Genomic DNA, 57,671 nt, shown 5'->3' with positions numbered 1-57,671 from the left:
TATACTATCTACTAAGATTACTCTATCAAGTACATCTTCTATATACATACATGATGTATATTCTATATCATCATATACAAACTGTCTATATACTTCATCTGAAATAAGATATAAATCATGTTCTTTTGCAATATCAGCTAACATTTTTAATTCATCATGAGTATATATAGTGCCAGTTGGATTTGCAGGATTTGAAAATAAGATACATCTTGTTTTATCAGTTATTTTCTTAACTATTTCTTCTTTAGGTGGAAGGTGAAATCCATGTTCTATTTTAGTTGAAAATGGAACAATTTTAGCACCAGCAACTTTTGTAAAACTATTGTAGTTTGAATAAAAAGGTTCTGGAACAAGTACTTCATCACCAGGATCACATATAGCCATTAAAGAAAATAAAATAGCTTCGCTGCCACCTTGAGTTATTAATATTTCGTCTTCTGATAAGTCTATATTCCAATTTTTATATGATTCTATAAAGCTATTTATCAAAATGGAAATACCTTGAGAATCAGAATATTTTACAATCTTTTCGTTATAATTAGTTAATCCTTGGAAAAATGAATCTGGTGTAACCACATTTGGTTGACCAATATTCATACTATATACCTTTATACCTCTTTTTTTAGCATCATTAGCAAAAGGAACAAGTTTTCTTATAGGTGAAAAATTCATATTTAATACTCTATTTGATATCTTCATGTATATGCCCCCAAAATTAAATTATATGTTAACAAGTATACTTCAAAATTTATAATTATTCAACTAAGATAATAGATAAAAGGTTATCAAACTATGGTAAATTAATTAAATTTTAGCACAAGCAGGATTTACTAGATATGAAATAGATATTTTAAAATAAAAGGTCATAGTTTATAATTAAATGATATAATAATAAAGGAAAATTCTTATAATAATTAGGAGATAGATGTTAAATGAAAAATAAAACTTTCAATATAATAATAATTGTATTATCAGCTGTTATATTTATGTCCTTTGCTATATCTACAAAAGGACTTGGTCATTTGATTGGTCAATTAAAAAATTTAAACTATTTTTGGATTTTACTTTCTTCATTATTAATGGTTACATACTGGATTGCAGATAGTATTATTTTAAATATATTTGCAAAATCTTTATCTGTAAAACAAACCTTGTGGGAATCTTTTAAAATGACAATGATTGGTCAATTTTTTAATTCCATTACTCCTTTCTATTCAGGAGGACAGCCAGCACAGGTATATTTTATGATGAAAAGAGACATTAATTGTGGAGTTGCCAGTTCAATTTTAGCTATGAAATTAGTAGTATATCAAGGAGTTTTAGCTATATATTCTATAATTATAGTTATTTTAAAATTTACTTTTTTCAAGAATAATATGTCTAATTTTTTCTGTTTAGCTGTTTTAGGACTTATTATAAATGCGGGGGTTATTTTGTTTTTAGTATTAGCATCTATTAATAAAAGAGTTACTAAAGGAATACTTACATTTATACTTACTATTTTAAGTAAAATACGTATAGTAAAGAATGTAAACAAGGTATTGCTAAGGGTAGAAGAAGAATTAGATAATTTTCATAAAAATTCAGTATTAATAATTAGAAATTTCGGGACGCTTATTTGGGTTAGTTTATTTACTGCCATTCAATTAACTGCATATTTTGTTATACCATATTTTATTTATAGAAGTTTTAATATGAATTCAGCAGATTTTTTCAATATGGTAGCTGTGGGTACTTTTCTAAATATGATTGTAACAATTATTCCTCTTCCAGGAGCATCAGGAGGATCAGAAGGGGGCTTTTATATGCTCTTTGGCATGTTTTTTAGAAGATATTATATAGTTTCTGCAATAATAATTTGGAGAATTATTACTTATTATTTCTGTATAGCATTTGGGAGCATATTTACAATAGTTGAAAAGAATTCAGGTACAATAAGCGAGGTTGCTTAAATTATAAAATCATAAATAAGCCATTTAAAAATGGTTTATTTATGATTTATTTTAATTATGGGCCATTTAACGTTTCTAAACACAATCAACTGCCTGTCTAATTTGTTCTAAAGCATTTTTATCTACCGCACCTATTAGTTCAAGCCTTTCTGCTAATTCTTTTACTTCCTTTTTATTAACTTCGTTTATGTTTAGTGTTGTAGTTATGTGTATAATATTACTCATTCTTAAACCTCCTTTATTTGATACTTTACAATTATTTACCAATACAAGTTATTTTATACAAAGAAATATAATTAAATATCTTAGATATAGGTACTAGTATTTGGTTTATAATAGTAGTATAAGTAAAAATTAGGGTTATTTCAAATTAGGAAGAGAAGGTGATATAAATGGATTTACAGAATATAAAAGAATATTGTTTAAGTAAAAAAGGAGTTACGGAATGTTTCCCATTCGATGATGAGACTTTAGTGTTTAAAGTAGGAACAAAGATGTTTGCTTTAACAAATATAAATAAGGAACCGCTTTATATTAATCTAAAGTGTGATCCTATTATGGCGGAAGATTTGAGACGAGATTATGAAGCAATAAAGCCTGGATACCATATGAATAAACGCCATTGGAATAGTGTATATTTAGATGAAACAATTCCAGATGAAAATATATATTTATTAATTGATATATCTTATGATCTTGTATATAAGGGGCTAAAAAAGTGTGAGAAAGAAGAAATAAGTAAAGAGTAATAAGTGGGGATGGATAATAATATAGTTTGATTTGTAACAATTTTAGGAAGCATGTAAAGAAGTATAATGTAGTAGATAAAAATACAAAAGTCAATTATGTTACAATAACTAAGTAAGAAGATTTTTTATTTTAAGGAGAGAACGTTATGAAAAAACATGATGAAAGAGATGTTATGTTTTCTAGGATGAATTATAAAAAAGGAACTGAACAATATGAAGACTATTATAGAAGAAATCCCAATAAGAAAGAAATAGACGATACTTTACGAAGTTTACCTAATATCTGCGGAGAAGGTACTATGTCATATAATGAGCTTAATTCTCCTATAGCAGAGGCAGTTTTCAGATTTTTAGGAGATATTAAAAAATTTTCTGAGGGAAAGCCTAATGAAAAGTTTGTTGAAGTTAATCCAGAGGCAATGTCAGCAAAAATAAAAAAATTAGCAAAATATTATGGAGCTAACTTAGTAGGTGTTACTGAAATGAAAGATTATCACTACTATTCACATAGAGGAAGGGATGCTGAAACTTATGGTGATGAAATTACTAAACACCATAAATATGGCATAGTATTTGCCGTTGAAATGGATAAGAATATGATTAATAGATCACCTCAAGTTGAAGAAATTATTGAAACAAGTCATGGATATTTAAAGGCTGGAATAATTGGGATGATTATAAGCTATTATATTAGAGAACTTGGATATGAAGCTAGAAACAATATGGATGGAAATTATCTTGTAGTTGCTCCTTTAGTAGCAGAAGATGGAGGATTAGGAGAAATAGGTAGAATGGGATTGCTATGTACAAAAAAATATGGTCCAAGAGTTAGATTAGGAGTTGTTACAACTGATATTCCTCTTATACCTGATAAAAAAGAAGAATTTGGATTAAAAGAATTCTGTAGACTTTGTTCTAGATGTGTTAGAACTTGTCCTGCAAAGGCAATACCTACAGGGGATAGAGAAGAATGCTATGGTGATTTACAATGGAAAATTGATGATGAAAAATGTTATTCAAGGTGGAGGAGTCTTGGAACTGACTGTGGAATATGTTTATCATCTTGTCCATTTAGTCAAGAAATTTCTCAGGAATTAGTGGAAAGTATGAAAGAATCTAAAGATACAATGATAAGAATATTAAAAGAATATGATGAAAAATTTAAAATAAGACCGTATATAAGAGAACCTTTGGACATAATAAAATAAAGGACAGGAAAAAATCCCGTCCTTTATCTATTGTCTAAAATATAAGCTATTAAGTTCATTATAAATTGAGGTATTTTTCTTGGTATAAAAATAAAATGGTAAATACAACAAGAAAAATAATACAAACATAAATCCAACCAAAATAAGAACATAATAAGGATAAGGTGGTAAATAATCTAGGGGAGAAGCAGTTAATGGTTTTTGCCTTAAATAAGAATAGTTACCATTAACTAAATAGTTAAACCCTCCAACCGCAAATAAGTACACAAAAGTCCATTTGAAAGTTCTTTTCAAAGAATTTAAATTTGGAGTATATTTATATACAAAAATCATAAAAACTAAAGAAATTAGAATACCACCATGACCAACAAAAAATTGAACAAACATTATGTGAGGAAATACAAAACCAGACGTATCAGGATTTAATAAGGCTATACTAGCACCACCAAGTCCCCAAAAATAAACCACTTCAAAAATTTTGTAACTTCCATTTAGCAACATAAAAATACATAGTATTATACAAAGTCTACAAGTATACAAAGGTAAAGATTCTTTTAGTGTAAAATTTCCACTATCCACATACCAAAAGTATAGTAAAAATTGCTGAAAGAATAAAATTGTTCCTAAAGTATACCCAAAATTTTTCTTTGATCTTTCATTTTGAAGCTTTTCTCTATTAAAATATATAAACAAAATTATTAATGCAATAATTGTTAAGGATAATAGATGGCTAAAACAAAAAAGGTGAAATTGAGTAGTATTAGTAGATGATTTCCAAAAAATATCAATATTTAATTTCATAATATACAAGCCTCCTAATATGTATACTGAAATTATATTAAATTTTGTAAAAAAAATCAAAAAAAGATTTATGAGAAGAAGTTTTGTATTTTTATACACTTGTTTGTTAGAATAGTATAAAGTATAAACGAATTTTCAGAATTTTTTAGGGAAAGGTAAAGATATATACAAGAAGCCCTAAAAAATTAGTAAAGTAATACGAAATAACAATATATAGGGGAGTTTTTTATGGACGTAATATTAATGAATGGTAAAATTATAACAATGGATGTAACCACACCTGAATGTGAAGCTGTAGCATTTAAAGGTGGAAGAATAGTTAAAGTAGGAAATAATGAAGAAATATTATCATTAAAAAGTGATAATACAGAGATTATTGACTTGGAAAGGAATATGGTTGTTCCTGGATTTAATGATAGTCATATGCATTTATTAAATTATGGATATGCTTTGCAGAAAATTGATTTAACTTATTCAAATTCTATTGAGGACCTAATTGAGAAGGGAAAAGCATTTTTAGATAATAAAAAAATACAAAAGGGCAAATGGATTTTAGGAAGAGGTTGGAATCAGGATGATTTTAATGAAAAGAGATTTCCAACAAAATATGATTTAGACAAAATATCTACACAATATCCTATTTGCTATACTAGAACTTGTGGACATGCAGCTATTGTGAACAGTAAAGCTCTAGAAATTGCAGGAATTACTAAAGAAACAGCGCAGGTTGAAGGTGGAAAATTTGATTTAGATATTAATGGAGAACCCCTAGGCATATTTAGAGAAAATGCTTTAGAACTTATATATAGTAAAATTCCAACTCCTACTATTGAAGAAATTAAGGACATGATATTAACTGCAGCAAAGGAGGCTGTAAAAGACGGAATTACTTCTATTCAAACAGATGATTTTGAGGCTATGCCAGATAAAAATTTTCAAAAGGTGATAAGGGCTTATAAAGAGTTAAAAGAATCAGGTGAGCTTCCTATTAGAATTTATCAGCAATGTTTACTGCCAGAAATAGATAAGTTAAAAGAATTTCTTAAACTTGGCTATAAAACAGGAGAAGGTGATGAATATTTCAAATTTGGACCTATTAAATTATTGTGTGATGGGTCATTGGGGGCTAGAACTGCTTATATGACACAGCCTTATGCTGATGATGAGACTACTTGTGGTATTTACTATTATAGTCAAGAGGACTTAGAAGAAATGGTTGTAACTGCACATGATAGAGGTATGCAGATTGCCGTGCATTGTATAGGAGATAAAGCTATGTATATGGCTATTGATAGTTTTGAAAAAGCACTACAAAAAAGTTATGTGAAAGATCATAGGCATGGAATTATTCATTGTCAGATTACTGATGAAATTTTATTAGATAAATTTAAAAAGCTAAATTTAATAGCTTATATTCAACCAATTTTTTTAGATTATGATTTGCATATAGTAGAAGAGAGAGTTGGGAAAAATAGGGCAAAGACTACTTATAATTGGAAAGGTATGGTGGATAGGGGAATACATATAGCATGTGGTTCTGATTGTCCAGTAGAATCTTTTAATATTATGAAAAATATTTATTCTGCAGTTACCAGGAAGGATTTAAATGGATATCCTAAAGAAGGATGGTTACCAGAACAGAGATTAACAGTTTATGAGGCTTTATATGGATTTACGTTAGGCGCTGCTTTTGCTTCATTTGAAGAAAATATTAAAGGAACCATAACTCCTAGGAAGCTTGCAGATATGGTTGTGTTATCAAAAAATATATTTGAAATAAATTTTAATGAAATAAAAGATGTTGAAGTTTTAATGACTTTTATAGGTGGTAAACTTGTTTATAAAAAATCCTAGAATTTATGCAGGATTATAGTTGAAAAATGTACTTTTTAGTGGCATAATTTTAATTAAATTAATATAAATTTTCAAAATGTTAATATTTTTAAGAAATAAATAATATAGGAATAGACAAAAATGGTTCTCGATAAAAGGAGGGCAGAAATGAAATATAAATTTTCAGAACTTGTGGATATAAAAAAGCTCCAGCTGCTGTTGGACAATTTATGTAAGGCGACGGGTATTAGATCGGCGATAATAGAACCAGACGGAACTATTTTAACTGCTTCAGGCTGGAAAAGAGTATGTACTGAATTTCACAGAGTAAATCCTCTTACAAGAGTAAATTGTATTGAAAGTGATAAATCAATTTTAAATGGTAGAAATAAAGAAAAAAAATATATAATTTCAAAATGTAGAAATGGTATGTGTGATATAGGAGCCCCCATAATTATTAATGATTGTCATTTAGCTACAGTTTTTACAGGACAGTTTTTTTTAGAGGAACAGCCAGATATTGAATATTTTATGAGAGTAGCAAGAAAAGTAGGATTTGATGAAGAGGAATATATAAATGCTATTAAAGAAGTTGAAGTTTTTGGTAAAGAAGAAATTAAACCAATAGTAGAGTATTTAGCTGAGTTTGCAAATTGGATTACTGAAATAGGATATAATAGATTAAAACAATTAGAAGCTAATGAAAAATTAAATGAAAACTATTTAGAGCTTTCTGCTGTATATGAAGAGTTAGCGGCCATAGAAGAAGAACTTAGAATTCAATATAATGACCTTTGTGAAAAAGAAGAACTTTTAAGAGTAAACGAAAGAAGATATAAGCTTGCTGTAGATGGTGCTAATGATGGTATATTTGATGTAAATATTGAATCAGGAAAAATATTTATATCAAATAGGGGTAAAGATATATTTGATATTGAAGAAAAAGGCAATGTATTTTATATTGATGATATAGAAGAATATAAATGTAATGGGAATAATAATTTTTTTATAAAGAAGATACAAGAAATTATCAATAGAGATATAGATGCTTATAATCATGAAATGAAATTTAGAGACAAATATGGAAAAGAAAAATATATACTCTGCAGAGGAAAAGCTTTAAGAAAAGATGGTAAAATTATTTATGTTGCAGGTTCTTTTACAGATATATCAAATAGAAAGAAAACAGAGAGAATAACTAACAGACTAGCTTATCATAATCCAGTAACAGGATTAAAAAATAGAACTTATATTATGGAGGAATATCCTAAATTAATTGAAAAAATAAAAAAGGAAAATGGTAAAGCAGCTTTAATTTTTCTTGATATAGATAATTTTAAGGCTATTAATGACACCTTTGGACATTCAGCTGGCGATGAATTCTTAAGAAAAATATCAAAAAAATTAAGAAAAATTTTAAGAGATAAGGATTATATATGCCATTTAGGTGGAGATGAGTTTTTATTTTTAATAAGATCCTTAAAAGAAGAAAAGGAATTGAAATATATTGCAGAAAATTTATTAAATATATTTAAGAATACTTTTAGAATAAAAAATGAAGAAATTAATTATATAACAGCTAGTATAGGAATTGCTGTATTAAAATCTAAAGGAGATAATTTTCAAACCCTTTTTAATCATGCGGATGATGCTATGCATTGTGCAAAAAGAGAAGGGAAAAATAGATATAAAATTTATACAGCAGGTATGAATTCCATAATTTATTATGAAACAAAACTTCATAAAGATTTAAAATATGCCCTAAAAAATGATGAGTTTAAAGTATATTATCAACCTAAAATAGATATAAGCACTGGTAATATTTCTGGGGTGGAAGCTTTAGTAAGATGGATAAAACGAGATGGCAAGATTATTCCCCCTAATAAATTTATTAATTTTGCAGAAGAAAGAGGACTAATTGGAGATATAAGTGAAAAAGTTATTAGAACCGCGTGTATTCAAAATAAGAAATGGTATAGTAGTAAAAAAAATAATTTTAGAGTAGCTGTGAATCTTTCTGCTTTTGAATTACAAGATGAAAAATTGTTTGTAAAAATTAAAAACCTACTAGATGCTACAGGATTATTACCAGAGCTATTTGAGGTGGAAATAACCGAAAGTGTGGTAATGAAAAATTTTAATACCTCAATTAAGACATTAAATAAACTCAGAGAAATTGGTATAAAGGTTTCACTAGATGATTTTGGGACAGGTTATTCATCACTGAATTATCTTAAAAATTTACCTATAGATACAATAAAATTAGATAAAACTTTTATAGATAATCTAACTACAGATTCTAAGGAAAAGTTTATTGTATCAGCTTTGATTGATTTATCTCATGGTATAAATTTGAAGGTAGTAGCAGAAGGAGTTGAAAGCAAAGAACAATTCAATATTCTTAAAGAATATGGGTGTGATGAAATTCAAGGTTACTATTTTAGCAAACCAGTATCAGATAAAGAATTTGAAACATCATTTTTAAATGATCATGCATTATAAAAATATAAAGCTGAGAGTTGTAAATGTAATACAACCTCAGCTTATTTTTGTTAATTTGATGGTATAACTAATTTTTGTCCTACATAAATTAAGTTAACATTTTTAATTTTATTTTTTTTAGCAATGTCTATATATTTTAGACCAAATTTATCTGAAATTTTTCTTAATGTGTCACCTTTTATTACTGTATATACCTGCTCTTTTGATTGAACAGTTTTTCCAGGTATAATAAATTTTTGTCCTGGATAGATTAAATTAGAATTTTTAATGTTGTTTGCTTTTACAATTGCTTTATAGTCAATATTGAATTTGTGACCAATTTTTGCTAAAGTATCTCCTGATTTTACAACATATATATTATTAGGAGTTTTAACTAGTGTTTTGCTAGGTTTTTTACTTGGTGTTTTTGATGGAGCAGAAGTAACAATATTGTTTTCTGCAACTTGTATTCTTTGTTCAACCTTAAGTGTTTTTACTCCATATTTTTTAATGTAATTCATAACAATTTCGTCTAAACCAGGCATTTCAACAAGGACTTTACCATCTTTAAGCATAGTATAGCCATCTCCACCAACTGCCAAGAAGTCATTTGTAGCTAATTTGTAAGTTTTATTTAAGTCTAAAGCTTTTCCGTTGATTTTAACATCAAATACTTTCTTTCCAATTTCATTTTTAGGATTAAATTTAAATGTTATTCCAGCTACTTGAGGGAAGGCTCCTTTTGTTTTAGGATAGTCAGAAACACCATGTTCTAATGCTGCAAGAATATCTGAACCTTTAACTTCCTTAACAACAAGATAGTTTCCAAATGGTAATACTGTAATTACATCTCCTTTTGTGATTTCACCTTTATCTATTGAAGCTCTGATTCCGCCTCCGTTTGTTATTACAAGATCAGCACCAGTTGCATCTAGCATAGCGTTTGTTATAAGGTCAGAAAGATTAGTTTCTTTTGTTCTTACATTTTCTCTTTCTCCATCTAATTTAACATCAGTTTGACCTATAACTACAGATGTTATCTTTGCATTTTCTTTTTCAATTTCAGCTATAACATCAAGTACTGCTTTATCTTCTGTAAGATTAGCTGCTTCTTGTTTAGTAAGTAAAGATGCACTCATGGAGTCTATTTTACCATTTTTAAATAAAATGTTTACTTCTCCAAGATTTTTGTCATATTCTCCTGTTTGAACTATTAAAGTTCCATTAATAAGTTTTCCAGTAGGTAATGTTGTATGGCTATGTCCATCTACTATTAAATCAATTCCTTTAACTTTTTCGGCAAGTTTGTAGCTTGAATTGTCACCTTGAACGCCAAGATGTGTTAAAGCTACTATAACGTCACATTTATTGTTTAATTCTGCAACCATTTTTTCAGCAGTTTTTATAGGATCTTCAAAAGTTAATCCTTCAACATTTTTAGGATGAGTCATAGTTGCTGTATCTGGAGTTGCAAGTCCAAATATACCGAATTTAACTCCATTTATTTCTTTTATAGTGTAAGGTTTAAGTAATGTTTCTCCATTCTTTTTAACTACGTTTGCAGATACTACTGGGAATTTAGTCATTTTAGAAAGTTCTACAAGTCTATCTTGTCCATAGTTAAAATCATGATTACCAGAAGTCATAGCATCATAACCTATAGTATTTAGTACTTTTACTATGCTTTCTCCTTTATTAAGTGTTGCTATAGTTTGTCCGTGGAAGGTATCTCCAGCATCTAATACTAATACATTTTTATTATTTTCTCTTAATTTTTTTATTTCTGTTGATACTTTTGCAAGACCCATACCGTCATACTTTCCTTCTTTAACTCTTGAGTGAGTATCATTTGTATGAGCTATAGTTATTAAGTCATAACCAGTTATATCTTTATCTGTTATTGCTTTGACATTTGAAGTTCTTCCGTCAACAGATTTTGGAAGAGTTAGTTTACCTTGATTTATTAATTCTATAGCAATAGTTCTCTTATATGAATCCCATGGAGTACCTGTTATTTCCCAGTTGTTATCAACTTCAGCAGTTATAACCCCTTTTTGAACATTTGCTATATAGTCTTTTATTAATTCTCTTATTGGAGTACCATTATGAACATCTTTTTCTAAAAGTTTTGGTAAATTTCCATCTGTGAATATTCCACCTTCAACTTTTGAAAGTTGAGAATCGTATCTATAATTGTTTATAGCTAATTTTAGAATATCTGTATCTTTTATTAGAGTGTCATCCATTTTTCTTAAATTTACTATTCTATTTCCAGGTTCCTTACTAATATTAATTTCATATTTAACACCTGAGAACATATCATAATTATATCCTCTTATTTCAGGATTAAATGATACAGTTAAATCTCCAGATTTGTAAGTGTTGTAGAAGCGAGCTGACCACTCCATGTACTGTTTTAATTGTTTTCCTGTAACTTCTACTAAGTCTAGAGTATTAGAATATTTATAAATTAAAGCTGCATCACATTTTTTTATTGTGCCTTCTTTCATGTTAGCATCATTTCTGAAGCAAGCGGCTGCAGCAACATCTGCACCTGTATAGTGCATTTGTACTTTATTGATTAAATCAATCATTGCAGTATCTTCAACTTGAGCTGTAGGGATTCCTTTTATCTTTTCAGGGCCTACTAAATCTCCACCTTTAAGTTCACCAATTACAGTTTGTGCATCTTTTATAGCTGTTTCATGGTATGGTTTTAATTTGGCTGCAAGTGTGCTATCTGCTTGATAATTAACTTTTTTTGTTTTTGAATCTCTCATGTATAAAACTTTTGAAGTTACATCTTTTCCTTTATTTTCTACTACATATTTACCATCTTTTTTAGTTAATTTTATATCTATTTTAGCTAGGGTATTTGCATTATTTTTATTTTCTAAAAATAGAACATCATTATATAATTTTCCACCAACTGCTTTATGTTCATGAGCACCTATAATAGCTGTAAGTTCTGGACAGGCTTTTGCTAAATTAGCAGCTGAGTCAGAATCTATATATTCTTTACCATCGCTAGTATGGTTAACCGCTATCATAATGTCTACTCTATCTTTTATTTGGTCTATTATTTTTTTAGTTTCATCTATTGGACTAGTTATTTTGTATTCAGTTAATCTAGGACCATCCCACTTAGTAATATTAGGATTAGTCATTCCTATAATTGCAATTTTAACTCCATTTTTTTCTATTATCTTATAAGGTTGTCCAAGTGTTGAATCATCTTTTCTGTGAACGTTTCCACATAAAACAGTTCCTTTAAATTGACTCATAATTTTTTCAAGAGTAGGAACTCCTTTGTTAAATTCATGATTACCTAGAGTTAATGTGTCATAATCCATTTCATTCATAGCAACTATCATTGGATTTATGCCCTTTAGGAATAAATCTTGAGAATTACTTTCGATAATATCTCCAGCATCAACTAATATTGTATTTGGATTAGCTTTTCTCAGCTGTTTAACAGCAGTTGCTATTTGAGCTAAGCTTCCTGAGTTATCTTCAGCATTAGTTGCATAATCGTAGGGCATAAATCTTCCATGAGTATCGCTTGTTGCTAGTACTTGTAGCTCCATTGTATCACTAAGTTTTTCGTTAGCGAATACGTTTACAGGAGTTATCAATGCAAAAATCATTAATAGAGTTAAAACAAAGGATGTCCATTTTTTTTGCTTGAAATTTTTAAACATCATATTACCTCCTTAATTTTTTAATAAAATGTTAATTTTAGGTTATCATAGTGAAATGTTCTTGTAAATAGAAAAATACTAAATTTTGGATTTTATGTGTAAAGGGATGAGTAAAAGTGAATTATAGTTATTATTTGAAAGGGGTATGATATAATATAAAAATAATAACGCAAGGAGGTAAAACAATGAATATAGATTTAAATTCAGAAGATATACAGCCTATTTTAGTAGTTGGAGTAGATAGTGAAAAATCTACTTTTGATAATATAACTTTTAAAGTAGAAGAGTTTGAAGAGGGAATAATATCATATTTAACTATTAAGGAAATAGAGGAATTACTTGAAGAGGTTATACCTTATATAAGTGAAGAAGAATATAATTCTTTTGTAAAGAATAATACGTCTTTATTGTATCTAATATATGATATAGAAGAAATTTCAGTATTTTTAGCAGCTTCAGAGGTAATAGAAAGGGCAGATAACTACAAAAAAAGAGAGAAAAAAATACTACAGCGAGCAGGTGTAGATTTTTCAATAGTTGGTTGAATTTTTTAAAATTCATAAACGCATCCACGCGTATCTTTATATGAATTTTGAAGAAAAAATGAGAAAAATTTAAAAAAATACATATAATTTATGGTAAAGAAGAATATATAAGGTCCCTTTATTAATATTTGTGATAAAATAATTTTCGTGGTCGAGAGAAAAGGTCGCAAGAAAATAAAACTTAAAGTTGCGAATGTGATACGGGGGTATAGCTCAGCTGGGAGAGCACCTGCCTTGCACGCAGGGGGTCAGGAGTTCGAATCTCCTTATCTCCACCATAAATATGTATTTAACCATTTGCAATAAGTAAATATGGGTCTATAGCTCAGCTGGTTAGAGCGCACGCCTGATAAGCGTGAGGTCGATGGTTCGAGTCCATTTAGACCCACCACTTACAAAAAAATATGCGGGTATGGTTCAATGGTAGAACGTCAGCCTTCCAAGCTGAACACAGGGGTTCGATTCCCCTTACCCGCTCCAAAACAACATCTCAAAATGAGATGTTGTTTATTTTTGCATATAAATTTACAAATGCTATATTTTAGTACGTAGAAAAAGCATATATTGCGTAAAAGTCTTTTTAGCAATATATGCTTTTGTTTTATATTTTATTTATTTTTTTACTTAACAATACTATTGAAATTAAAGCACCTATAATTGAAGGTACAATCCAAGCAAAACCATGACTAGCTAAAGGTAATTTACTTATTATACCTCCAAGTGCTGCAGTATTAACACCAGCGGCTGAAGCACCGTCATATAAGCTTATAATTAATGTTCCAAAAACAGCTCCAACATAAGCAGTTTTTGGTATATAGTCATTAAATATATTCATTAAAATTAGTACAATTGCTATAGGATATACTGCAACAAGTAAAGGTACAGCTAGTGCAACTATCTTCTCAACGCCTACACTTGCGAAAACACCACTAAATATAACAGTTATAATAACAACAGCTTTATAACTTATCTTATTATTACTTAAATCACTAAAATAATTTCCAACTGTTGCTGTAAGTCCTATTGAAGTAGTAAGACATGCAAGGGAAACAACTATTCCAAGTGCTATTTTACCGAAGTTACCGAATAAAGTATTTGTTATTGCTATTAATAAATCTGATTTAGGTTTATCAATAGGAAAAATAGAATTAGTTGAAGCACCAAGATATATAAGACCACCATATACAAGTGCAAGACCTATAGAAGCAATTATACCAGCTTTTATTGTCATACTAATATGGTCTTTTTCGGAAGTATAGCCTTTGCTTATAATTGAATTTAATACTACTCCACCGAAAAGCAATGAGGCCAATGCATCCATGGTTTGATATCCTTCAGTAAATCCTTTGGAAATTGGATTTATAGTCATTTCAGTAGTTGGTGTTCCAAGTGGAGATATAATTCCTTTAATTATTATAGCAAATACCATAATTAGAAGAAGTGGAGTAAGTATTTTAGCTACTTTATCCATCATTTCAGTTGGTTTAATAACAAAATAAAGTGTAAGTCCAAAAAATATTATGGATCCAATTGCAGGACTAACACCAGGAAAGATAGGTTTTATACCCATTTCAAAGGTTGTAGCTCCAGTTCTAGGTATCGCAAGTAAAGGTCCTATAGCTAATATAATTACAATTGCAAAAATTTTACTGAAAATAGGATGCACTTTATTACCTACATCAGCTATTGTTCCACCTGCCTTAGAAGCAGCAACTATACCTAAAAGCGGCATTCCTATAGCAGTCAAGAAAAATCCTATACCGCATATAACCCAATTCTTACCTGCAAAAAGTCCTAAAGATGGTGGGAAAATTAAATTACCAGCCCCAAAAAACATAGCAAATAATGCTACTCCCAATACTAAAATATCTTTACTTTTTTTGTTCATTTTTTAGCCTCCTTTTTATAATAAAAAAAATCTTTCGTTCCTAAGAATATAGTCTATATTCTTAGGGACGAAAGATTAACTTTCGTGGTACCACCCTAATTTACAATCGTAATAACTGTCTCTATTCAGGTCGGATATAAAACTTAAAAATTAAATTAAGAATTACTATCGAACCATAGCCATATATCGGTGGCAGCCGTCCGCATCTACTTGAAAAATCTTTCAAATTGGCAGCTCGGGAGCTACTAGTATATATTCTATTAACGCTAATTCACACCAAACATTAGCTCTCTGTGGTTAATATTGAATATTTTTCTCTCCGTCATTGCTTTGAGTTTTTATAGTTTAATTTATGAATTACTGATGATTATAATGGTATTTTAATATATTGTCAATATAATTTTTAAAATTTTGTGTATATTGTGCAAATTTATTTATAGCATAAAAAATATATTAATTTTTATTTTTTAATATAGGAAAAGTATTTGCAGCATAGGGCATGGCATAGGTTGTAAGATTTTCTCCTTTTTCTTTATACACAATATCAAGAGCTTCTTCAATTGTTTTTACTACTTTTATATTTGTATTTTTAAGCAATTCTTTATCTAAATTTGAAACTAAAATAAAATTATATTTATCTGCAATATTACATGTATAATAGCCCACAAATTTTGCTATAGTATATTTTTCTCTTAAAGCTTTTTCTCTATCTAAAGTATTAGTATAATTTAAAAGCATATCTTTGACATCTTGGTCTCCGCCAAGACCTTCGCTACACTCACTCATAAGTATCATAGTACCACCTGGTTTTAAGGCTTCTACAGCATTCATTACAGTTTTTATAGACTGATAAAAATTTATATCTTTAGGATAGCCTGCTGCTGAAGCAATAACCATATCAGCAAGTTCATTTATATAAACACCATCTTTTTTATCTACAATTCTGCAGCCCTCTTCATGAGCTTTTATATAGTTACCTGCAACAGCAGCGCATATTTTCCCGTTACTACCTATTATAGAATTGAACATAAAAGTAGGTTTAAGAAAATTTACCGCCTGAAGCATATCATTATGCACAGGATTATCTTTTATATTGCCTGATTTAATTGAAGGTAATGTTCCTTTTCCTAAATCTTTGCTTAAAGAAAGCTCATGATTATTCATTATAGTTTCATATGCTGATATTCCAGGAAGAACAGATTTTCTACCGCCGCCCCAGCCTACTAGGAAGTGATAAACTATGCCTCCTGTTAAAATAACATGATCGATTTCAACTGCTGTTTTGTTTAGATAAATTGGATTATTATATGTAGTTGTTCCCATATAAGTCAAAGAATTTTTATCTAAACAATCATGATTTACAAACTTATATTTACCTGCAAGCTCATCTCCAAGAAGTTTTTTTATCTCTTCTTCTGTTTGTGCTCTATGTGACCCCGCAGCACATAAAAATGTTATATCTTCATCTTTTATTTCTGCTTTTTTTAACTCTTCTACAATGTATTTAATGTATACATTCATTCGCTGCCAAAGTCTTGTGACATCAGAAATTACAATGCATATAGTTTCACCGGAATGTACTAATTTACAAAGTTTAGCTGATGCTATTGGGTTATTTAACGCATCCAAAATTATTTCTTCTTCTGATTTCCCCAAATCAAAAGGATTGGCGTTAATAACCCCAAGTAAGTTTTTTTCAGGTATAGGAACACTTATAACCTCTCTTCCATATTTCATATTGAGTTTTTCCATTATTAGAATAGCCCCTTTCTATAATATAAATATTTACATTATATTATTTTAATTTATAAAAGTCTATATGTTATTCGACTATTTGTAGATATTAGATAAGTAGTTAAAAATCAGTATAAATAATTTTCATATGATAGAATATAAAGATAGAGAAGCTATAGAATTTAGGGAGATAAAGATATATGTTAAAAAAATATATAAACTTTAAAAATACAATTATATTAGTAATAATTTTTATTTATATAAATTTCCTTATAATAGATTTACAGGGAGGAGATCCTAGATTATTAAAATATGTAAGCATACTTTTATGTTTTGTTTTAGTGCTTCTTATAGGAGATAGAGGCATTGATAAGAAAGATACTATATTACTTCAAGTGGCATTATTTTTTACTACTATGGCAGATCTTAATTTAGTTATTTTGAAGAACTTTATTTTAGGAATTACTGCTTTTTGTATTGTTCAAATAATTTATATAATAAGACATAGTCGTAAAATTATTTTAAATAAAAGTAATTTTATAGTATTTTTACTAGAAAGTATAGTTATATTAGGGTTAGTAATAATGTTAAATATACCTTTTTATGAAGATAAGGCATTATATATTGTTGCAAGTATATATTCTATTTTACTGATTACCAGTGTTTATATGGCTTTTGGAACTATAAAAAGAGGAGTTTACAGTAAAAGAAATAGCTATTTTATCATGAACGGAATGGTTTTATTTTTATTATGTGATATAAATGTAGGGCTTTATCATATAGGAAAAATACAATATATATCTGGACTTTTGGTATGGTTTTTTTATTTACCATCCCAATTATTGCTTTCATTAAGTGGATATAAAATGAAATAATAGGTTATTTAGCAGAAGAACTTTATTTTTTATTTTTATATGTGTTATTATTTATACAGAAAATAGTTGATAAAGGAGTTTATTATGAGAAGCATTTTTTTAGATACAGAAACAACAGGACTTGCTCCAGGGCAAATAGCTCAGCTCACATATATAATTGAAGAAAATAAAAAATTAGTTGCAGTTAAAAATTATTTTTTTACAGTAGAAACTATGGGTATACAGGCACAGCAGGTTCATGGTTTTAGTATGGAAAGGTTAAGAGAATTGTCTAATGGTATGAAATTTCAAGATGTGTATTATGACATACATAAAGATTTTAAAGGAGCTAACTTTATTGCTCATAATGTTAAATTTGACAGAAAATTTGTTGAAGCTGAATTCAATAGATTAAATGAAGAAGTAGGTGTGAAAAATTATTTTTGTACAATGGAATATTTTAAGGATATATTAAAGCTTCCGGCTAAACGAGGAAAAAGCTACAAAAATCCTAGAGTAGAAGAGGTAATGAACTTTTACAATATAAGTCCTAATGAGGTTTTAGAAAAAACAAAGAAATTGTTTAAATGTGATGATGTATCTTTTCATGATGCTAGGTATGATACTGTAGCAGTATATATGTGCTGCTTAAAATCAAGAAATAGAGAAGTAGGCATATAAGAAAGCACTCTTATGAGCGCTTTCTTATATTAACTATATCGGATTCTTTTATATAAGTACTTTTACTAACTAACTTTCTAAAATATCTTATTTGCTTATATTTAACTCCGTCCATTTCAAAGTCTTTAATGTCTATTCTGTCACCTTTGAATATGATAGGATCTTTAGATTTTTTTACATATATATCTACTTGCATTTTTTCACCTCCTATAATAAGTTTTCAAAATATATTATAACATTATAATGAAATATAATATGGTAAAATAGAAATAGAAAGGCTAAAAATCTTATGTATTTTAAGATTTTTAGCCTTTCTATATATTAAGCAGCAAAACAATAATTATACGTTGGATTGTTAGATGTTTAAAACGAATACTATTTAGCCATATTTTCGCATTCCACAGCACAGCGGTTACAAATGTCTGCGCAGTTTTTACAGTGTTCTGGGGGGAATTTAGCACATTCGTCACCGCAAGCTTTACAAACTTGAGCACATAATGAGCAAATTTCCATTGAAAATTCACTATCTCTGGCCATAAATTGAGCGGCAAGAACACAAATATCGGCACAATCTCTATCTAATTTTATACAGCCAGCCATCATTTTAGGGTCAGGTTCATTTAAACAGGAGGTTGCACAAAATTCGCATACTTGAGCACATTCTAAACAAATATCAATACACTTTTGGTATTTTTCGTTGGAGGTTACAGTCATCATCATAATAATACATCTCCTTTTAGGGTTTAAGTATAATTTACATTAACAATAATAGTATGGTTAAAACCTGTAATTCTATTCTTTTAATAAAATAAAGGATATATACTAATAACTAAAAAATATTCTAAAATATAGTAAATACAAATTAACTTTAAAAATAAGAAGTGATATAATAATTCTATTATAACTTTAAAAGATGAAAATAAAGAAAGTTAGGGTGAATACTATGGAACATAAGAATAATTGTTTGATTTGTGGAAAAGAACTTATTTATACGGACACAGCAGAGGAAATGAGATGTGTTTATTGTAAGGAAACTTTCGAATCAAATGTGAAATGTGAAGAGGGACATTATGTATGTGATAAATGTCATTCTATGTCAGCATCGGAAATAATAAAAAGATATTGCTTAGATACTGAATCTGAAAATCCTATTGAAATTATGATGAAGCTTTTAAAGCATCCTAGCATTAAAATGCATGGTCCAGAGCATCATTTTTTAGTGCCAGCAGTTCTTTTAGCGGCTTATTATAATAAAAAAGGTGATAGGGTTAATAAAGAAGCGAAAATAATTGAAGCACAAAAAAGAAGCTCAAATGTACCAGGAGGTTCTTGTGGATTCTGTGGCACTTGTGGTGCTGGAGTTGGAACTGGTATTTTTATGAGTTTAATTACAGGTGCAACTCCATTATCTGGTGAGCAATGGAGCTTTAGCAACATGATGACTTCAAATTCTTTAAAGATTATTGCAGAAAATGGTGGCCCAAGATGTTGTAAAAGAAATTCTTATCTTGCAGTTCTTAAGGCAGTAGAGTTTTTAGATGAAAATATAGGAGTAAAATTAAAGGTAGATAGAAATATCAAGTGTGAATACAGTGATTTGAATAAGGAATGCAGAAGAGAGAATTGTTTGTTTTACCATGAATAGTAGCAAACTTTAAATAGGAAATTTTAAAAGAAAAAAATTAAAAGCTCCTTAGTATTATTTTACTAAAGAGCTTTTAATTTTTTATGCGGTTTTCGTATATATTAGGTCTAACTAAAATCTAGGCTACAATATATGAACATACATTCGAAATGGAGGTTCCTATGAGCAAAACGACAATATTTAGTGACTTTTTAAAACTTCATCCTATTGAGCAACAAGAGTTGTATGAGGAATTATATACAGTGGTAAACCGTTCAGTCAGTTCATTTCGTTATTGATAAGGTCTACCACATTCAACACGTTAATTCATATTACAGTAGGCTTGAAGACTGGATTAACCGTAAATTTAAGGGTGTTGCAACTAAGTATATGGACAATTACCTAAGTTGGATTAGATTCCTTGAAATTAGCCGAGATATGGATAAGAACACCCGTAAGAAAACATTACTGACAACCATGTTCAAGTCTGATAATGCAACTAAAGTGGAATAACTTAGACCTGTATAGTAATGGAACCATATTAGTATTAGGGTCGTCAAAATAAAGGCAGGTGTATTATATGAAAAAAAAGAATCGCAATAATCAAATTGGAGCAATAGTAATAATAGTTATTTGTTCAGTAGCAATGCTACTTCAATATTTTGTTATATATAATATTAGTGAACACAATATTGAAAAGTATATCACTAAAAAAATAAAAAGTGATGTTGGTATTTCAGAGTTTGAAGTAATGCTTATAGATGATATTAAAACAAAATATGGATTAGTTGTTTTGTTTGAAACTGATATACAAGAAAAACCTATTGGGTATGCAGTATTTGAAAAAGATGGATTTTTAGATAGGTATTTTAACGAAGATTTTGTTCTATATGATGATAGAGATTCTTATATTAAGGATAGTGATGCTTTAATTGATTTGAAGAATAAGACGGTATTTCAATTTGCTAATAATGAAATTAAGATATTAAACTCAAAATCAAGTAATAAGGAATTAATAAAATATTATTCTTATATAGTTTTGGTTATAGTCGGGGTTATTTATGGGATATTTAAGTTGTTTATTTCATCAAAGAAAAAATAGCGGGATTGTATAGTGCATCCTGTATATTCAGTTGATGAGATGTTTTCGAACAAGTAACTGGAGTAGAATTCTAAATATTTTCCAAAAACTGGATGAAGAATTACAAATAAAACAGTCTTTAAATTCAATTTTTAAGGCTGTTTTATATAACCACAATATTTACGAAAATCGCCTTTTTTATCTGAAATTATGGTTAGAATACCTCCCCTCTTCTTTACATGGGAGAGAGTTCACGGTATTATTTTATATAGTACATAATATTGTCGAAATATGAAAGTATGATATAAAAAAGTTTAAGGGGGATATATTTTGGAACATACCAATGATAAGTGTTTATATAGTTCTAATCTATTCTTAAAAAAGCTTGTATATTTGTTATATTCACTTATTTTTATAAGCTTTATTTTTGTAGCAGTTTATTTGTTTTCAGGAACTTTATTTGATAAAACAAAAGACGTATTTACTAATTTAACCTATATAATATTATTTTTCGTTAGTTTATTTAGTGTTATAGTCATTGAGAATATAAAAAAAATAGTTATTAAAAAAGAAAATGAGACGGATAACCTAGCTGAATTTTATTTAAGAATTATAGAGTCATTACCTATTTCTGTTTTGGTTCATCATAAGCTTAAATTTGTTTTTGCCAATAAGCTTGGGGCTGAGCTTATTGGAGTGAAAAATTCAAAGGAGCTTTTAGGAAAAGATATAACTGAGTTTGTAATACTTAATATGGAAAAGGTTGGAGATCAAAGAGTAGAAGGTGCTAGAGAAGGAAAAAAAGTTAAGCCTTTAGTAGAGGATACTCTAACTAGAAAGGATGGAACAAAAGTAGAAATAGAGATTGTGACAAACCCTATTTCTTATGAAAATAGTATAGCTGTATTAGCACTATGTAAAGATATTACGGAACGTAAACAAGCAGAAGAATTAAAGAAAAAAATAGAAGAAGAGAGAAAGTTGCTAGAGGAAGCTAAAGAATATGATAAATTGAGAACAGAGTTTTTTGCTAATCTATCCCATGAATTTAAAACTCCATTGAACTTAATTTTTAGTGTAATACAATTATTGGAAATGAAGTTAGAAAAGGGAGCTATTACAGAACAGAAGGATACTATAGATAAATATTTAAAGATATTAAAACAAAATGGATATAGATTGTTGAGATTAGTTAACAATTTAATTGATCTTACAAAGATTCATTCAGGTTATTTTGATTTAGAGTTGACAAATTGTAATATAGTAAGCTTAATTGAGGATGTAACCTTATCTACTGTAGAATATGCTAAAAATAAAAATATACATGTAAAGTTTGATACAAATATTGAAGAGAAGGTAATTGCTTGTGACATTGATAAAATAGAAAGAATTATGTTAAATCTTTTATCTAATGCAATTAAGTTTACAAAGCCTAAGGGAAACATATTTGTAGTTATAAGAGATAAAGAAGATAAAGTTGTTATTTCGGTGAAAGATGATGGAGTTGGTATAGAAAAACAAAAACTTAAAATTATATTTGAAAGATTTAGGCAAGTAGATAAATCTTTAAACAGAAATAACGAAGGTAGTGGAATAGGATTATCTCTTGTAAAGAGTTTAGCAGAAATGCATGATGGTAAGATTTATGTAGAAAGTGAATATGGTAAAGGAACAGAATTTATTGTTGAATTACCAATTAAATTGGTTGAAGAAAAAGAAAACATTAGTGATTATATGATAGGCAATGAAGCAGAAAAAATGAAAATAGAGTTTTCTGATATATACCATTAGTTACAGCAATTGAGGAGGAAAAAATGAATAGTTTTATTGACGCACATGGAAATATAGCTTTTATAGTGATTTTAACTGCATTGTTAATTTTCTTTATAATCTTTAGTGTAGTAAAGTTATTTAAAAATAGAAAAAATAAGAATGGTAATAAAATAATAGTACAAAAGGACAGTAAGATAGAAAACAAGAATAATTTAGTAAATCAGAAAAAGAATCATAAAGTTTTGAAAGGTAAAAGTAATAAATCAAGAAAATTTACAAATAAGAGTACAACTTTAGAAAATAAAATAGTAAGGGAATTAAAAAAGATTGAAAAACCTAAATTATATGATGTAATTATAAGCTATGTGGAGAGAAAAAAGTACGAAGCTTGTGACAGACTTACTACAAGTGATAAGATGAAAATATTAGAAATATCAAGAAAGCTTTCCATTCAAACAAGTACCAATGAAATAGGGTATATATTTAATAGAATGGATAGATGTGATTTGTTAAGGCAAAATGAGGATGCAAAAAAAGCTTATGAAAGGTTAAATGACTTAGGAATAACTGATGAATTAGAAAAGTTTGTGATTAAGTATAGAATGAAATATGATAAAAAGAAAATGAGTTATTTGAAGTATTCAGAAGGTTTAAATGAACTTGTAGAAAAGATAAAAGAAGATAAAAAGATAGATATAAATATTGATGAGCTAAATAGTCTAATTTATAGAATAAGACATGAAGTTTATATAAAAAATTTAAAGGTAAAAATAAATATTCAAAGGGGTTATGACGAAGAAAAAATTTTAAAAAATTATATAAATGCTTTAGGAAAGAGTATTTTTGTAGAGTTTAACCTAAGATATATGGCGAAAATTTTAAAGAAAAATAAAAGTGAAGTTGAGAAGTCTATAAAAAGGATTCAAGAAAAAGAAAAGGCTCTTAAGCTTTTAGAAAAGTATAAAAAAGTAGGTATAGATAGTTTAATAGAAAAATTTATTTTGTCTATAGGTCTTAAGTATGAGAATGAAGAAATTTCTCAAGAAGAATATGATAATAGATTAAAAGAACTTCAGGAGTTCATTATGTACAAAACGGACAAACAAATTAAGAGGGAAGACCTTAAAAAGATAATCAGTGGTATTAAAGATGATATTTATTTAAAGGACATTAAGTCAAAAATAAAATTTGTCAGCAGTGATACCAAAGGTAATATAATAAGAAAATACATATTGTATTTTGGAAATAAAGTTTATGCAAAACACAATTTGAAATATATGTGTATTATTTTAAATAAAGATAAGAATTATGTAACAAAACTAATTGGTAGCACAAAGAAAAAAATTAAATTCCAGCAGAAAATGGAAAAGTTTGAAAAACAATTAAATGAATCAGAAGTTAGTGATAATAAAACTTTAGAATATGTTGATTCTTTAGACGGATACAAGTTTGAAGATTATTTAACTGAATTATTTAAGGAATTTGGTTATGAGGTAGAACCTACTTCTTATTCAGGAGATTATGGAGCTGATTTAATAATTAAAGATATAAAAGGAAAGACAGTAATTCAAGCTAAAAACTATTCAGGAAATGTAGGGAATAAGGCCATTCAGGAAGTGGTAGGTGCAAAACTTCACTATAATTGTGATAAGGCAATGGTGATTACAAATTCACATTTTACAAAACAAGCTAAAGAATTAGCTAAAACAACAGATACTACTTTAATTAATAGAGAAAAGTTAGAGCAAATATTAAAGGAAGGAAAAATGTATTTTTTAGAGAATTTTTATTAGGTAAAGTATTATTTTATAATATATAATAAAATATATTAATTTTGGAGTTGTTATGAATGAAAGAAGAAATAATTTTTAAAGAGGATTCAAAGATAAAAGTAAAAAAACCAAAAATGTATAAGGTCATTTTGCACAATGATGATTATACAACTATGGAATTTGTAATTGAGGTTTTAGTTATGGTTTTTAACAAAAAGCCTGCGGAGGCATCTAAGATTATGTATGATGTACATAAGAGGGGAATAGGAATTGCAGGAGTATATTCATATGATATAGCTACAACTAAGATAGCTCAGGTTATGGATATGGCTGAAAAAAGTGGTTTCCCATTAAAATTAAGTATGGAAGAGGAATAAATATGAAGTTAGATAGTTTTTTAGAGGAAATATTTACTGCGGCATACAGTGAAGCTAAGATGGCTGAACATGAATACTTTACTCCAGAGCATATTTTATATGCTGGGCTATTTTTTGATGAAGGGAAAGAGTTTATAAAAAGCTGTGGGGGAAATGTTGAAGAACTTAAAATGGATTTATGTAATTATTTAAATGAAAATATTCCTAAAGTGGATAATAGAGAACCTGTTCAGACAGCAGGATTTCAAACCATTATATCTTCTGCTGCAGAACATGTTATAGCAGCTGGAAAAGAAAATATAAGATTTGGAGATATTGTAGTTGTTATATATGATGAAGAAGAATATTTTGGTAGTTATTTCTTGAAAAAGCAGGGAATATCACGTTTAGATATACTTAATTACATAACACATGGTATATCAGTAGAGGAAGATTTGGATTCGGAAATTTCTATGGATTTTGAAGAAGAAAGAGAAGAAGATATATATGAATTTGAAGAATTCTTAGATGAAGGAAACAAAAATAAAAAGGGACTATTAAATAATTACACTATTGAATTGACAGAAAAGGCAGTAAGAGGAGAACTTGATCCGCTTATTGGAAGGGAAGAAATATTAGATAGAACTATTCAAGTTTTATCTAGAAGATTAAAGAATAATCCTATTCATGTTGGAGATCCAGGAGTAGGTAAGACCGCAATTACAGAAGGTTTAGCACAATTAATTGTTGCAAATAAAATTCCAAATTCACTAAAAGGTACTAAAATATATTATCTAGATATGGGAGCACTTTTAGCAGGAACTAAGTATAGAGGAGATTTTGAGGAGAGAATTAAAAAAGTACTAAATAAAATTAGAAAAGAAGGAAAAGCCATTGTATATATTGATGAGATACATACTATAGTAGGAGCAGGTGCTATTTCAGGAGGAGCAATGGATGCATCTAACATATTAAAGCCTCTTTTAACAGATGGTAAATTAAAGTTTATTGGGTCTACTACCTATGAAGAATATAAAAAGTTTTTTGAAAAGGATAGAGCTTTATCACGAAGATTTCAAAAAATAGAAGTGTCAGAGCCATCGAAAGAGGATGCCTATAAAATTTTATTTGGATTAAAGAATACTTATGAGGAATTTCATAATGTAGTATATACAGAAGAGGCATTAGATGCTGCAGTAGAATTATCGAGTAAATACATAAATGATAGATATTTACCAGACAAAGCTATTGATGTAATAGATGAAGTAGGAGCTTATCTTAGACTTGAAAAAGAAGATAGTGATGAAAAAATCATAATCAGAGAAAGTGATATTGAGAGAATTGTTTCTTCAATGGCGAAAATTCCACAACAAAGTGTTTCATCAGATGATATAGAAAAGTTAAAAAATCTTGATAAGGCTTTAAAGAGCAAAATATTTGGTCAAAATGAGGCGATAGATTCTGTAGTTAAAGCTATAAAAAGATCTAGAGCTGGATTTAATGATGAAGAAAAGCCTGTAGCAAGTTTGTTATTTGTTGGTCCTACTGGAGTTGGAAAGACAGAACTTTCAAAGCAATTGGCAGAGTACTTAGGTATTCCTTTAATTAGATTCGATATGAGTGAATATCAAGAGAAACATAGTGTGGCAAGACTTATAGGAGCACCTCCAGGATATGTAGGATATGAAGAGGGAGGACTTTTAACAGATACAATAAGAAAAAGTCCTTATTGTGTACTTCTTCTTGATGAAATTGAAAAGGTACATTCAGATGTTTTAAATGTATTATTGCAATTAATGGATTATGCAACCTTAACTGATAATAATGGAAAAAAAGCTGATTTTAGAAATGTTATTTTAATTATGACTTCTAATGCAGGAGCTAAAGATGTAGGAAAGACTATGCTTGGTTTTGGTTCAAGATTTGTAGAGGAAGAAGCTATAACAAAAGAAGTTGAAAAGGTATTTTCACCTGAGTTTAGAAATAGACTTGATGATATTGTTGTTTTTGATGGAATAAATGAAGAAATGGCTTTTAACATAGCTAAGAAGGCCATAAATCAATTTGAAGATAAACTGTCATCAAAGAATATTAGTCTTAATGTTACAGAGAAATGTTATAAATGGCTTGCACAAAAAGGTTTTTCAAAAGCTTATGGAGCAAGAGAAATACTTCGTGTAGTCCAGCAGGAAATTAAGCCTTACTTTGTTGATGAGGTATTATTTGGTAAACTATCAAATGGAGGTGCAGCAATTATTGATATTGCTGACGATAAAATTGTGATTAAGGTGGAGTAATATTTTACTCCACCTTGATTTATATAGCTGAGATTATAAGAAATTTTGTATAATTATTTTGCATGCAACAGCAAGGGACATCGTAACAAATATAGGCTTAATTAGTTTAGAACCTTTATTTATGGCAAGAGATGTACCTAGTTTTGCTCCTAAAATCATAAATAAGGCCATTGGAATAGCTACAGTATAGTATATTTCTCCATGCAGTGCAAAAATGATGAGAGCAGTAATATTACTAGTGAAATTTAAAAGTTTTCCATTACCAGCGGCTTGTACAAAATCAAAACCGAATATTTTTATAAGACCAAATATTAGAAAAGAACCAGTTCCAGGTCCAAAAAAACCATCATAAAAGCCAAGAGAAAAAGCTAAGATAATCCCCAAGAATATATTTAATTTAGTTGTACCTTTAAATTTGTTTTCAACTCCAATAGATTTTGAGAATATGCTGTATATGCCTACAAATAAAATTAAAATTAATACTAAACTTTGTAATATTTTTTCATCAATTTTTAGTACTGTATTTACGCCTATAACTGCACCTAATAGGGTAAAAGGAAGTAAATATTTAAGGAATTGCCAGTTGACTTTTTTAGATTTTGCAAATTTAAGGGAACTTGTAAAAGAAGCACAGGAAGCAGAAAATTTATTTGTTCCCAAAGCTAAGTGGGGTGATATTCCCGCAGCTAGAAAAGCAGGTAAGCTAATAAGTCCTCCACCACCTGCTATAGAATCTACAAAAGCAGCCAAAAATCCTGCTCCACATAAAAATATTATTTTTGTAATAATTGAAGTAGTTAACACACAAAACACCACCTAAATATAGAAATAAGTTGATACATAGTAAACATTGTACAACATTACTTAATATTTTAATAGAGCGTTTTTTAAATTTGTATTAACATATATTGAACAAAGCATTAAATATTCACTTATGCCTTTGACTAGTATTAAACTGAGATTTATAATTATAATATAAAGATAAAATTAAATGTTTAAGTAAATAAAAGAGTTAACGATGCTGTATTATTTGAATTTTCTGGAGGGTAAACAGATGAATAAAAATTCAGTAAAAAAAATTGTTTTTAAATTAAGTCATATTTTTGAAATAGGTTTAGCTATAATAATATTATTGAAGGTTTTATTGGGGACTTTTGACTTATCCAGGGCTATATGGGTTTCTTACATAAGCGATATAGCAAATCCTGTTGCTTATTATGAAGTTGAAGCATTACTTGGACATGCTCTTTTATTAGTTATAGGAGTAGAACTTGTTATAATGCTTACCATACATACACCAGAAAGTGTAATAGATGTTCTTTTATATGCTATAGCTAGAAAGATATTATTAATACCTAAAAGCAAAGGGATGATAGAAGTTTTAATAGGAATAATTGCTATGGCTGCATTATTTGCTATTAAAAAATACTTATTTACTAAAAAAGAATTTTCAAAAGAAAATAATAGTTCAGATTAGAAAATTGTAAAATATGAAAAAGTAAAATTAAATGTTTAAGTAAATAAAATTTTATTAAGAGAGGTAATATATGAATATAGCATTTTTTCTTACACCGAAAAAAGAGGTTATATGTGAAACACCAAAATCTACTATGAGACAAGCATTAGAGAGAATGGAACATCATAGATATACAGCTATTCCACTTATAGATGAAAAGGGAAGATATGTGGGTACAGTAACAGAGGGAGATTTGCTTTGGAAGTTAAAAAATACTCCTGACTTGAATTTCAAAAATACAGAAAAAATTCTGCTGGAAGATATACCTAGACACATGCAGAATAAGCCAGTTCATATTAATGCTCATATAGAAGATTTAATATCACTTTCCATAAATCAAAATTTTATACCAGTTATAGATGATAATGAGGTATTTATAGGAATAATTAAGAGAAGTGATATAATAAACTATTGTTATAACTTGATATATCATGAAATATAATCAAAGTCATTCATTAAGAATGGCTTTTTTTTAGTATTTTATTATTAAATATAGAAACAATAATTAATAGGAAAATAATTATTGTAAGGAGTGGGTATAATGATAAAATTATTTAATAAATATAACGGAGAATTTGGTTCGCTTGAGGTAGATTTTGAAGAAAAAAGAGTTAATGATGCTATACAATGGAATATGATTGCAGATAAAGCCAAAAATAATACATCAGAATTCATACATATTACAAGAAAAATGTTAAATGAACTATTTGATAGTGAAAGAATAGAATTTGCTTTGACGAATGAAAAAGCCTTAAAAAGTAAAGTAGAAAGCTATTTAAATTCTGGAGAAGACGAAGGTGGAATGGAGGTATCAGTAACCTATGATAATAGGGAGTACTTTAACTTACATTTAAATTTTAATAATGAGTCCTCAGTAGATTAGAGGTATATATAATATTTTAAAAGAAGGAGCTTTAGCAGATTGCTAGAGCTCTTTTATGTGTTTTATATACTAAAGGAAGGTTGATTTAAGGAAGGTAAAAGGTTATTCTATAATAGATAATAGAGAAAATTAATATTTGGAGGATATTTAATGAAGATTTTTATAATTTATCTTATAATAATTAATTTATATGGATTATGTATTATGTATAGTGATAAGAGAAAGGCGAAGAAAGGTAAGTGGAGAGTTCCAGAAGCTAAATTATTTACAATAGCGTATCTTTTCGGAAGCCTTGGAATTATGGTAGGAATGAAATTTTTTAGACATAAGACAAAGCATTTTAAGTTTGTGTATGGAATACCTATAATATTTTTTATACAACTCTATTTAATTTATAAGTTTATTTATAAGTTTATTTATAATTTTAAATTAATAAATTATTAGAATTATTGCAGAAGGAGATGAGAATATGGAGGGAATAAACTCAACATTTTTGCTTTATGCAGTTTTAGCAATTTTAGCTGTTATGATAGTTGTTTCTATTATAAAAAAGGCTTTTAAATTAGTAGCTTTTCTAGTTGCAATACTTGTGGCAGTATCTGCTTATAATATTTTTGTAAAAGGAGTTTCACCACAGGAAGAATTAACTAGTTATAGTATAGATGTGAAATATGGAGAGAATATTAAGGATTATTCTATAAAGATAAAAGCTTCTGTAGATAATTTAACGCAAGCTATTAAGGAGATAAATACAGATACTTTAAATACAATAAAGAGAGAAAATAAACTTCTTCATAAATACGAAAAAGAAGTACAAGCGTTAAAGCATTCTGAAAAGCTAAATTTATTTCATGATAAATACTGTGATTATTTAAAAGGGGTAGTAAGCAGTTCTGATACTGCTATAGAAGTTGCAAATATTTCAGAAAATAAGAATGTAAAAGTGTTGGCTGATACTGTTAAAAAAATAAATTCTACCTTTAGTGAATTGACTAAAATAAGTTTAGAAGAAATAAAAAAGTAAATGGAAAGATACAGCCTATATCATTTAATATATGATGTAGGCTTTGGTTATAAATTATATATACTGTCAACTATTCATTGTCAATTCTCAACTAACATATAAGGGGGAGTACTTATGAAAAAAAAAGTTGCAGTTGTGACTTTGTCTTCTGCTGTTGCCACTTTTTACTGTAAACAATTACAAGAATTATTTGGAGAACACATAATTGTTCAAAAATATTCTTTAGATAATAACAGTATTAAAGGAACAATTGATACAGATATAGTAGTGATATCAACAGATGCTATTTATGGAACTGTGAAGAAATATATAAAAGATGATTGTGAAATAATCATAACAAGCATAACTTTATCTAAAAAGGGATTTAAAAAAATAACGGAGATACCTAAAGGGAAAAAAGTTATGATTGTAAATTTAAGTTTAGAGATGGCTGTTGAAACAATATCTTTAATCTATCAGTTGGGAATAAATGATATAGAATTTATTCCTGTTTATCCTAGAATAGATGAAATACCAGATTTGGATATTGCAATAACACCAGGTGAATCTAGATATGTACCTAAAAATGTAAAACAAGTCATAGATATAGGACATAGAGTATTAGATATAAATACTATCATAGATATTGCTGCAAAGCTTGATTTAGACGACTTACTAAAAAAACATAAAATCCAAAGATATTTTAAAAGTATTGTAACAAATAGATATGGTGTAGAAAAATTAATGGGGTTAACTAACAGACTTGAAAGTCAATTTAGTATTTTACTTCAAGGTTTGGAAGAGGGAATAATAGGTGTAGATTTAGAAGGAATAGTATATTTTTACAATGAAAGTGCTGAAAGTATAATAGGATTAAAAAAGGAAGAGGTACTAGGAAAGCATGTTAAAGAATTAATTCCACAGTTACCTTTTGAACAGGTTTTATATAAATCAAAATCTATTAAACAGAAGTTGATAAAAATTAATGGTTGTGCAATATCTGTCAATGTTGATCCTATAACCACTGATAAAAATCTTTATGGTGCAGCTGCAATAATTAAAAGATTTAGTGATGCGGAAAAAGAACAGCATAAACTTAGATCACAGCTTTTAGGAAAAGGACATATAGCAAAATATTCCTTTGAAGATATAATAGGAGAAAGTGAAGCAATCAATAAAGTAAAAGATATTGCAAAAAGAATGGCTAAATCAGATTCTTCTATATTGATTAGAGGAGAAACAGGAACAGGAAAAGAATTATTTGCCCAAGCAATTCATAATAGTTCAAATAGAAAAGATTATCAATTTGTAGCGGTAAATTGTGCGGCACTGCCTGAAAGTTTGCTTGAAAGTGAGCTTTTTGGATATGAAGAAGGGGCATTTACTGGAGCGAGAAAGGGAGGCAAATTAGGTCTTTTTGAATTAGCGCATATGGGAACTTTATTTCTTGACGAGATAGGAGAAATGGATTTAGGTCTGCAAGCAAGATTATTAAGAGTTATTCAAGAAAGAGAAGTAATGAGGATTGGTGGAGATAGAGTAATAAATGTAGATGTTAGAATAATTGCTGCAACCAATAGAAATTTAAAAGAATTAGCTAAAGAAGGTAAGTTCAGACAAGATTTATATTTTAGGTTAAATGTTTTACCTTTAAATCTTACTCCATTAAGAGAAAGAAAAGAAGATATTCTATTATTAATAGAGAAAATAAAAGAAGACCTTAATAAAGAGTTTATACTATCGCAAAGTGCACAAGAAGCTTTTTTTAATCATACTTGGGAAGGAAATGTAAGAGAACTTAGAAATTATGTTGAATATCTTGCACATCTTGAAAAGAAATATATAGATTTAGGGGATATTCCTTTTGAACCTTCAAAAGCTATTGATTCTAATAATTTAAATGACATGGAAAGAAATACAGTAAAAATTTTTAAACAACATATTCAAAATAAGGTTGATAAATATATATTTGTTCTAATGGAGTTAGAAAAAAGTTATGTAAATAGAGAACCAGTAGGAAGAAGAAGTATTGCCAAAATTGCGCAATTACAAGGGGTATTTTTGTCAGAGCAGGAGATTAGGCGGATTTTAATTGATTTAGAGAATTATGGGATGGTTGAAATATCAAAGGGAAGAGGAGGAACAAAGATAACTCAATTTGGGCTTAAAGCATTAAAAGAGATCAATTAATATCATTGGCATAGCATTTGCTATTTTACTCTATGATAAGTAAATTTATTATAAATAGGAGGGGATAATGGTGGAATATCCAAGAAGAGAGAAATTAGCTTTTTTACCAACGCCAATACACAAATTAGAAAAACTAAGCAAGTTACTTGATGGTCCAGAAATTTATTTAAAAAGAGATGATATTACAGGAAGTGCAGTAGGCGGTAATAAAATAAGAAAGTTGGAATATACAGTTGCAGACGCTATAGATAAAGGATGTGATACACTTATTACGTGTGGAGGACTTCAATCTAATCACTGTAGAGCTACTGCATTTGTAGCAACTAAGTTGGGCCTTGAGTGTCATCTCGTTTTAAATAAAACAGAAGAACCAAAAGTAGAAGCTAATTTGTTTTTAGATAAATTAGCAGGAGCACATATACATTATATACCTAGTGAAGAATATAAGAAGAATCTTGAAAACTTATTAAAAGAGTTACAAGAAAAGCTAAATAAACAAGGTAAAAAAGCTTATGTTATTCCTACAGGAGCATCTTTTGGAATAGGTAACTTTGGATATATAAAAGCTGCTGAGGAAGTAAGCAAACAGTGTGTAGAAGAAAATGTTACTTTTGATTATATTGTAACTGCTGTAGGCTCAGGAGGAACATATACAGGCTTATCTATGGGACAAAAATTATTTTTACCTAAGACAAAAATTGTAGGGATAAATGTTTCAGATGATAGAGAATACTTTGTAGAAAAAGTAAAGAAAATTTCAAAAGAAAGTTCAGCTTATATGGATAAAGAAATACCAATAGAGGAAGAAGTGATTCATATTATAGATGGATATGTGGGACTTGGATATGCTAAAAGTAGGCCAGAAGAGTTGAAGTTTATTGAGGATATTGCTAGATTAGAAGGAGTAGTATTTGATCCTGTTTATACTGGAAAAGCTATGTTTGGTCTAGCGGATCAAATTAAGAAAGGAACTTTTAAAAAGGGAGAAAAGATTTTATTTATTCATACAGGAGGTATTTTTGGAATATTTCCTAAGGCAGAAATGTTTGAGTTAAATCAGTAAAATTTAATATTATAGTTAAGTAAATATCTCTATGCGGTCTAAAGCATAGAGATATTTTTGTTATATAAATAAATTGGGCGAAAAGGGTTAAAAGGGTTAAAATATATCCCTTTTAACCCTTTGCTTTTTAAAAAATATAAAAAAACTTGTCTAAAAAGCTAGTTTTATGGTAAAAAAATGTTGGCACAGTATTTGCTTATATATAATTACGTGAAATTAAACGTTTTCAAAAATATTAATGACGGAGGGATAAAATGAAGTACGATTTTGATAAAGTAATCAATAGAATTGGAAGTAACACAGCTAAATGGGATGAAGTTGAAGCTAAATTTGGAACAAAAGATGTACTACCTATGTGGGTAGCAGATATGGATTTAAGAGTAGCTCAGCCTATTATAGATGCATTAAAAGAAAGAGCTGAACATGGAATATTTGGATACACAAAAATGTCGGATAGCTATAAAGAAGCAGTATGCAATTGGATGGAAAAACGACATGATTGGAAAATAAAAAAGGATTGGTTAATTCATAGTCCAGGTGTTGTTCCAGCTCTTAGCATTATCATAAGAGAATTTACTCAGCCTGGAGACAAAATAATTATACAATCACCTGTATATTATCCTTTCTTTGATGTAGTAAAGGAAAATGGACGTGAGTTAATATGTAATTCTCTTAAACAGGTAGATGGAAAATATGTTATGGATTATGAAGAGTTAGAAAGTCAGATCGATGAAAAAGTAAAACTTATGATACTTTGCAGTCCACATAATCCAGTAGGAAGAGTATGGAAAAGAGAAGAATTGGTTAAGCTTGGAGAAATTTGTCTTAAACATAATATAAAAGTAATAAGTGATGAAATACATGCAGACCTTGTATATAGAGGACATAAACATATACCATTTGCATCAATATCAGAAGAATTTGCTCAAAATACAATTACTTGTTTTGCACCAAGTAAAACCTTCAATATAGCGGGATTACAATCTGCTTTATTATCAATACCTAATAAGGATGACCATAAAAAATTCAGTGCTGCTTTAGGCACATTAGATATTCGTAGAGATAACTGTTTTGGAGCAGTAGCTACTGAAACAGCTTATACTCATGGAGAAGAGTGGCTTGAACAGGTATTAGAATATTTAGAAGCTAACTTAGACTTTTTAATAGAGTATGTTGAAGAAAAAATTCCTAAGATTAAAGTTAATAAAATAGAAGGAACTTATTTAGTTTGGTTAGACTGCCGTAAATTGGGTATGAGTAAAGAGGAATTATTTCAATTTATGATTAAAAAAGCTAAAGTTGCTTTAGATGATGGATCTTGGTTTGGACCAGAAGGAGAAGGATTTACAAGAATCAATATTGCTTGTCCAAGAGTTACTTTAGAAGAAGGATTAAAGAGAATAGAAAATGCCGTTAATAGTCTATAAATAGCATTATTTAAAAGAAATATAGTTTTTATATTAAATTTAATGAATCACATATTGTGATTATTACACTATGGATATTTATTTTAGAAGCAATTGTATAATAAGTTAAAATGGATTAATAATACTAACGATATATAATTATATAGCTTGCTTCTAAATTAATATCAGCTATAGTGTTGTAATAATATAAATCATATAAAAATAGGAGGTATTAATTATGGAATATGGACTAATGAGTTTGCTTCCACCGATTTTAGCAATTATTTTAGCAGTTGTTACAAGACAAGTATTTTTATCTTTATTTGTAGGAATATTCGTTGGGGAACTAACTATGAAGGGATGGGCATTCTTTCCTTCATTAAACTCTTCACTTGAGAGAATTATTGCAGTATTTGCAGAAGGCTGGGTTACAAAAACCGTAATTTTCTCATTACTTGTAGGTTCTATAATAACTTTGGTTCAAGTATCAGGTGGTGTTGAAGGGTTTGTAGACTACCTAACAGAAAAAAATAAAATAATTAAGAATAAGAAAGCAGCACAGCTTTTAGCATTTTTTATAGGGGTTGTTGTTTTCATAGAATCATCAATAACTATTCTTACTTCAGGAACAGTAGCAAGACCACTAACAGATAAATTCAAAGTATCTAGAGAAAAACTTGCGTATATATGTGACTCCACATCAGCTCCAATTTGTTCATTAATACCACTTAATGCTTGGGGCGCTACATTAATGGGATTAATAGCAGTTCAAGTATCTAATGGTGTAATTACAGGAAATCCTACTTCTATACTTTTAAAAAGTATTCCTTTCAATTTTTATTCAATCATAGCAGTTTTGGCCGTACCTGCATATATACTTACAGGTAAAGATTGGGGCCCAATGAAAAAAGCAGAAGAAAGAGTTAGAACAACAGGAAAGTTAATGAGAGATGGAGCAATGCCTGTTGTAGATATAGAAGCTACAGAAATTTCAACTAAAGAAGGCGTTAAAGCTAGTGCAAAAAATATGCTTTTACCTTTAGCTGTTCTTATAGGTATGATGCCTATAGGACTATATATTACTGGGGAGGGTAGTATATTTAATGGTTCAGGGTCAACTTCAGTATTTTGGGCTGTAACAGCATCTCTAGTTTTTGCAGCAATATATTATAGAGCACAAAACATAATGAAATTAGATGAATTCATGGAACATGTTTACAAAGGTATAGGTTCAATGATTCCAGTTGTTATAATCTTAATATGTTCTATTGCAATAGGAAATGTTATAGGAGATTTAGGAACTGGTGCATATATGGCTAGTTTAGTAGAAGGAAATATACATGGAGCGTATGGACCAGCACTTATCTTCTTAATGGGAAGTGTTATTGCATTCTCTACTGGTACAAGCTGGGGAACTTTTGCTCTTATGATGCCTATAGGTATTCAAATGGCAGTTGCAATGGATGCCAATGTATATATGGCTGTAGGTGCTGTAATTTCAGGAGCTATAATGGGAGACCATTGTTCACCAATATCTGATACAACAATTCTTTCTTCAATGGCAGCTGCAACAGACCACATTGATCACGTAAAAACACAGGTTCCGTATGCTTTAGCAAATGCAGCAGTTGCTTTTGTTCTATATCTTGTTGTAGGGTTTATGCTTTAATAAAAAATTAGTGTAAAGTTTGTGGACAGTTATACCTAGTGTAAAGGATTAACTGTCCACTTAATTTAAAATGGTTTATAACTGATTTGACTCTATACAATATTAAGGGGGCAGTATTATGAAAAAACATAATAACTTGGGGTATAATACTAAATTAATTCATGCAGGAAATTATCCTGATCCATTAACAGGAGCTTTATCAACTCCTATTTATCAAACTTCTACTTTCGTATTTGAAAATGCAGAACAAGGAGCAGCAAGATTTGCAGGAAAAGAGTCTGGATATATTTATTCAAGACTTGGAAATCCTACAGCAGCGCAGCTAGAGGAAAAATTAGCAGTACTTGATGGTGGAGAAGCAGCAGTTTTTACATCTTCAGGCATGGGGGCAATTTCATCTGCCATATGGACATTATGTGAAGCAGGAGATCATATAGTGGCATCTGATACTTTATATGGATGTACTTTTGCTATGTTAGATCATCAAGCTAGAAGATTTGGTATAGATGTAACTTTTGTAAAGGCAAAAGATATTGAAAATGTAAAGCAAGCCATGAAAGATAATACTAAATTAATATATATAGAAACACCTGCAAATCCCACGCTAGACATTATTAACATAGAAGAATGTGCAAAAATTGCTCATGAAAATGGTGCTAAGCTTATGGTGGATAACACTTTTATGTCTCCATATGGACAAAGACCTTTAGAATTTGGGGCAGATATTGTAGTATATAGTGCTACAAAATATATAAATGGTCATGGAGATGTTGTGGCAGGTGTAGTGATTGGAGCAAAAGAATATATAAATGAAGTAAGAATGGTAGGAATAAAAGATGTTACAGGAGCGTGTCCAAGTCCTTTTGATTCATGGTTAACATTAAGAGGATTAAAAACCCTTGGCGTTAGATATGACAGACATTGTGACAATGCGATGGAAGTTGCTAAATATCTTGAAAAACATGATATGATAGAAAAAATAAATTATCCAGGTCTTGAAAGTTTTCCACAGCATGAGCTTGCTAAAAAACAAATGAAAAAATTTGGGGCAATGATAAGCTTTGAACTTAAAGGAGGACTGGAAGCAGGAAGACAACTTATGAATAATGTAGAGTTATGTACTCTTGCTGTAAGTCTTGGAGATACTGAAACTTTAATACAGCATCCTGCTTCAATGACTCATGCAGCAGTTCCAGAAGAAGATAGATTAAAAGCTGGAATTACAGATGGACTTGTTAGACTTTCTATAGGACTTGAAGATGCAGAAGATATTATTGCAGATATTGAACAAGCCCTTAATAAAGTAAAACTATAAAAAAATCATAAAATATTATAAACCAGGAGGAATAAAATATGGAAAAAGTAATTATTTCAACTAATAAGGCACCAGGTGCTATAGGACCATATTCACAAGCAGTAAAGGCTGGAAATCTTGTTTTCACTTCAGGACAACTTCCAATAAATACTGAAACAGGAGAAATGCCAGCTACTATTGAAGAGCAAACAAGACAATCATTAGAGAATGTAAAAGTAATTATTGAAGAAGCTGGCAGCAGTATGGATAAGGTATTGAAAACAACAGTTTTATTAAGTGACATAAAGAATTTTGGAAAAATGAATGAAGTATACAATGAATACTTTAAAGAAAATTATCCTGCAAGAAGTGCTTTCCAAGTAGGAAAATTACCTAAGGATGCTCTTGTTGAAATAGAGGTAATAGCGTTAATATAATTGTTTTATAAAAGTAGGGTGTGTAAGTACATCCTACTTTTTATGCTATAAGAAAGTAGGTTTTATATTAATACTCCAAAATTTTTAATAATACTAAAAAGGTAATTAAGTAAATTGTAAGATAAGTTTGAGGTGATAAATAAAATGAAAAGTATAAAATCTAAAATAATTATATTGGTTTGTTTAATTTGTATGATGAGTGTGGTGTTTTCATCGCTAATTAATTATTATACTTCATATAATATTATTACAAAAATGAGTGTTAATCAGGTTCAAACAGCAGCTGATAAGTATGCTGAAACTATAGATAGTTGGCTAAAACTACAGGGAAATATAATGAATGAATTAGCAACTAATATAGAAATTAATAATTATACAGAAGAGGAATTGATAAAAAATCTTAAAGCTAAAATAGAAGTTAATAATGAATGTCTGGGAATATATATTGGGATGCCAGATAAAAAATTTATTTCAGGAAAAGGGTGGATTCCACCAGCTGATTATGATTGTACACAAAGAGATTGGTATAAAGAAGCTATTGAACAAAATGGTATTATTTATACATCACCTTATGTAGATACTGATACTAATGATATTGTTATTACTATAGCTACACCTATAAATAAAGATGGAAAATTATATGGAGTTATTGGTACAGATATGTTGGTGAAGCCTCTTACTGATTTGGTTAAAAACTTAAATGTTATGGATAATAGTTATGGATTATTACTTGATGCAAATAATAATATTATAGTTCATCCTAATGAAGAGTTTCAGCCAACAAAAGAAAAAATTAAAAATATATCTGAGATTATGAATGGAAAATTAAACAGCGTAATTAATAATAAAGACCAAGATAAATTAGTTGAAATAAAAGATTTTGATGGTAAAGATAAATACTTTATAACATCACGTATAGAATCATCAAAATGGATTGTAGGTTTTGCTATTTCCTTGTCAGAACTAAGAAAACCTTTAAATACATTAATTCAAAAATTTATATTTGTTATTGCTGCAGTTTTAATTTTAGCTTGTCTTGCTGCTGCACATTTTGGAAGAAAGCTAGCAAATCCAATACGTATTATCACGGATGAGGTAAATAAAATATCAAAACTTGATCTATCTTGTGAAGATGAGCAATTTAAAAGAACTTCTAAATATAAAGACGAGGCAGGAATTATAGGGTATGCAGTAATAAATTTAAGACAAGAGCTAAGAAAAATAGTTGGAGAGCTAAATGTAAATTCACAAGAAGTCTTCAAATATTCGGAGAATCTAGTAATAGCTACGAATGATAATGTTGAATCCATAGAATCAGTATCAAGAACTGTAGAGGAACTTGCAAAAGGGGCTGAAGAACAGTCAATAGGTTCTCAAAAAGGAGCATTAAAATTATCAACGCTAGCTGATGAAATAAATGAAGCTACCCGAAATGCTGAAGTTGTTAAAAAATACTCTAATGAGACATCACAAATTAATATTAAGGGTATAGATTCTATGAATATATTAGTTAACAAATTCAATATAACTACTGATGCTTCAGATAAAATAGTTAACAATATTGAAATACTAGCAAATAAATCTGATACAATAGGTAATATTTTAACTACAATAGAAACAATTGCAGAACAGACAAACTTACTTGCTTTAAATGCAGCTATAGAAGCAGCACGAGCAGGAGAAGCAGGAAAAGGATTTGCTGTTGTTGCGGATGAAATTAGAAAACTTTCAGAAGAAACATCTATGTCTACAAAAGAAATTGGCAAAATAATAAATGAAATTCAGCTGGTAATAGATCATGCAAAAACTAATGCAGACGAATCAGAAATAGCTATAAAAGAAGCTAATGAAGCAATGAATTATTCAAGTAAGGCTTTTAGTGATATAGAAAAATCACTTGAAAGTACAATAGAACAAATACAAATACTTGTATCAAATATTAATAGAATAAATAATGATAAAGATGAAGTTGTCAATGCAATACAAGAAATATCAGAAATATCAGAAGAAGCTGCAGCGGGAGCGGAAGAGGTTAGTGCAGCAATTGAGGAGCAAACAAGTACTATAGAAAGTATTTCAAATACTGCTGATGAACTTAAAGTAGTTGTAAATAAATTAGAAGATGTGGTTGGAAAATTTAAAATTTAATTATAATTTAGTTGTTTTGTAATAAAGTATCCTTTTAAGTAGTTATTATCTTGAAGGGATACTTTTTTTAAAATTCTAGATTACAAAATTAAATGAAAAATAAGATTTTCTCAAAAATTAAAAAAACAAGTAAATGTAAATAAATGGAATGTATTTCAAGAAAGAAAGAGAAAAATGCGTTTTAAAATAAAAGGTAAGATTTGTAAAATGTTAAAAAATAACATAATATGTTAATTGTGAACAATATATTATCAAAGCTTTACACAATTAAATATATTCAGGGGGTGTTTTCATGGGCGAGTATAAAGAAATGAATACTGATAATATAGTAGAATACATAAAAGCTTTAAACTTATTTGAGAACAATGAAAAGATTATTGCAAAAGAAATTGGTGATGGAAATTTAAATTTAGTTTTTAGAGTAAAAGGAGAAAATAGTGGTAAGTCTCTTATTGTTAAACAAGCTCTTCCTTACTTAAGGGTTGCAGGGGAAGGGTGGAAGCTTACTCTTGATAGAAATAGAATTGAAGCGGAAGCTATGCTTGAACAGGAAAAAGCGTGTCCTGGTTTTGTTCCAAAGATTTATAAAGTAGATAAAGATAACTGCCTTTATGTTGCTGAGGATTTAGGAGAAATGGACATTATGAGAACTGGTTTTATGAAGATGAAACGATATCCTAATTTCCCAAAGCAAGTAGGAAAATTCTTGTCTAGAAATCTTTTTTATACATCAGATTTAGGCCTTGGAGCAATTGAAAAGAAGAAAAAGATAAGTAAGTTTATAAATCCAGAGTTATGTGATATAACAGAAAGATTAGTTTTAACAGATCCATATATGGATGCAGAATCAAATAATATCAATCCATATATTCTTGAAGATGCTAAAGAATTATGGAAAAACAATGAAGTAAGATTAGAGATAACAAAATTAAAAAATATATTTATGACTAAGGCAGAAGCTCTTTTACATGGAGATTTGCATACAGGTTCTATTTTTGTTTCTCAGGATAGAATAGTTATTTTTGACACAGAATTTGCTTTCTATGGACCATATGGATATGATGTTGGACTTTTATTTGCAAATTATATTTTAAATTATTCTTCATGGGAAGGTAGAAAAGATAAAGAAAAAGAAGAAATAGATTCTTTTAGAGAATATTTATTAGATTCTATTGAAGAAATATGGAATGAATTTGAAAAAGATTTTGTTACCCTTTGGGATAAAGAATCTAAAGAGCTTACAACTGAGGTAAAAGATTATAAAGAGGAATATATAAATAACTTACTACATGAGACAATAGGTTTTGCTTCTTGTGAAGTAATGAGAAGAGTACTTGGAATGGCACATGTTCCAGATTTAGATTCTATTGGGGAGGATAAAGAAAGAGCAAAAGCTCAAAGATTTGCTTTAAACATAGGAAAGAAAATAGTATTACAAAGAAATCAAATAGATAGTATAAAAGCACTAGTACAATTAATTAAAAGTGTGAAATAAAGGAGGATATATAAATGGCAGGTTTACTTGCAATTCAATGGGATGATAATAGAGATAAGCTTATACTACTAGATCAAACTAAATTACCTAATGAAATCGAATACATTGAATATGATACTGTGGAAGGTATTTGGGTAGCTATAAAAGATATGATTGTAAGAGGGGCACCAGCAATAGGAGTAACAGCAGGATATGGATTGTATTTTGGAATTAAGGATGCTCCAGAAGATAACTTTGATGCATTTTGGAAAGTTATGAAAGAAAAATCAGATTATTTAAATACAAGCAGACCAACAGCAGTTAACTTAGCTTGGGCACTTAATAGAATGGAAAATAAAGTCCAGGAGTTTAAAAATACGCCAGTGGCAGAAATAAAAAGAATACTTAGAGAAGAAGCTAAAATAATTCATGAAGAGGATATAAAAATATGTAGAGCAATTGGAGAGAACTTTATGCCTCTACTAAAGGATAATATGGGTATTTTAACTCATTGTAATGCAGGTCAGCTTGCTACTTCAAAATATGGTACAGCAACTTCGCCAATGTATCTTGCTCATGAGAAAGGATGGCATTTAAAGATTTATTCGGATGAAACAAGACCAAGATTACAGGGTTCTACACTTACTGCTTTGGAACTTTTCCAAGCTGGAATTGATGTTACAACAATTACAGACAATATGGCAGCTATGGTTATGTCACAAGGAAAAATCGATGCTATTATAGTTGGTTGTGATAGAATAGCTGCAAATGGTGATACTGCAAATAAAATAGGAACATTTAGTGTATCTATTCTTGCTAAACATTTTGGAATTCCTATGTATATAGCAGCTCCAACTCCAACAATAGATATGAATACTCCAACAGGTAAGGAAATACCTATTGAAGAGAGAGATTCAAAAGAAATAACTTGCAGATTTGGGGTATGGACAGCACCAAAAGATGTAAAGACGTATAATCCATCTTTTGATGTGACTCCACATGAGAATATAACTGCCATAGTTACTGAAAAAGGTATTGTTTATCCACCTTTTGAAGAAAATTTGAAAAAACTGTTTAAAGAATAAAATAAATATATTATCAGAAAGGGGGATAGATAATTGGAAGTACTTAATATGAAAAATATCTCTAAGTCTTTTTCAGGAGTTACAGTTTTAAATAATATAAATTTAAAGCTAGATGCAGGAGAAGTATTAGGACTTTTAGGTGAAAATGGTGCAGGAAAGTCAACTTTAATGAAAATATTAAGTGGTGTTTATTCTCTTGAGGAAGGAGAAATATGGTTAGAAGGAAAAACAATAATTCCTGATAATCCTAAACACGCACAGGAGCTTGGAATAAGTATTATTCACCAAGAATTAAATTTAGTTGAAAATTTAACAGTGGCAGAAAATATATTTTTGGGCAGACTTCCTACTAATCAGTTTGGAAAGGTAGACTACAAAAAACTATTTTCTAGCACCCAAGAATTATTGGATAGTTATGAATTTGATTTGGATGCAAAGAGAAAGGTAAAAGAGTTATCTGTTGGAAAACAGCAGATGGTTGAAATAGCAAAGGCTGTTTCTGTTGAAGCTAAGGTAATTCTTATGGACGAGCCTACCTCGGCTTTAGCTGATGATGAAACAGAAAAGTTATTTAAATTAATAAATAAGCTAAAAAATGAAAATATAAGCATTGTTTTTATATCTCATAAATTAGAAGAAATTTTTGAACTCTGTTCAAAAGTTAAGGTTTTAAGAGACGGACAAGATATGGGAGACCATGATATAAGCAATATAACAGAGGATGGACTCATTAAGTTAATGGTTGGAAGAGAAATATCTGAAAGATTTCCAACTAAAACAAATAAACCAAGTGATGAGATTTTACGGGTTGAAAACTTATCAAGAAAAGATGTTCTCAAAGATATAAGTTTTTCAGTAAAAAAAGGTGAAGTTTTTGGAATTGCTGGTTTAATGGGAGCAGGAAGAAGTGAACTTATGAATGCTATTGTAGGTATTGACAAAAAAGATAGAGGTCATATCTATATAAAAGATAAAGAGGTAAATATTAATTGCTGCAAAGATGCTATATCAAACGGAATTGCATATGTTCCAGAGGATAGAAGAAAGCATGGGTTAGTATTACAATTTTCTGTAAAGAACAATATTATTCATGCCATATTACAAAAGATTAAAGGTAAGTTCGGATATATCTTTAAAAATAAAGAAATGGAAATAGCTATACAAAGTATGCAGGAATTAAAAATAAAGGCTACAGATGAAAATCAAAAAGTAGGACTGCTTAGTGGTGGAAATCAGCAAAAAATAGTACTTGCAAAATGGCTTCAAACAGATCCAGACATATTAATTTTAGATGATCCAACTAGAGGGATTGATGTTGGAACAAAAGCTGAAATATATAATCTTATAAATGAATTAACGGAGAAGGGCAAATCTGTTATTTTGATATCTTCAGAAATGCCTGAAGTAATAAGTATGAGTGATAGAATCGCAGTTATGCATGAAGGCGAAATTACTAAAATACTAAATAGGGAAGAAGCTAATCAAGAAACTATAATGAAATATGCTATAGGAGGTAATTAAGCATGGCAGTTCTAAAGATTGAAAAGAAAACTAATCCTGCTGAAAAAAAAGATAATAAAGTAAAAAGTTTTTTTTCTAAAAATATGATACTTTTAGGATTTGCAATCCTATGTTGTGTAATAGGAACTCTTTCTGAAAACTTTTTTACAGTTGATAACTGGTTGAATATATTAGTACAGTCTTCTATTGTAGGAATAATTGCAGTGGGAATGACCTTTGTAATTATAACAGGAGGAATAGATTTATCAGTAGGTTCTATCCTTGCTTTTTCAGCTATAACTGGTGGTATATTAATGAAACAAGGAATGGCTATTCCTCTTGCAATTTTAATTAGCTTATTGATAGGTACAGCTATAGGATTATTTAATGGTGTATGTACTACTAAATTTAAAGTACCAGCCTTTATAGTTACTTTGGCTACAATGAGTGTATTTAGAGGCTTTTCTATGGTTATTTCAGATGGTAAAAATCAAGCATTATCTACATCTAAGTCAGTTAATGCAGTATTATACCAAAACTTTAAAAGCTTTTCTAAGATAGGTAGTAAAGTGGGAGAAGTTCCTATTCCAATAATTATAATGATAATTATTTTTATAATAGGATATTATGTGCTTCAGTATACTACCTTTGGAAGAAATCTATATGCTATTGGATGTAATAGAGAGGCTACAAAATTCTCAGGAGTAAACATAGTAAAAATAGAAACCTTGGCTTATACAATAACAGGATTATTATGTGCTATATCTGGAGTTGTTTTAAATGCAAGATTGGGAGTTGCACTTCCAAATGCAGGTATAGGTTATGAAATGGATGCAATAGGTGGAGTTGTTATAGGTGGAGCTTCGCTAGCTGGTGGTGAAGGAACTATAACAGGAACTTTACTGGGTGTTCTTATTATAGGAGTTTTAAATAATGGATTAAATCTACTTAATGTAAATCCTTTCTATCAACAGGTAGTAAAAGGAGCAGTTATATTGGCAGCAGTATTGGTAGATCAATATAAGAGAAAAAAATAAGGATAGGTAGTGAAATATTATGAGTAGTATTAAAGTATTATGTGTTAATGATCCAGCTGTTTATGCATATACAGAGGATAGCATAACAGGTATAACTAAAAAATGGGAAAATGAGAATGAATATAAAGTTCTTATAGACATAGTAGATTGGAACGAGTATAAGTCAACCTTAGATAAGGCACTTACTACTAATTTTAATAACTATGATATTGTAATGGCACCTTCCTTTTGGATTCCTAATTTAGCAGCTAATAACAAAGTGATTCCTTTTGAAGAATATCTTACAGCAGATTATAACATTAAAGATATTTTCCCAAGTATTTTAGATGAAATATCTTATAGAGGAAAGAAGATAGGAGTACCTTCTTTTTCTGATGGACATATAATCTTTTATAGAAAAGATAAGCTTAAGTTAGATAGAATAGAAACAATAGAAAGTTTAATACAAAAAATAGACGGTATTAAGGAAAATAAAAGAGTACTAGCTATAAAGGCATCTCCTTATGAAATATTTTTAGATTTTATACCTTTTATGTGGGATTACGGTTCAGAGCTATATAACAATGAAAAACTTGTTTTTAATAATGAGAAAACATTATCTGCATTAAAGCAGTATATGTGTTTAAAAAAATATTGTCCACAAGATATAGCCCAATATGGAAATGATGAAGTTAGAGAGGCTATTCAAAAGGGTGAAGTGTATGTTGGAATATCTTGGAGTGGACAAGCAGCGGCTATAATGGAAAAAGAAAAGAATCTATATAGAGATAAAATAGGTTTTTCAACTTATGAATATCCTTGTAATACAACTTGGACATTTCTAGTTAGTAAATTTACGCATGTACCTGTAAAATGTTTCGATTTTTTAAAGTTTATTACAAATAATAAGAATGACTTAATGTCTGGCAGAATAAGTGGCAGCCCTGTAAGAATTTCATCTTATCAGAATAAAGAGGAAAGAGAAAAAAATCCGTGGTATGAGGCCAATTATGAAATGCTCAATAAAGCTAGAAGAATTCCTGCTATTGAGAAATGGACAGAGGTTTCAGACCATTTATATGAATATGTTCATAAAGCATTTACTGAAAAGCTAAAACCTGAGGAAGCTTTAAGTAAGTGTTATGAAAAAATAAAAAATAAGTAGGGGGATTTGAAAAATGTTGAAGTCAAAGAAACTTTTATCACTAATTTTATCAACAGCTATGATTTTTTCAGTATTTGCTGCAGGCTGCGGTAATAGTGCAGCTAAAAAAGAAAATAATAAAAAACCAGCAGCTGAAGAAAAAGCAAAAGACAAAGGTGAAGAAAAGAAAGAAGTAACAGTAGGATTATCACTATCTACATTAACAAATGCTTTCTTTATTGGAATGGAAAAGGGTGTTAAAGACAAAACTAATGAACTAGGATGCAAACTAATTGAAACTGATGCTAATGGAGATATAGCAAAACAATTATCAGATGTTGAAGACTTAATTACTAAAAAAGTAGATATCCTAATAGTTAATGCTCTTGATGCTGATGCAATAGTACCAGCAGTAGCAAAAGCTAAGGAAGCTAATATTCCAATAATATTCTTAGATAGAGGAGCAAATAGTGAAGATATGACAAGTTTCCTTGAAACTGATAACGTTAAAATGGGTGAAATGGCAGCAAATCTTATTATAGAAGAATTAAAGAAGAAAAATGGTTCTGAAAAAGGTAAAGTAGTAGAAATAGAAGGTTTACAAGGAACATCTGCTGCAAGAGATAGAGGAACAGGCTTCCACAATGTAATAGATAAATATTCTGACATAAAAATAGTTGCAAGACAAGCTGGAGACTTCAACCAAGAAAAATCAATGAATGTTATGCAAAACATATTACAGGCAAATCCAGAAATAGATGCTGTATTTGGACATAATGATGACTGTACATTAGGAGCTGAAAAAGCACTTATGGCTGCTAACAGAATGAAACCTGTTGGAGATAAAGAACACGTATTTATAGTTGGAATAGATGGTATAAATCAAGCAATTGAATCTGTTAAAAAAGGTAACATTGATATAAGTATTTCACAAGTTCCTGTAGATATGGGTGTTCAAGCTGTAGAAGTTGGTTTAAAAGCTATTAAAGGTGAAGTGGTTGAAAAACATATCTATACAAAATTCTATCCTATAACTCAGAAAAATGCAGAGGATTCTAATAACTGGGGAAATCAAGTGAAATAGTGGATTAGGAAAAGTTTAAGTGAATATTATAAAAGGGGTTTTTGCCCCTTTTATAATTACACATAAAATGTATTATTATCAAAAAGACTTGGAATTATTACTATAGACTATAGATAGAAATAGGTGAAGTGAATGGAGTTTAGATTAGAAAATAGAAGAGAAAAGATAATTGAAGAAATAGATCAGGTAGGAGAAATTAATATTACTGAATTAAGTAAAAAAATGAATGTATCACAAATGACTATAAGAAGAGACTTGAAAAAACTAGAAGAAGAAGGTGCATTAATTAGAAAATACAAAGGCGCTATATCAGTAAATCAATTAAATACTGAAGATACATTAAAATTGAGAAGGTTACAAAATGAGAATGAGAAAACAATTATTGCTAAATATGCAGAAGAACTCATAGAAAATGAGGATATCATTATGTTAGATGCTAGTACTACTGCATTAGCAATATGTAAGTATATACAAGATAAAAAATTAACGGTTGTGACAAATTCAATTAGTATAGCAACAGCTTTGAGTGCTGCGGAAAAGGTTAATGTTATATTAGTGGGTGGTAATTTAAGAAAATCAGCTCTTTCACTTGTAGGGCCTTATGCTTTGGAAGGATATAAAAAATTAAATATTACTAAGGCATTTATATCTGGTAAAGCATTATCATTTAGTGATGGTTTAACAGATGTTAATATATTTGAAATAGAAAGTAAACAAGCTGCTATTTCTAGAGCTAAAGAAATTAATGTTTTGATTGATCATACTAAGCTTAATAAAGTATCCTTATTTAATATTTGTGAGTATAACAAAATTAATAGAATAATTATAGATGGATTAAAAGAATTTTCACTGGAAGAAGAAGAAACGATTAATAAATTTAGACATAATGGTATAGAAGTTATTATTGCTAAGTAAATAGAGTTAAAGAAATTTAACTATCATATAAGGAGGAACTATTATGAAAAAATTTATCAATAAGCCTGAAAATTATGTGGATGAAATGATAAAGGGGATTTTATATGCTCATCCTAATAAATTAAAATGCGTAAATAATGATCTAAAATGCCTTACTAGAGCTTATGAAGTTAGAGAAGGAAAAGTTGGTATTGCAACAGGTGGAGGTTCAGGTCATTTACCGTTATTTTTAGGATATGTAGGAGAAGGGTTAATAGATGGAGCAAGTGTAGGTAATGTTTTTGCTTCTCCAAGTGCTGCACAGATGTATGAGGTAACTAAAGAAATAGATGAAGGCAGAGGAGTTCTTTATTTATATGGTAATTATACAGGGGATATTATGAATTTTGATATGGCAGCTGAAATGGCTGACATGGATGGAATTAGAGTAACATCAGTGGTAGGAAATGATGATGTGGCTTCTTCAAAAAAGGGTGAAGAGAATAAAAGAAGAGGAATAGCAGGTTTAGTTTTTGCATATAAAACTGCAGGAGCTTATGCAGAGGAAGGAGCAGATTTAGATGAAGTAACTAGAATTGCACAAAAAACAGTAGATAATACTCGTACTATGGGAGTTGCGTTATCTCCTTGCGTTATTCCTGAAATAGGTAAAAATACTTTTTCTATAGGTGAAGATGAAATGGAAATAGGAATGGGTATTCATGGGGAACACGGTATTAATAGAGGCAAGCTTTTAGAAGCTGATGAAGTAGTTAATGTTATGATGGAACATATATTTAATGACTATGAATATAAAAGAGAAGATGAAGTAGTTGTGCTTATTAATGGACTTGGATCTACTCCATTAGATGAGTTATATATAGTATACAGAAGAGTATATGAGATTCTACAGGAAAAAGGAATAAAAATACACAGAAAATATATCGGAGAATTTGCTACATCAATGGAGATGGCTGGTATGTCTATATCTTTATTAAAGCTTGATGAAGAACTAAAAAGATTGATTGATGCACCTTGTGCTTCACCATTTTTTATGCAAAAGTAAAGTGTTTTGATTAATTTTTGGAGTGTGATTATATGAATAGGTTTGATAAACAAGATGTATTTAATATATTTAATGAGATAAAAAATAAGTTTATTGATAAAAAAGAGGAACTTATAAATTTAGATTCTGCAATTGGAGATGGAGATTTAGGTCTTACTATGGAAAAGGGTTTTACTAAGATATGTAGTGAAATACCTTCTTTAGAAGGAGAAAATAGAGTAGGGATTATTATGAAAAAATTAGGTTTTGCTATGGCCAATACTGTACCTTCTACAATGGGAACTTTGATAGCAACAACCATAATGAAAAGTGGAGATGTAGTAAAGACAGAAGAAGTTATAGAAAAAGAGCATATTATCAATATGGTTAGAGCTTCTATTACAGGAGTAGAGCAGAGAGGAAAAGCAAAAAGAGGAGATAAGACAATACTTGATGCACTTTATCCTGCACTAGAAGAAGGTGAAAAGGCTTTAAATGAAAATAAAGATATTAAAGAAGTATTAAAGGAATTGTATAAAGGAAGCAAAAAAGGTTTAGAAGAAACTAAAGATATGGAATCTATGCATGGAAAAGCAGCAGCATTTTGGGAAAAATCTATTGGAAGCCAAGATCCAGGAGCTACAGTGATAATGTATATATTTGAAGCTATATATGAATATGTTATAAATAATTAATCACATAATATAAATAAAAAAGCATTCTTAAATTGTGGTTTGAACCCAATTAAGAGTGTTTTTTTAGTGTGTGTGTCTATTTGTGTTAAATTTAATATTTATTAAATCATAAAAAACACTCACCTAATTATAGCTATTTGCATAACATATCAATACAAACATATAATGGGCTTTTTATCAATATATTTCGAGGAGAGGTTTTATGATAAAATTCAAACCCCAATATGAAACCTTTGCAATTTTGCTTCTCTTTTGGTTTCTATTTACCTTAGATTTTAGTTTATGGAATAGCATAGTAGGTACAATTATAAGTGTTATAATAACTAGATTTTCCTTTGGGATTGTTTATGATGATTCAGATTTTATAGTGCGTATACCTAATGTATTTATATTAATACGTTATTCTTTTAGATTAATATATGAGATATATAGAGCTTCATTCCTACAAATCATAAGAATATTAAAAAAAGATAATGATTCTGTTATTGTTAAAGTGGAATTAGACATAACTGACCCATTTTTAATAACCATTATTGCTAATTCAATTACTCTAACTCCAGGTACTATTACGGTTGATGCTGTTGATAATATATTATATGTCCTATATATAAAAGATGATGGTAAAGATGGAGAAAAGCTAAAAAAAGATATCAAAAATAGATTTGAAAAATATTTTATTAAGAAAGGATAAAATAGAATGTTTCTGATAATTACAATGATATTTTTAGCTATTACTATGACAATAACATTATTTAGAATGATTATAGGTCCAACTCTATGGGATAGATTAATGGCCCTTAATCTTATGGCGGCAAAAACTGTGATGTTGATAACGTTATATGCAGTTTATAAAAATAATATAGCCTTATTGGATGTTTCAATGACATATGGAATTATTGGTTTCTTAGGAATAACTTTATTATGTAGATTTATTTTAAGAGGGGGAAGGCATAAGTGATTTATAAATTACTTCTTATTTTATCTTGGATTTATATTACCTTTGGAATTATTGGAATTCTAAGATTTTCAGATATATATTCAAGACTTCTCACCAGTAGTAAAATTGATACAGCAGCTCTTATAACAATCTTTTTAGCTTTAATAATAAAATGTGGCTTTAGTACAATATCTGTAAAGCTATTTTTAATATTATTATTTATGATAATAACTGGCCCTGTTACTAATCATGTTATTGCAAGATCTGCATATTTAAATGGCATTGAATTAAAGAAAGAAGGGAAAAAATGATTATAGAAATTATATTACAAATAATTATGATAATAATTGCTATAACAATAGTTAGAACAAAAAATAACTTAAAGTTAATAATACTGTTTTCTGCTTTTTCTTTAATGGCTGCTAGCTTGTACTTTATGTATAAAGCCCCTGATGTTGCTCTATCGGAAATTTCTATTGGTAGTGCTATAATCCCACTAATTTTTATTGTTGCTATATCAAAACAAAAAGAATTTATTGTTATAAACCATTTAAAAGATGATTTTTTAAAATATAATGGGAATGATTATATAGGTAAAGGCTACGAAATATTAAATGATTTCTGTAATCACTATGATTTAAAGTTGAAAATATTCGATAGTAACGAAAATCAAATACGTGGTATTTTCAGGAAAAACAATGTTGACTTAATTGTAGATAAATGCCCAAATACAAATAATTATATATTAAAAGGAAAAGAGTCAAGTATTTTAATGAATAAACTTGAACAAATAACAAAACACATAGATGATATAACCATTATAAAGGTGGGAGAAAATGAAACTGTTGATTAAAAAAATATTTATATTAATAATGCTATTAACTATATTGGTTACCTTTTCTATTGCTTCCAAAGATATAACAAAAAGTTCCAATGCAATTCAAAGTAAAGATTATTATTTAGAAAACACATTTAAAGAAACAGGGTCTAAAAATATAGTTACAGGTATTTATTTAGAATATAGACTATTTGATTCCATTTTTGAAGCAAGCACTTTACTTATAACTGTAACGGGGATAATATTTATTGCCAGAAAGGATGAAAAGATACATTAGGGGGAGATATATTGAAGATATCCTTTATTTTAGTTTGTATAAGTAGATTTTTATATCCTTTTATATTATTATTTGGATTTTATATAATTTTACATGGTGATACTTCTCCAGGCGGTGGTTTTCAGGGGGGAGCTATAATAGCTACTGCGTTTATTTTAACTTACTTTATTCATGCTAAAAAAACTTTTAATATAAATTTATTATTAAAATTAGAAAAAATTTGTTTTATGTCTATTCTAATTATTGCATCTATAAGTTTTTTTACAAAAGGAGAGTTATTCACCAATTTCACAAAAATAAATACTCCTTTAGAGATAAAAAGAATATTTTTACTTTTATTAAATTTTTTTATTGGATTAAAGGTAGCGGCAGGTCTTACAACTATTTTTTCAATATTTATTGAGGAGGGAAAATAATGCACTTAGACATTATTTTATCTTTTATTGTTATCCTAATTGGAATTTACGGTCTAACTACAAGTAAATATATAATAAAATCAATAATTTGCCTTAATATAACTCAAACATCTATAATACTTCTTTTCTTAAATTTTGCAAATCTTCAAAAGTCCCAACCACCAATATTACCAGGAAATACAGCGTTAATGGTTGATCCACTTCCTCAGGCATTAATGATAACGACTATTGTTATAGGTGCAGCTATAACAGCACTTGCATTAATGCTAAGTATTAAAATTTTTCATTATTATGGAACCTTAAATTGGAAGGAATTAATAGAGAGGGAATATTAATATGAATTTGATACCTATTTACTTAATATTTATACCTATAATTTTTTCAATTATTATATACGTTTTAGCTAATAAATATATTAATTGTTTAGTATTTATATCTCAAGGAATTATCTCAATTGCAATAGCTTCGTATTATAATTTTATTAAAGCTAATGGTGTTCATGAAATTTTAATAGGTGGTTGGAATAAAAATATAGGCATTTGCTTGAAAAATGATAATTTATCTATTTCATTTATACTTCTTTCAGTATTTATTTGGTGGACAATTCTAATATACAGCTGGAATAAAAAAAGAGAGAATTATAAATTTTGGTTTTTCCTGTTGTTTTTAGAAGGTGCTTTTTTAGGTCTTCTTCAAACAAATGATTTGTTTAATTTCTTTATATTTTTAGAAATAATAACCATAGTATCTTCTATTTTAATAATCTACAAAAGAGATGGACGTTCAGTTCGTGCTGGACTTTATTATCTCCTTTTTAACAGTAGTGGGATGATATTTTTTCTTGTTAGCTTAATAGCTCTCTATATGACAACTGGAACATTAAATATGGATATTATGAGTCAAAGAATAGCTTTAATAAATAATACTTATGGTATAAGATTTTCATATATACTTATTATTGCTTCTTTAGGAGTAAAATCTGCATTTTTCCCTGTATATAATTGGCTTCCTAAGGCTCATGGTGCAGCTCCATCATCAATATCTGCACTGCTTTCTGGTTTGCTAGTAAAAAGTGGGCTTTATGGTTTTATAAGAATTAATCAAATCTTTAATATTAATACTCCTAGTAATTTATTCTTCTTATTAGGATTTCTAACTGCCTTATCAGGAGTTATTTTTGCCTTAAGTCAAAAAGACATTAAACAAATCTTAGCTTTTCACACTATATCACAAATAGGAATTATACTTATGGGTTTGAGTGCGATGCAAGGGAAACAATATTATGGAGGGCTTCTGCATATTTTTAATCATGCAATTTTTAAAGTTCTTTTATTTCTAGGTGCTGGAATTATTATTAATAGGTATAATACAAAAAATATTTTTAAAATACGAGGAGTATTTAGAGCTCTTCCATTTACAGCTGTATTTTTAAGTATAGGAATGCTGTCTATTACAGGTTCACCTTTCTTTAATGGTTTTGTTAGTAAAAGTCTTATTAAATATTCATTAAAGGGTAATAATTTGAAGATGCTTATGGTTTATATTGTTAATTTAGGTACTATCATATCATTTGTAAAGCTGTCTCAAATTTTTTTTGGAACTTCTAATGTTGAAAAAAAGAAGATTACATTATGCAATTTTTCACTACTTATATTAGCTGTAATGTGTATTTTGTTAGGAAATCTTTATATCCCTATCGCTGAAAAGTTATGGAATATTGACCTTTCATATATAAAAATATTTAATATTAAAAGTTGGCTGCAATACTTATTATCTCTAGGAATAGGATATATAATTTATAAAAAAATAATTGCAAAAGATTTAAATTTTATAAAAAAAATTAGACATACAACAATCTCTTTTGAGACTGCTAATATGATGTTAGTTATGTTTATTTTTATCATGATTATTTGGTGCGTATTAATTTGAAGATAAGGGTACTTAAAAGAAAAAAGAAGACTCTAGAAGAAAAATTCTTCTAGAGTTTTAATTTATTTATATATTCTTTAATTGTATTTGCAGATGAAGTTAATTGCTGTAGTTCTTCATCATTTAAAGGAACTTCTAACACTTTTTTTATTCCAGATGCTCCTATTATTGTGGGTGTACCAAGATAAACGTCATTAATTCCATATTGACCTTCAAGGAGACTGGAAATTGTTAAAATTGAATTTTCATCTCTTAAAATAGCTTCAACTATTCTTGTGATTGCTAGAGCTACTGCAAAATAAGTTGCACCTTTTTTTTTTATGACTTTATATGCAGCTTTTTTCACATCTTCTAATATTTTATATTTTGAAAGACCTTCACATTTGTTGCATACTTTTGAACAATATTCATTTATATTCATTCCTGCAACAGAAGTTAAGCTCCAAGTTGCGATTTCAGAATCTCCATGTTCACCCATTATATAAGTATGAATATTTCTTGCATCAATATTAAAGTGTTCACTTAACAAATACTTAAATCTAGAAGTATCAAGAACTGTACCTGAACCTATAACTTTTTCCTTTGGAAAACCTGATAGCTTGTAGGTTATATATGTTAGAACATCTACAGGATTTGATACTACAAGAAGTATAGAATTTGGGTTATATTTTACAACTTCAGGAATTATGTTTTTAAATATATTAAAGTTTTTATTTATCAAATCTAGTCTAGTTTCTCCTGGCTTTTGAGCTGCTCCAGCAGTGATTATTACTATGTCAGAATCTTTTGTATCTTTATAATCTCCTGAATATATATCTACAGGATTAACAAAAGATACTCCATGAGATAGGTCCATTGCTTCACCAAGAGCTTTATCTTTATCTATATCAACAATTACAAGCTCAGAAGTAAGACCACTTATCATTAAAGCATATGTGGTTGTTGCCCCAACAAAGCCTGCACCAATTATTGATATTTTAGTTTTTTTCCTCAAATTCATATGATATACCTCCTGTTTATAAATCCAAATATTTTCTTTTTTATTTTCTCTTTATTGTAGTTTATTATACTGCTTTGATTACGATATCCTTGAAGATTATTTCTCATATTAAGTTGATAGAATTTAGAAAATGTAATAGATGAACTATATATATTATAATTAGGAGAAGAGTATAAATATAATAAGTGGCTAAAATATAGATATAAACTTAAAAAGAAGAAGGTGAAGACCATAAAGAAGGTAAAGAAAAAAATTTTAACTCATGATTCTTATTATTTTACAGAACAGCATATTGCAAGTAAGGCTAATTATCATGGAGTTTCAAAATCTGTACTAGAAAGGCAAATATGGATATATGAGTTTCATTCTCAAGTTCAAAAAAAATTGAAAGATAGAATAGTTTTAAAGGGAGGAGCTTGTATGCAGCTTTATATTCCTTTAGAGGTACAAAGGTGTACTGAAGATTTAGATTTGTATACAGATTTAAGTCCTAATAAATTGAGAAAAGAAATGAAGGCTATAGAAAAAGAATTCAATACTAAAAAAATACATATAAAAATAAAGGAATATATTCCGAAGAGTGTAATGAAATCTGGAAAAACGTTACCTATTACAACTTTCATAGTTAAGTTTCCTTTTATTTTTAGAGAAAATAAAAAATCAAAAGAAGGAAGTTTGAAAATAGATTTTTTGCATGCAGATATAAGAAAGCTTCATACTACTGGTATTAAACAGGGAGAAGTTTTAGGGCTTCACTTAAATTATGTACCTATTATTGTAGATAATTATTCTGCAATTACATCTAAGCTAGTAACTTTTGCGGTAAATACTATAGGTATAGAAAGATTCAAAAAAGACAAATTGTATAAAAATGCTTATGATATGTTTTATATGATAAAGAGACATACTAGTGTAGATGTTTTCAAAAAGGTAACTGAATACATGAAGAAAAGTATGGCAGAAGAATTTCGGGTAAAAAAGTTACAACCAATGAGTATAGAAAGGGTTATTGATGACATACTACAAGAACTTTATTATTTGTCTGCATATGATTTAAAAGAAAATTTTACAGGTTATTCAAAGAGACTTTTAGATTTTCAAATTAATTATATTCAGCAGGGGATAAAAGAAAAATTAGATTTTGATAGTTGGGGAATTATATGCGCTCACCTTTATTTATGGGTATATGCTTTAAAACATTATATACTATTTAAAGAACCATCAAAATTAGAATATATAAGTAAAATAGAAGAAGAATATAACTTTTATAAAGAATTAACTAAGGAAAAGCAGAGTGCTTATTTGGAGAATATAAAAAAACAGCTCCTAAATAAAAAAAGTAGATATTTATATGATTATATTGAAGAGCCTCTTAGATTCATATATTTATATCATATT

The 57,671-nt window shown here is 28.7% G+C and carries 54 protein-coding genes, 3 tRNA genes, 1 pseudogene and 1 other annotated feature (2 of these 59 running past the window's edge); of the genes and pseudogenes, 48 read left to right on the top strand and 10 right to left on the bottom strand.

The features are described 5' to 3' along the window. Positions 1–699, bottom strand: partial view of a pyridoxal phosphate-dependent aminotransferase gene (locus OXH55_RS00840; protein ID WP_268047507.1) — the 5' portion only. It extends 504 nt beyond the left edge of the window; the window shows 699 of its 1,203 coding nt (coding positions 1–699); it begins with the start codon at positions 697–699; its stop codon lies beyond the left edge, outside the window. 233 nt (positions 700–932) lie between these two features. Between OXH55_RS00840 and OXH55_RS00835 the strand changes: the two genes are divergently transcribed. Continuing rightward, entirely contained in the window at positions 933–1,952 is a 1,020-nt protein-coding gene (locus OXH55_RS00835) for a lysylphosphatidylglycerol synthase transmembrane domain-containing protein (RefSeq protein WP_268047506.1), read from the top strand. A gap of 75 nt (positions 1,953–2,027) precedes the next feature. Here OXH55_RS00835 and OXH55_RS00830 read toward each other — a convergent pair whose 3' ends face one another. Beyond that, positions 2,028–2,177, bottom strand: coding sequence for a hypothetical protein (locus tag OXH55_RS00830; protein WP_268047505.1), 150 nt, complete (start codon positions 2,175–2,177; stop codon positions 2,028–2,030). Between the two features lie 167 nt (positions 2,178–2,344). Here OXH55_RS00830 and OXH55_RS00825 point away from each other — a divergent pair, with 167 nt between their 5' ends. Both OXH55_RS00825 and OXH55_RS00820 read left to right on the top strand, forming a co-directional pair. Next, positions 2,345–2,701 carry an MmcQ/YjbR family DNA-binding protein gene (locus tag OXH55_RS00825; RefSeq protein WP_268047504.1) on the top strand — a complete coding sequence of 119 codons (357 nt, stop codon included), beginning with the start codon at positions 2,345–2,347 and terminating at the stop codon, positions 2,699–2,701. Positions 2,702–2,847: 146 nt separating this feature from the next. Continuing rightward, positions 2,848–3,909 carry a 4Fe-4S dicluster domain-containing protein gene (locus OXH55_RS00820; RefSeq protein ID WP_268047503.1) on the top strand — a complete coding sequence of 354 codons (1,062 nt, stop codon included), beginning with the start codon at positions 2,848–2,850 and terminating at the stop codon, positions 3,907–3,909. 27 nt (positions 3,910–3,936) lie between these two features. Here OXH55_RS00820 and OXH55_RS00815 read toward each other — a convergent pair whose 3' ends face one another. Continuing rightward, entirely contained in the window at positions 3,937–4,710 is a 774-nt protein-coding gene (locus OXH55_RS00815) for a YwaF family protein (protein WP_268047502.1), read from the bottom strand. A 228-nt stretch (positions 4,711–4,938) separates the two neighbouring features. On the opposite strand from OXH55_RS00815, the gene OXH55_RS00810 reads away from it, so the two are divergent. Continuing rightward, a complete protein-coding gene (locus OXH55_RS00810) occupies positions 4,939–6,564 on the top strand; it encodes an amidohydrolase (RefSeq protein WP_268047501.1) in 1,626 nt (541 codons plus the stop codon). A gap of 147 nt (positions 6,565–6,711) precedes the next feature. After that, positions 6,712–9,045, top strand: coding sequence for an EAL domain-containing protein (locus OXH55_RS00805; protein WP_268047500.1), 2,334 nt, complete (start codon positions 6,712–6,714; stop codon positions 9,043–9,045). 50 nt (positions 9,046–9,095) lie between these two features. On the opposite strand, the gene OXH55_RS00800 is transcribed toward OXH55_RS00805, so the two are convergent. Further along, positions 9,096–12,725, bottom strand: coding sequence for a 5'-nucleotidase C-terminal domain-containing protein (locus OXH55_RS00800; RefSeq protein WP_268047499.1), 3,630 nt, complete (start codon positions 12,723–12,725; stop codon positions 9,096–9,098). 185 nt (positions 12,726–12,910) lie between these two features. Between OXH55_RS00800 and OXH55_RS00795 the strand changes: the two genes are divergently transcribed. The 4 genes from OXH55_RS00795 to OXH55_RS00780 all read left to right on the top strand — a co-directional run bounded on the left by OXH55_RS00795 (position 12,911) and on the right by OXH55_RS00780 (position 13,750). Then, on the top strand, positions 12,911–13,270 hold the full coding sequence (locus tag OXH55_RS00795; protein ID WP_268047498.1) for a hypothetical protein: 360 nt from the start codon (positions 12,911–12,913) through the stop codon (positions 13,268–13,270). A 202-nt stretch (positions 13,271–13,472) separates the two neighbouring features. Further along, positions 13,473–13,548, top strand: a tRNA-Ala gene (locus OXH55_RS00790). Between the two features lie 36 nt (positions 13,549–13,584). Continuing rightward, a tRNA-Ile gene (locus OXH55_RS00785) sits at positions 13,585–13,661 on the top strand. A 15-nt stretch (positions 13,662–13,676) separates the two neighbouring features. Continuing rightward, positions 13,677–13,750: transfer RNA gene (locus tag OXH55_RS00780), tRNA-Gly, on the top strand. Between the two features lie 121 nt (positions 13,751–13,871). Here the strand turns inward: OXH55_RS00780 and brnQ are convergent. Together brnQ and OXH55_RS00770 are read right to left on the bottom strand one after the other, a co-directional pair. Beyond that, a complete protein-coding gene (gene brnQ / locus OXH55_RS00775) occupies positions 13,872–15,158 on the bottom strand; it encodes a branched-chain amino acid transport system II carrier protein (protein WP_268047497.1) in 1,287 nt (428 codons plus the stop codon). A gap of 60 nt (positions 15,159–15,218) precedes the next feature. Then, positions 15,219–15,493: a binding site (T-box leader), on the bottom strand. A 118-nt stretch (positions 15,494–15,611) separates the two neighbouring features. Then, positions 15,612–16,910, bottom strand: a complete 1,299-nt coding sequence (locus OXH55_RS00770) for a lactate racemase domain-containing protein (RefSeq protein WP_268047496.1) — start codon at positions 16,908–16,910, stop codon at positions 15,612–15,614. A 182-nt stretch (positions 16,911–17,092) separates the two neighbouring features. Between OXH55_RS00770 and OXH55_RS00765 the strand changes: the two genes are divergently transcribed. Then, complete coding sequence (locus OXH55_RS00765) at positions 17,093–17,767, top strand: lysoplasmalogenase family protein (RefSeq protein ID WP_268047495.1); 675 nt, start codon at positions 17,093–17,095, stop codon at positions 17,765–17,767. 84 nt (positions 17,768–17,851) lie between these two features. Next, entirely contained in the window at positions 17,852–18,427 is a 576-nt protein-coding gene (locus OXH55_RS00760; RefSeq protein ID WP_268047494.1) for a 3'-5' exonuclease, read from the top strand. Positions 18,428–18,437: 10 nt separating this feature from the next. On the opposite strand, the gene OXH55_RS00755 is transcribed toward OXH55_RS00760, so the two are convergent. Both OXH55_RS00755 and OXH55_RS00750 read right to left on the bottom strand, forming a co-directional pair. Continuing rightward, on the bottom strand, positions 18,438–18,623 hold the full coding sequence (locus OXH55_RS00755) for a hypothetical protein (RefSeq protein WP_268047493.1): 186 nt from the start codon (positions 18,621–18,623) through the stop codon (positions 18,438–18,440). 179 nt (positions 18,624–18,802) lie between these two features. Beyond that, a complete protein-coding gene (locus OXH55_RS00750; RefSeq protein ID WP_268047492.1) occupies positions 18,803–19,144 on the bottom strand; it encodes a four-helix bundle copper-binding protein in 342 nt (113 codons plus the stop codon). Between the two features lie 196 nt (positions 19,145–19,340). On the opposite strand from OXH55_RS00750, the gene OXH55_RS00745 reads away from it, so the two are divergent. From OXH55_RS00745 to clpA, 7 genes and pseudogenes are all read left to right on the top strand, one after another. Continuing rightward, positions 19,341–20,072 (top strand): DUF5714 domain-containing protein, encoded by a 732-nt coding sequence (locus tag OXH55_RS00745; RefSeq protein WP_268047491.1) that lies wholly within the window; start codon positions 19,341–19,343, stop codon positions 20,070–20,072. Positions 20,073–20,354: 282 nt separating this feature from the next. Beyond that, positions 20,355–20,484 (top strand): annotated as a pseudogene (locus OXH55_RS00740) (IS1595 family transposase); the annotation flags it as partial. A gap of 147 nt (positions 20,485–20,631) precedes the next feature. Continuing rightward, a complete protein-coding gene (locus OXH55_RS00735) occupies positions 20,632–21,153 on the top strand; it encodes a hypothetical protein (RefSeq protein WP_268047490.1) in 522 nt (173 codons plus the stop codon). Positions 21,154–21,462: 309 nt separating this feature from the next. Then, positions 21,463–22,923, top strand: a complete 1,461-nt coding sequence (locus tag OXH55_RS00730; protein ID WP_268047489.1) for a PAS domain-containing sensor histidine kinase — start codon at positions 21,463–21,465, stop codon at positions 22,921–22,923. A gap of 23 nt (positions 22,924–22,946) precedes the next feature. Further along, positions 22,947–24,698: a restriction endonuclease gene (locus OXH55_RS00725; protein ID WP_268047488.1), complete on the top strand. Its 1,752-nt coding sequence runs from the start codon at positions 22,947–22,949 to the stop codon at positions 24,696–24,698. Between the two features lie 56 nt (positions 24,699–24,754). Further along, positions 24,755–25,054: an ATP-dependent Clp protease adaptor ClpS gene (locus tag OXH55_RS00720; protein ID WP_268047487.1), complete on the top strand. Its 300-nt coding sequence runs from the start codon at positions 24,755–24,757 to the stop codon at positions 25,052–25,054. Between the two features lie 2 nt (positions 25,055–25,056). Next, complete coding sequence (gene clpA, locus OXH55_RS00715; protein WP_268047486.1) at positions 25,057–27,330, top strand: ATP-dependent Clp protease ATP-binding subunit ClpA; 2,274 nt, start codon at positions 25,057–25,059, stop codon at positions 27,328–27,330. A gap of 33 nt (positions 27,331–27,363) precedes the next feature. Here clpA and OXH55_RS00710 read toward each other — a convergent pair whose 3' ends face one another. Next, on the bottom strand, positions 27,364–28,134 hold the full coding sequence (locus tag OXH55_RS00710) for a TSUP family transporter (protein WP_268047485.1): 771 nt from the start codon (positions 28,132–28,134) through the stop codon (positions 27,364–27,366). A gap of 250 nt (positions 28,135–28,384) precedes the next feature. Between OXH55_RS00710 and OXH55_RS00705 the strand changes: the two genes are divergently transcribed. From OXH55_RS00705 to OXH55_RS00565, 29 genes are all read left to right on the top strand, one after another. Beyond that, on the top strand, positions 28,385–28,807 hold the full coding sequence (locus OXH55_RS00705) for a hypothetical protein (protein WP_268047484.1): 423 nt from the start codon (positions 28,385–28,387) through the stop codon (positions 28,805–28,807). Between the two features lie 70 nt (positions 28,808–28,877). Further along, positions 28,878–29,288: a CBS domain-containing protein gene (locus OXH55_RS00700; protein ID WP_268047483.1), complete on the top strand. Its 411-nt coding sequence runs from the start codon at positions 28,878–28,880 to the stop codon at positions 29,286–29,288. Between the two features lie 99 nt (positions 29,289–29,387). Continuing rightward, positions 29,388–29,729: a hypothetical protein gene (locus OXH55_RS00695; RefSeq protein WP_268047482.1), complete on the top strand. Its 342-nt coding sequence runs from the start codon at positions 29,388–29,390 to the stop codon at positions 29,727–29,729. A gap of 150 nt (positions 29,730–29,879) precedes the next feature. Beyond that, the gene (locus OXH55_RS00690) at positions 29,880–30,173 is read left to right on the top strand and encodes a DUF1294 domain-containing protein (protein ID WP_268047481.1); all 294 of its coding nucleotides are present in this window, start codon (positions 29,880–29,882) and stop codon (positions 30,171–30,173) included. A 25-nt stretch (positions 30,174–30,198) separates the two neighbouring features. Next, on the top strand, positions 30,199–30,753 hold the full coding sequence (locus OXH55_RS00685) for a hypothetical protein (protein WP_268047480.1): 555 nt from the start codon (positions 30,199–30,201) through the stop codon (positions 30,751–30,753). Positions 30,754–30,867: 114 nt separating this feature from the next. Beyond that, entirely contained in the window at positions 30,868–32,922 is a 2,055-nt protein-coding gene (locus tag OXH55_RS00680; protein ID WP_268047479.1) for a sigma-54 interaction domain-containing protein, read from the top strand. Between the two features lie 67 nt (positions 32,923–32,989). Beyond that, positions 32,990–33,985, top strand: a complete 996-nt coding sequence (locus tag OXH55_RS00675) for a D-cysteine desulfhydrase family protein (protein WP_268047478.1) — start codon at positions 32,990–32,992, stop codon at positions 33,983–33,985. A gap of 254 nt (positions 33,986–34,239) precedes the next feature. Next, positions 34,240–35,412, top strand: a complete 1,173-nt coding sequence (locus OXH55_RS00670; protein ID WP_268047477.1) for a MalY/PatB family protein — start codon at positions 34,240–34,242, stop codon at positions 35,410–35,412. Positions 35,413–35,629: 217 nt separating this feature from the next. Beyond that, positions 35,630–37,060, top strand: coding sequence for a Na+/H+ antiporter NhaC family protein (locus tag OXH55_RS00665; RefSeq protein ID WP_268047476.1), 1,431 nt, complete (start codon positions 35,630–35,632; stop codon positions 37,058–37,060). A gap of 118 nt (positions 37,061–37,178) precedes the next feature. Next, on the top strand, positions 37,179–38,375 hold the full coding sequence (megL, locus tag OXH55_RS00660) for a methionine gamma-lyase (protein ID WP_268047475.1): 1,197 nt from the start codon (positions 37,179–37,181) through the stop codon (positions 38,373–38,375). 38 nt (positions 38,376–38,413) lie between these two features. Next, positions 38,414–38,791: a RidA family protein gene (locus OXH55_RS00655; protein WP_268047474.1), complete on the top strand. Its 378-nt coding sequence runs from the start codon at positions 38,414–38,416 to the stop codon at positions 38,789–38,791. Positions 38,792–38,935: 144 nt separating this feature from the next. Beyond that, on the top strand, positions 38,936–40,939 hold the full coding sequence (locus OXH55_RS00650; RefSeq protein ID WP_268047473.1) for a methyl-accepting chemotaxis protein: 2,004 nt from the start codon (positions 38,936–38,938) through the stop codon (positions 40,937–40,939). A 292-nt stretch (positions 40,940–41,231) separates the two neighbouring features. Next, positions 41,232–42,434 carry an S-methyl-5-thioribose kinase gene (gene mtnK / locus OXH55_RS00645; protein WP_268047472.1) on the top strand — a complete coding sequence of 401 codons (1,203 nt, stop codon included), beginning with the start codon at positions 41,232–41,234 and terminating at the stop codon, positions 42,432–42,434. A gap of 14 nt (positions 42,435–42,448) precedes the next feature. Then, positions 42,449–43,498 carry an S-methyl-5-thioribose-1-phosphate isomerase gene (gene mtnA, locus OXH55_RS00640; protein WP_268047471.1) on the top strand — a complete coding sequence of 350 codons (1,050 nt, stop codon included), beginning with the start codon at positions 42,449–42,451 and terminating at the stop codon, positions 43,496–43,498. Positions 43,499–43,546: 48 nt separating this feature from the next. Continuing rightward, positions 43,547–45,019, top strand: coding sequence for a sugar ABC transporter ATP-binding protein (locus tag OXH55_RS00635; protein WP_268049000.1), 1,473 nt, complete (start codon positions 43,547–43,549; stop codon positions 45,017–45,019). A gap of 2 nt (positions 45,020–45,021) precedes the next feature. Continuing rightward, positions 45,022–46,035: an ABC transporter permease gene (locus tag OXH55_RS00630; RefSeq protein WP_418921815.1), complete on the top strand. Its 1,014-nt coding sequence runs from the start codon at positions 45,022–45,024 to the stop codon at positions 46,033–46,035. A gap of 19 nt (positions 46,036–46,054) precedes the next feature. Further along, positions 46,055–47,179 (top strand): extracellular solute-binding protein, encoded by a 1,125-nt coding sequence (locus tag OXH55_RS00625; protein ID WP_268047470.1) that lies wholly within the window; start codon positions 46,055–46,057, stop codon positions 47,177–47,179. Between the two features lie 13 nt (positions 47,180–47,192). Further along, positions 47,193–48,242, top strand: coding sequence for a substrate-binding domain-containing protein (locus OXH55_RS00620; RefSeq protein WP_268047469.1), 1,050 nt, complete (start codon positions 47,193–47,195; stop codon positions 48,240–48,242). Positions 48,243–48,374: 132 nt separating this feature from the next. After that, positions 48,375–49,157: a DeoR/GlpR family DNA-binding transcription regulator gene (locus tag OXH55_RS00615; protein WP_268047468.1), complete on the top strand. Its 783-nt coding sequence runs from the start codon at positions 48,375–48,377 to the stop codon at positions 49,155–49,157. Between the two features lie 43 nt (positions 49,158–49,200). Continuing rightward, the gene (locus OXH55_RS00610) at positions 49,201–50,202 is read left to right on the top strand and encodes a dihydroxyacetone kinase subunit DhaK (RefSeq protein WP_268047467.1); all 1,002 of its coding nucleotides are present in this window, start codon (positions 49,201–49,203) and stop codon (positions 50,200–50,202) included. Positions 50,203–50,234: 32 nt separating this feature from the next. Further along, positions 50,235–50,876 (top strand): dihydroxyacetone kinase subunit DhaL, encoded by a 642-nt coding sequence (dhaL, locus tag OXH55_RS00605; RefSeq protein ID WP_268047466.1) that lies wholly within the window; start codon positions 50,235–50,237, stop codon positions 50,874–50,876. A gap of 202 nt (positions 50,877–51,078) precedes the next feature. Then, on the top strand, positions 51,079–51,567 hold the full coding sequence (locus tag OXH55_RS00600) for a Na+/H+ antiporter subunit E (RefSeq protein WP_268047465.1): 489 nt from the start codon (positions 51,079–51,081) through the stop codon (positions 51,565–51,567). A gap of 6 nt (positions 51,568–51,573) precedes the next feature. Further along, positions 51,574–51,834, top strand: coding sequence for an MrpF/PhaF family protein (locus OXH55_RS00595; RefSeq protein ID WP_268047464.1), 261 nt, complete (start codon positions 51,574–51,576; stop codon positions 51,832–51,834). Further along, entirely contained in the window at positions 51,831–52,124 is a 294-nt protein-coding gene (gene mnhG, locus OXH55_RS00590) for a monovalent cation/H(+) antiporter subunit G (RefSeq protein WP_268047463.1), read from the top strand. The genes OXH55_RS00595 and mnhG overlap by 4 nt, the downstream gene beginning before the upstream one ends. Next, positions 52,121–52,666 (top strand): Na(+)/H(+) antiporter subunit B, encoded by a 546-nt coding sequence (locus OXH55_RS00585; RefSeq protein WP_268047462.1) that lies wholly within the window; start codon positions 52,121–52,123, stop codon positions 52,664–52,666. The genes mnhG and OXH55_RS00585 overlap by 4 nt, the downstream gene beginning before the upstream one ends. Next, positions 52,650–52,928 carry a Na(+)/H(+) antiporter subunit B gene (locus OXH55_RS00580; protein WP_268047461.1) on the top strand — a complete coding sequence of 93 codons (279 nt, stop codon included), beginning with the start codon at positions 52,650–52,652 and terminating at the stop codon, positions 52,926–52,928. The genes OXH55_RS00585 and OXH55_RS00580 overlap by 17 nt, the downstream gene beginning before the upstream one ends. 11 nt (positions 52,929–52,939) lie before the next feature. Next, positions 52,940–53,344, top strand: coding sequence for an MnhB domain-containing protein (locus OXH55_RS00575; RefSeq protein ID WP_268047460.1), 405 nt, complete (start codon positions 52,940–52,942; stop codon positions 53,342–53,344). Then, positions 53,344–53,679 carry a sodium:proton antiporter gene (locus tag OXH55_RS00570; protein ID WP_268047459.1) on the top strand — a complete coding sequence of 112 codons (336 nt, stop codon included), beginning with the start codon at positions 53,344–53,346 and terminating at the stop codon, positions 53,677–53,679. Before OXH55_RS00575 ends, OXH55_RS00570 begins: the two co-directional genes overlap by 1 nt. 1 nt (position 53,680) lies before the next feature. Beyond that, the gene (locus OXH55_RS00565) at positions 53,681–55,273 is read left to right on the top strand and encodes a complex I subunit 5 family protein (RefSeq protein ID WP_268047458.1); all 1,593 of its coding nucleotides are present in this window, start codon (positions 53,681–53,683) and stop codon (positions 55,271–55,273) included. A 49-nt stretch (positions 55,274–55,322) separates the two neighbouring features. On the opposite strand, the gene OXH55_RS00560 is transcribed toward OXH55_RS00565, so the two are convergent. Further along, positions 55,323–56,267: an L-lactate dehydrogenase gene (locus tag OXH55_RS00560; protein WP_268048998.1), complete on the bottom strand. Its 945-nt coding sequence runs from the start codon at positions 56,265–56,267 to the stop codon at positions 55,323–55,325. Between the two features lie 228 nt (positions 56,268–56,495). Here OXH55_RS00560 and OXH55_RS00555 point away from each other — a divergent pair, with 228 nt between their 5' ends. After that, positions 56,496–57,671 carry the 5' portion of a nucleotidyl transferase AbiEii/AbiGii toxin family protein gene (locus OXH55_RS00555; protein ID WP_268047457.1) on the top strand. 18 nt of this gene lie beyond the right edge of the window, so the window shows 1,176 of its 1,194 coding nt (coding positions 1–1,176); it begins with the start codon at positions 56,496–56,498; its stop codon lies off the right edge, out of view.

The sequence above is a fragment of the Clostridium ganghwense genome, from assembly GCF_026735165.1.
GTDB classification, from domain to species: Bacteria; Bacillota; Clostridia; order Clostridiales; family Clostridiaceae; genus Clostridium_H; species Clostridium_H ganghwense.
The sequence above is the reverse complement of the archived record's forward strand: the minus strand, read 5'-3'. Positions and strand labels throughout refer to the sequence as shown.

Excerpts from the sequence above, each read along its gene's own strand:
- OXH55_RS00760 (WP_268047494.1), top strand. The coding sequence starts at position 17,852 with ATGAGAAGCATTTTTTTAGATACAGAAACAACAGGACTTGCTCCAGGG.
- OXH55_RS00650 (WP_268047473.1), top strand. The coding sequence starts at position 38,936 with ATGAAAAGTATAAAATCTAAAATAATTATATTGGTTTGTTTAATTTGT.
- OXH55_RS00770 (WP_268047496.1), bottom strand. The coding sequence starts at position 16,910 with ATGGAAAAACTCAATATGAAATATGGAAGAGAGGTTATAAGTGTTCCT.
- brnQ (WP_268047497.1), bottom strand. The coding sequence starts at position 15,158 with ATGAACAAAAAAAGTAAAGATATTTTAGTATTGGGAGTAGCATTATTT.
- OXH55_RS00720 (WP_268047487.1), top strand. The coding sequence starts at position 24,755 with ATGAAAGAAGAAATAATTTTTAAAGAGGATTCAAAGATAAAAGTAAAA.
- OXH55_RS00815 (WP_268047502.1), bottom strand. The coding sequence starts at position 4,710 with ATGAAATTAAATATTGATATTTTTTGGAAATCATCTACTAATACTACT.
- OXH55_RS00595 (WP_268047464.1), top strand. The coding sequence starts at position 51,574 with ATGTTTCTGATAATTACAATGATATTTTTAGCTATTACTATGACAATA.
- OXH55_RS00805 (WP_268047500.1), top strand. The coding sequence starts at position 6,712 with ATGAAATATAAATTTTCAGAACTTGTGGATATAAAAAAGCTCCAGCTG.
- OXH55_RS00670 (WP_268047477.1), top strand. The coding sequence starts at position 34,240 with ATGAAGTACGATTTTGATAAAGTAATCAATAGAATTGGAAGTAACACA.
- mtnK (WP_268047472.1), top strand. The coding sequence starts at position 41,232 with ATGGGCGAGTATAAAGAAATGAATACTGATAATATAGTAGAATACATA.
- OXH55_RS00630 (WP_418921815.1), top strand. The coding sequence starts at position 45,022 with ATGGCAGTTCTAAAGATTGAAAAGAAAACTAATCCTGCTGAAAAAAAA.
- OXH55_RS00820 (WP_268047503.1), top strand. The coding sequence starts at position 2,848 with ATGAAAAAACATGATGAAAGAGATGTTATGTTTTCTAGGATGAATTAT.
- OXH55_RS00675 (WP_268047478.1), top strand. The coding sequence starts at position 32,990 with ATGGTGGAATATCCAAGAAGAGAGAAATTAGCTTTTTTACCAACGCCA.
- OXH55_RS00735 (WP_268047490.1), top strand. The coding sequence starts at position 20,632 with ATGAAAAAAAAGAATCGCAATAATCAAATTGGAGCAATAGTAATAATA.
- megL (WP_268047475.1), top strand. The coding sequence starts at position 37,179 with ATGAAAAAACATAATAACTTGGGGTATAATACTAAATTAATTCATGCA.
- OXH55_RS00700 (WP_268047483.1), top strand. The coding sequence starts at position 28,878 with ATGAATATAGCATTTTTTCTTACACCGAAAAAAGAGGTTATATGTGAA.
- OXH55_RS00755 (WP_268047493.1), bottom strand. The coding sequence starts at position 18,623 with ATGCAAGTAGATATATATGTAAAAAAATCTAAAGATCCTATCATATTC.
- OXH55_RS00635 (WP_268049000.1), top strand. The coding sequence starts at position 43,547 with ATGAAAAATATCTCTAAGTCTTTTTCAGGAGTTACAGTTTTAAATAAT.
- OXH55_RS00620 (WP_268047469.1), top strand. The coding sequence starts at position 47,193 with ATGTTGAAGTCAAAGAAACTTTTATCACTAATTTTATCAACAGCTATG.
- mtnA (WP_268047471.1), top strand. The coding sequence starts at position 42,449 with ATGGCAGGTTTACTTGCAATTCAATGGGATGATAATAGAGATAAGCTT.
- OXH55_RS00835 (WP_268047506.1), top strand. The coding sequence starts at position 933 with ATGAAAAATAAAACTTTCAATATAATAATAATTGTATTATCAGCTGTT.
- OXH55_RS00765 (WP_268047495.1), top strand. The coding sequence starts at position 17,093 with ATGTTAAAAAAATATATAAACTTTAAAAATACAATTATATTAGTAATA.
- OXH55_RS00830 (WP_268047505.1), bottom strand. The coding sequence starts at position 2,177 with ATGAGTAATATTATACACATAACTACAACACTAAACATAAACGAAGTT.
- clpA (WP_268047486.1), top strand. The coding sequence starts at position 25,057 with ATGAAGTTAGATAGTTTTTTAGAGGAAATATTTACTGCGGCATACAGT.
- OXH55_RS00750 (WP_268047492.1), bottom strand. The coding sequence starts at position 19,144 with ATGATGACTGTAACCTCCAACGAAAAATACCAAAAGTGTATTGATATT.
- OXH55_RS00565 (WP_268047458.1), top strand. The coding sequence starts at position 53,681 with ATGAATTTGATACCTATTTACTTAATATTTATACCTATAATTTTTTCA.
- OXH55_RS00585 (WP_268047462.1), top strand. The coding sequence starts at position 52,121 with ATGATTATAGAAATTATATTACAAATAATTATGATAATAATTGCTATA.
- OXH55_RS00745 (WP_268047491.1), top strand. The coding sequence starts at position 19,341 with ATGAAAATAAAGAAAGTTAGGGTGAATACTATGGAACATAAGAATAAT.
- OXH55_RS00685 (WP_268047480.1), top strand. The coding sequence starts at position 30,199 with ATGGAGGGAATAAACTCAACATTTTTGCTTTATGCAGTTTTAGCAATT.
- OXH55_RS00570 (WP_268047459.1), top strand. The coding sequence starts at position 53,344 with ATGCACTTAGACATTATTTTATCTTTTATTGTTATCCTAATTGGAATT.
- OXH55_RS00600 (WP_268047465.1), top strand. The coding sequence starts at position 51,079 with ATGATAAAATTCAAACCCCAATATGAAACCTTTGCAATTTTGCTTCTC.
- OXH55_RS00690 (WP_268047481.1), top strand. The coding sequence starts at position 29,880 with ATGAAGATTTTTATAATTTATCTTATAATAATTAATTTATATGGATTA.
- OXH55_RS00580 (WP_268047461.1), top strand. The coding sequence starts at position 52,650 with ATGAAACTGTTGATTAAAAAAATATTTATATTAATAATGCTATTAACT.
- OXH55_RS00795 (WP_268047498.1), top strand. The coding sequence starts at position 12,911 with ATGAATATAGATTTAAATTCAGAAGATATACAGCCTATTTTAGTAGTT.
- OXH55_RS00680 (WP_268047479.1), top strand. The coding sequence starts at position 30,868 with ATGAAAAAAAAAGTTGCAGTTGTGACTTTGTCTTCTGCTGTTGCCACT.
- OXH55_RS00615 (WP_268047468.1), top strand. The coding sequence starts at position 48,375 with ATGGAGTTTAGATTAGAAAATAGAAGAGAAAAGATAATTGAAGAAATA.
- OXH55_RS00655 (WP_268047474.1), top strand. The coding sequence starts at position 38,414 with ATGGAAAAAGTAATTATTTCAACTAATAAGGCACCAGGTGCTATAGGA.
- OXH55_RS00825 (WP_268047504.1), top strand. The coding sequence starts at position 2,345 with ATGGATTTACAGAATATAAAAGAATATTGTTTAAGTAAAAAAGGAGTT.
- OXH55_RS00695 (WP_268047482.1), top strand. The coding sequence starts at position 29,388 with ATGATAAAATTATTTAATAAATATAACGGAGAATTTGGTTCGCTTGAG.
- OXH55_RS00725 (WP_268047488.1), top strand. The coding sequence starts at position 22,947 with ATGAATAGTTTTATTGACGCACATGGAAATATAGCTTTTATAGTGATT.
- OXH55_RS00625 (WP_268047470.1), top strand. The coding sequence starts at position 46,055 with ATGAGTAGTATTAAAGTATTATGTGTTAATGATCCAGCTGTTTATGCA.
- OXH55_RS00810 (WP_268047501.1), top strand. The coding sequence starts at position 4,939 with ATGGACGTAATATTAATGAATGGTAAAATTATAACAATGGATGTAACC.
- dhaL (WP_268047466.1), top strand. The coding sequence starts at position 50,235 with ATGAATAGGTTTGATAAACAAGATGTATTTAATATATTTAATGAGATA.
- OXH55_RS00800 (WP_268047499.1), bottom strand. The coding sequence starts at position 12,725 with ATGTTTAAAAATTTCAAGCAAAAAAAATGGACATCCTTTGTTTTAACT.
- OXH55_RS00705 (WP_268047484.1), top strand. The coding sequence starts at position 28,385 with ATGAATAAAAATTCAGTAAAAAAAATTGTTTTTAAATTAAGTCATATT.
- OXH55_RS00665 (WP_268047476.1), top strand. The coding sequence starts at position 35,630 with ATGGAATATGGACTAATGAGTTTGCTTCCACCGATTTTAGCAATTATT.
- OXH55_RS00610 (WP_268047467.1), top strand. The coding sequence starts at position 49,201 with ATGAAAAAATTTATCAATAAGCCTGAAAATTATGTGGATGAAATGATA.